Genomic DNA, 48,690 nt, shown 5'->3' on the forward strand with positions numbered 1-48,690 from the left:
AGCGCCGCTACAAACGGCGCAACCGGATCGAGATCATGTTCGGGCGTCTAAAAGACTGGCGACGTGTCGCTACGCGCTACGACAGGTGCCCTATGACCTTCTTCTCTGCCATCGCTCTCGCCGCAACCGTTATCTTCTGGCTATGAGCAATGAGTCCTGAGCCTAACCGATGGTTCCAGTTCAATTCCAGAGGTCAGAACGACGGTTACTTAATTACGATTGCATTTAATTGCAATAGTTTTTACGCAATTAAATTGCTCGCCCAATGGAGGAGGTTTTGTCAGCATCTAATATAAGCGAGGCGTGAAATCAGCCATTCACGACAATACAATTTGTCGGCATGCAAAAGTACAAACAAACTCAAAGAATGAGAACTTCGTTGATGCAATCAATCTGACGTAAACTTGAGCGTTCTGGTCTCAGCCCCAAAGCTTATAATATGTAGAGAATGGACTGATCTTCGTGGCTTGCACTGTCGAGCGACACTCGAAGCGGCTTAATTTTTGCGTTCGACCCTCATCGCTTCACCTTATCAGAAAACACACCAGCCTGATCATAACTCGCTGGCTGCTCCCTTTGGTCGTTAAAAACTGTGATTGCTATGACGCAACATATCAATACCATGCTGCCGGGCATTGCTGAATTACGACAAACTTGAACGGGTTTTTCTGATCAGAGCTACATGTAATCCTAAGTAAATCAAACAAGCGCAGGAGGATATTAATGCGTCAGGGATGGAGATGGTTTGGGCCTCATGACAGTGTATCACTGGATGATGTGAGGCAGGCGGGTGCGACAGATATTGTCTCGGCATTACATGAAGTCCCGATTGGCGACGCATGGACAAATGAGCAAGTGGCCGATCGTAAAAATTTGATTGAAACGACGCCTTCCGGACGCACACCGCTTATCTGGAGGGTAGTAGAAAGCATTCCTATTTCGGATAAAATCAAGCGAGAAGGACGTTCTGCGCGCCAAGATATCGCCGCATGGATCGCTTCAATGGAAGCTCTAGCCAAGAACGACGTTAAAATTATCTGCTATAATTTTATGCCGGTTGTTGATTGGTGCCGAACTGATCTTGATTATGAAATTTCCACTGGCGCTACTGCCATGTATTTTGATCAAAATCGATTTGCTGCGTTTGATTTACATATTTTACAGCGACAAGATGCGGAGCGGGATTATTCAGAAGAGGATCGCATTGCCGCTCGGGCAAGTTTCGAAGCTATGAGCCAGGCTGATATCGATCAGCTTATTTTCAATATTGCAAGCGCTCTTCCTGGCTCCACAACCGAGCCTTTAACGATTCCGGCCTTTCGAGACAAATTAGAAACTTATGCCCAAATTACTCCGCAAAAACTTCGCCAAAACCTCATTGAGTTTTTGGAAGAAGTGACCCCCGTTGCAGAAAAGCTTGGCGTATACCTGACTTTGCATCCTGATGACCCGCCACGCTCACTATTTGGTTTGCCACGTATTGCCTCCACTGAAGCAGATTATGCAGCTATCTTCGATGCGGTGCCTTCAGAGGCAAACGGCATGTGCTTCTGTTTCGGAAGCCTTGGTGTGCGCGCTGATAATGATCTGCCTAAAATGGCGAAGCGCTTTGCATCACGAATTTACTTCTCGCATTTACGGGCAACGACGCGACTGGGCGATGGCCGTAGTTTCTACGAAGCAGCCCATCTGGAGGGCGATGTTGATATGGTCGCTTTGTTACGTGTTTTGGTCGAAGAAGATCGTAAACGTGACAAAACCCGAAAGATAGTTTTCCGTTCAGACCATGGTCACAGAATGCTCGATGATCTTTCGAAAAAAGTTACACCGGGCTATCCAGCGATCGGACGTTTGCGAGGGCTAGCAGAATTGCGCGGCATTATTACGGCCTTAGATGCAGATGCTTTGTGTGATGGGTGAAACTAACGAGGCTGTGCATCCAATTTGATGCACAGCCCAATTTTTTAGGCTGTGTGATGGTTGGGCCTACAGGCCCGACCGCAGATTTAAGCGATCAAAACTATTATCTGAATAAGATAAACATACTTATTTTAAAGTTATCATGACAATTATCATTGATAATCGCGATTTATCATGATGATATATTGCCAACCCAGATAATGCTTAATGAAAAGAGGGGGGCTTATGTCGCTAAATCCTGATCGCTTATTTCCCATTGAAGCCGATGCTCGTCAGATTGCGCGCCGATTATACAAATCCGTAGAAAACTTACCGATTATCTCGCCCCACGGCCATACTGAGCCGGTATGGTATGCTAGAAATGAACCATTTCCCGATCCTGCCAGCTTATTTGTTAAACCGGATCATTATATTTTCCGTATGCTTTATTCTCAGGGGATTAGCCTTGAAAGTCTTGGTATTCCACGCAAGGACGGCAGTTTAGTCGAAACTGATGCTCGCAAAATTTGGAGAATTTTTGCAAGCAACTGGTACCTATTTCGCGCCACACCATCACGCATGTGGTTTGAGCATTCTATGGAAACGATTTTTGGCATTACCGAACGGTTGACCGCCGATAATGCTGATGTGTTTTTTGATCGTATTTCAGAGCAGCTAACACAGCCGCATATGCGTCCAAGGGCGCTCTATGAACGATTTAACATTGAAGCGATCTCGACGACAGATTCAGCGACAGATGATCTCAAATATCACGATGAAATTTTAGCATCGGGCTGGAAGGGGCGTGTGCTGCCCGCTTATAGGCCAGATGCTGTTATTGATGCTTCGCGTCCTGACTTTCAGACTGAATTAAAAAAGTTTTTTGAACTTGCCGGCACCGATCAAACCTATCAGGGATATTTGGAAGCACACCGTATCCGACGTGCTTATTTCATTGCCCGAGGCGCAACTTCTACCGATCACGGCCATCCCACCGCGCGCACAGCAAATCTATCGCCATTGGAAGCAGAGCGACTTTTTAATCGTATCCTCAAAGGTGATGTATCTCCAGAAGATGCTGAATTATTCAGGGCGCAAATGCTGACTGAAATGGCAGGGATGAGCATTGAAGATGGATTGGTCATGCAAATACATCCAGGCTCTATGCGCAATCATAATCCCATAATATTTGATAAATTCGGGCTAGATAAAGGTGCGGATATTCCACGCCCTACTGGCTATGTGGAAGAGCTAAAACCCCTGCTTGATGCTTACGGCAATGATCCGCGTTTAACGCTTATTATCTTTACCTTGGATGAAACCAGCTATAGTCGTGAGCTTGCGCCGCTTGCAGGACATTACCCGGCTTTGCGCTTGGGGCCCGCCTGGTGGTTCTTTGACAGTCCCGAAGGCATACGTCGCTATCGAGAACTGGTTACTGAAACGGCTGGTTTTTATAACACAGTCGGTTTCAACGACGATACACGAGCTTATCTTTCCATTCCAGCAAGGCATGATATGGCGCGTCGCGTTGATTGCGCATATCTCGCACGACTTGTTGCTGATCATCGTTTGGATGAAGATGAAGCTTATGAGGTGGCTCAAGATCTCAGTTACCGATTGGCAAAATCAGCATATAAAATTTAGTGGATCTGCTTGAAATGAACGAGGCAAATTTGAAACTATCAACTGCCACGCTAGCAACATTACCACAAAGCGTTGAACGTCCACTTTATAATCGAGCTGAGATTACAGCTGGCATCGTTCATCTGGGAGTTGGTGCGTTCCACCGTGCCCATCAAGCAGTTTATACGGATGATATTCTGCAAGAGGGACCGCCAGGTTGGGGAATTATTGGCGTCTCCTTGCACAGTCCTGCAACGCGAGATGCTTTGGAACCGCAGGATCATCTTTATACCGTCACAATCCGCTCTTCCAGCCAGGAAAAAGTCAGGGTCATTGGCAGTATTTTGAAACTACTCGTGGCTCCGGAAAGCCCGCAGGCAGTACTGGATGCAATGTGTGATCCACATGTCAAAATTGTATCTCTGACAATCACAGAAAAGGGCTATTGCTATGCATTTGCGTCAGCGAGCCTTGATGAGGCACATGCGGATATTATCCATGATCTGCAGAATCCTGAAAAGCCTCGATCTGCGCTTGGCTATATTGTTGAAGCATTGCATCGACGTCGCGAAGCTGGGCTTATGCCTTTCACGCTCTTGTCCTGCGATAATCTGCCCGATAATGGCCAGACGTTGAAGCGCGTCATTCTACAGTTTGCCAGTTTGCGTGATAAAAACCTGGCCGATTACATTGAGCACAATGTTTCTTTCCCCTCCACCATGGTTGATCGAATTGTACCGGCAACGACGGACGAAGATCGCGCTGCGATTACTGAAACGATTGGCGTGACAGATGCCTGGCCGATTATGACCGAAGCTTTTAGCCAATGGGTGGTGGAAGATAGATTTTTGTCTGGTCGCCCGGCTTGGGAAAATGTCGGCGTTACCTTCGTGGATGACGTCAGTGCTTTCGAATTGATGAAGCTTCGTCTTTTAAATGGCAGTCATTCTACAATGGCTTATCTGGGCTATCTTGCAGGGTGTGAAACCATTTCGGATGTCATGCAGAATAAAGATTTTGAGCGGTTCATCAAAGAGATGATGGATCAGGAGATCAGCCCGACACTAGCACAATTGGCTGGTTTTGATCTTGAATTTTATAAAAATGAACTCATTGAACGCTTTCAAAATGCGGCTTTAAAACATCGTACTTGGCAGATTGCCATGGACGGCAGCCAAAAACTACCCCAACGTTTACTGGGCACGATCAAGGATCGTTTAGCGCACGGTCAGCCGATTGATCGTTTGGCTTTAGGTGTCGCTGGCTGGATGCGTTACGCTAGAGGCGTTGATGAAAAAGGCGCTGTGATTGATGTTCGTGATCCACTGAAAGAGTTGTTTCAAGCACGTGTCCAGCCATATAAAACAGCTCCCGACATAGTGGCGGCCTTTTGTTCGCTTGAAGAAATATTTAATAGAGAACTGGCTGACGATAACCGCTTTAGAACGACTGTCTCGGCAGCTCTGTCACGTTTGCTAGAAGTCGGTGCCGCAAACGCAGTGGCAGAATTTATACCGCATAACTAATAATATTATGCTGCTTTAAGCTGGGTGGGGGATATGACCGTTGCACGAACTAAAAAAGCAGTGATCATCGGCGTTGGTATGGTCGCGCAAACGCATTTAGATGCAATAGCCGCATCTAATGCAGTCATTTTGCATGGTATTATGGGACGAGATAGCCAACGCGCGCTAGCATTTCATAATAAAGCAGAAGCTCAACTCGGTTATCGCCTGCGGCATTATAATAGAATTGATGAAATCGCGGGCGATGAAGCCGTTGATTTCGGCATCATCTTGACCCCGCCAAATGTCAGAGAGGAAATAATCACGCCTTTAGCCAAGGCCGGTAAGCATATATTGCTAGAAAAGCCGGTCGGCAGAAATAGCGATGAGGCCAGACAAATAGTCGATATTTGCCAGAAGCATGGCGTGTCTCTTGGCATTGTATTTCAAATGCGGATGCGTGAAGCTTCCAAAATTGCTGCAGAGATCATTCGTGATGGTGCATTGGGTAGGCTTGCTCTTTGCGAGGTCTCGGTTCCATGGTGGCGTCCGCAGACTTATTATGATGAGCCGGGTCGCGGCACCTATTCACGCGATGGTGGTGGTGTTTTGCTAACGCAAGCTATTCATATAATTGATTTAACCTTGAGTTTAACCGGGCGCGCGGAAACGGTTCAAGCTATGGCGGTTACGTCACGCATGCATGAGATGGAAGCGGAAGATTTTGTCACTGCCGGTATTAAATTTGCAAATGGAGCGGCCGGCTCGTTTATGGCTTCAACTGCGAGTTTTCCTGGATCTAGCGAGGTAATAGCTCTGCATTTTGAAAAAGCCACCTTACGGCTGCATTCAGGGCAGTTGGACATTCATTGGCATGATGGCCGCACAGAAACGATTGGTTCACAAGGGCAATCAGGAACCGGTGCTAATCCTATGGCTTTTTCACACGATCTGCATCAAGCGATCATTGAAGACTTTGCCGAATCTTTGGTCAAATTGCGCAAACCAGCCATTAGTGGAACAGACGCTTTGCCCGCCCATGCCTTGATTGATGCAATGTTGCTGTCGGCGAAAACCGGCTGTAAGGAACCGGTTATTGTTCGCTGATTAAGCAGAGCTCTATTTATTTATACCGATCAATCTATGCTATGGACTGATGAAATAGGTTATAATGGGTTACAAAGTACATAAATTATGTGCAGGCTTTGGATGTGTAGCCCCTAGGATGAATGACGGTTTCTGATATGGAAAATGTTCATAATAAGTCTTTGGCTCGTCATCGCGATGGAAGCTTGACGCGTAATCTTACCAATATTTTACGTGAAAATATTTTGGCCGGAAATCCTGCACCTGGCGAAAAACTGCCAAGTGAAGCCAAGTTAATTAAACAGCATAATGTGAGCCGAACCGTTATACGAGAAGCTATTTCAGTGCTGCGCGAAGAGGGGTTAGTTGAGCCTCGTCAAGGCGCTGGAGTTTTCGTGCTTGAGCCATCTTCAATCGCAGGTCCCATACTTGAAGGAATTGACCCTAAAAGAATTTCATCCGTTGTTGAAGCGCTTGAACTACGCACAGCGATTGAAGTGGAGGCTGCTTTTCTTGCGGCCTCACGTTGCTCGCCCCAACAAGAAGAAAATATTATCAGAGCGTTTCAAGAAGTTGGCAACTGTATTAAAAATGGACGTTCAACAGCTAAGGCTGACTTCGCTCTTCATCTTGCCATCGCTGAAGCAAGTAATAATCGACGTTTTGTTGATCTAATTAATTTGCTGGGTGGCGATATGATCCCTCGCGCAGCTTTTGGTCAGCGTGCTGAAATTGCTTCAGCCTCTTATTTGGATAAATTGCACGAAGAGCATCGCCGTATTGTGACTGCGATTTCCAATCGCGATCCCCTCGCAGCGCGAGAGGCTATGCGTGATCACCTTGCAGGCAGTCAGCGGCGATACCGGGCCTATCTTAATACACAAGCTGCCAACTTGTAATAATAAGTAGTTGACTTATTATTATGGCCACCCTAGCCTTATGATGAATGTCATCATAAGGGGTTATGGATCTATGAAGCCGGAAGAGTTGAAATACGCACTTGGTGCGGGTCTTTTATCGTTTCCTGTCACGCATTTTGACAAGAACGGTAAGTTTAATGCCGATAGTTACGGTGAGCATGTTTCATGGTTATCTGGTTTTGAAGCTGCAACATTGTTTTCGGCCGGTGGTACTGGTGAACTCTTCTCGCTAACTCCAGATGAAATTCCAGAAATTGCACGGGTCGCTAAGCAGGCAGCCGGCAATACACCCATTGTTTCTGGGTGCGGTTATGGTACGGAAATGGCAGTTTCTATTGCTAAAAATGTTGAAAAAGCGGGTGCGGACGGCATTTTGCTTCTGCCGCATTATCTGATCGACGCGCCGCAGGAAGGGCTTTACCAGCACGTAAAAAAAGTTTGCCAATCCATCGGGATTGGCGTGATGGTTTACAATCGCGATAATTCAGTTTTGGAAGCCGATACACTCGCTCGGCTTTGCGATGAGTGCCCAAATCTGGTTGGCTTTAAAGATGGTACTGGTGAAATTGGTCTGGTGCGAGAAATTACCGCTAAAATGGGCGATCGCTTGACTTATCTTGGCGGCATGCCTACGGCAGAGCTTTTCGCAGAGGCGTATTTGGGAGCTGGTTTCACCACTTATTCTTCGGCAGTCTTTAATTTCGTGCCCGCTTTAGCGCAGAAATTTTATAAAGCATTGCGGGCTGGAGATCGCGCTACCTGCGAACAAATTTTGATTGGTTTTTACTATCCATTTATGAAAATTCGCAACCGTGCGAAGGGTTATGCAGTGTCCGCGGTAAAAGCAGGCGTTAGATTGCAAGGCTTCAATGCTGGCTCAGTGCGGGCGCCTTTGACCGATTTGACGGCCGAAGAAGAAGAAATGTTATCGCAGCTTATTGGTGAATATAAGCGATAATTTATAGTACCTTGAATAAGCCCGATTACTAGGTCGGGCTTATTTTAATTCAGTAAGTTGTGTCTGACTATATCGGCGATGACTACGGGTCAGGTGCGCATGCATTGCTTTTTTAGCGGCCTCATTATTTTGTGCACTGATCGCTTCACAAATGCTTTGATGCTCATCAATAGTCATTTGAATGTAATCTCGGGTAATAAGATCGGGAAAAAGTTTTTCGGAAAAAGCCGGTTGTGGAATTATTCTTAAGCTCATGAGCTGAAAAAACTCAAGAAACGCATTATTATTTGTCGCTTCAGCGATAGATTGGTGAAACGCAAGGTCCAATTGATCCAATTTTTCTTTGTTATCCAGCGATTTTTGGAAGTTTTGATGTATTTCCCAAATCTTGGCTTCTTGCGCCCATGTGTGGCGTCTAGCAGCTAGTCCTGCGGCATGGACCTCAAATGCGAGCCTTAATTCAAGCAAGTCAATTGTTGACGCCTTCATTTGTGTTAATGGCGCGAGCGAGCTAATTTCTTCTGAATAAGCGGGTTGTAGTGGGCTTTTTTCACTTATAAATACGCCCACGCCGTGGCGTGAAATTAAATGCCCTTCGGTCCTTAAAGCGATCACCGCCTCACGGATAATGGTGCGACTAACGGAAAATTGCTCGGCAAGTTCGTGCAGTGTTGGAAGCTTTTCGCCAGGTTTGAGTTTATTTTCTGAAATATAATTCTTAAGCGCTTCAATTGTGCGGTTGGTGAGAGTCTGCGACATAGAATGCTCCGCTATTAATATAACGTAGCATGGGTCAAGGCGCGAACAGTCCGGCCAATCTTGCTACATTTATTTTAGATCCAAAAGGCATGCTTAATGGGTGCCTTTGAAGAGAGATATGATCTCATTGTCAAAGCCAACATTCAAGGTCAATTGTTAAACCGCTTAGCTCTGCCAAAATTGTCGAGAGCCCGACAAATCTTTGTTCTTACATCCATTTCTTGGGGTCCACGACAATAAGTGATATTATCTTATGTTTTTTAGCTTGACATGAGATAGTACTTCATAACTTATTACGATGAGTTAATTGCGCGCCCGAGGCGGCAAATCAGTGTCACTAATCCGGCCAGGCTTCTGTCAAGTTAGATTAAGGCCAAGACTATCGTCGCAAGAACTTATGCATATGGGGAGCGTTTGATGACAATAAATGGGGAAATTGTTCGGGTAGGCGTCGATATAGGGGGGACATTTACCGATGTCGCCATGGAGGTTGGTAACAAGCTCCATTCAACGAAAGTTTTGACCGATTATTCTTTTCCAGAAGAGGCGATCGTAAAAGGTATTGGGCAGGTAGCGCAGACTGCTGGCGTCGCTTGGAGCCAGATCGACACTATAATTCACGGAACAACGCTAGCGACCAATGCTTTAATTGAGCGCCGTGGCGCTAAGACTGCTTTCATAACCACTAAAGGTTTTCGTGATGTGTTGGAAATGCGCACGGAAAGCCGTTTTGAGCAGTATGATTTGAACATCACTTTACCCGCTCCTTTAATTTCTCGTGATGAGCGTTTTGTGCTTGATGAGCGTATCGGCGCAGATGGAAAAGTTCTCAAAGAAATAAACCCGGCAGAACTTTCTGACCTATGTGACCTGATCATAAGTCGCAATTATGAAAGCGTGGCTGTTGGTTTCATCCATTCTTATTTGAATGCAAGCCATGAAAAACAGGTTCTGGACTGCTTATTGGCTAAGAAACCGGATTTGTCTGTATCGATTTCGGCTGAAGTATCGCCGCAAATGCGCGAGTTTCAGCGTTTTAATACTGTTTGTGCAAATGCTTTCGTTAAGCCCTTGATGGCTTCTTATCTTAATCGATTGGTTGGTAGGTTGCAACGTGAGGGAGCGGATTGCCCTGTCTTTATGATCCATTCCGGGGGCGGAATTATTAGCGTTGAAAGCGCAATAGAGTTTCCAGTGCGTTTATTGGAGTCAGGACCTGCAGGAGGCGCAATTTTCGCTGCCGATATAGCTATGCGCTATGGCATTGATCAGGTCGTCTCATATGATATGGGCGGGACAACTGCCAAGATCTGTCTCATCAAGAACCAAATACCTAAAACATCTAAGACCTTTGAAGTGGCGCGGACTTATCGCTTTAAAAAAGGAAGCGGCATGCCAATTTCCATACCGGTCATAGAGATGGTGGAAATTGGTGCCGGTGGAGGGTCGATAGCAACTGTTGATTCAATGCAGCAAATCCGCGTCGGCCCGCATAGTGCAGGGTCAGAACCCGGGCCAGCCTGTTACGGACGTGGCGGCCAACAACCAACCGTGACAGATGCAGATTTGATGCTTGGGCGACTGGATCCTGATGCTTTCGCTGGGGGCGCGATGAAACTGCATGCATCAGCGTCTAGTCATGCAATTCGCGAACATATTTCTTCAAGTCTCGAGCTTGATGAAGTGACTAGTGCTTATGGCATCAGTGAAGTTGTTGATGAGAGTATGAGCAATGCGGCGCGTATGCATGCGGTTGAAAGCGGCGAAGAATTATCTGAATTCACCATGATCGCTTTTGGCGGCGCAGCACCACTCCATGCAGCACGTTTATGTGAAAAACTAGCTATTGATGAACTGATCATTCCACCGGGGGCCGGTGTGGGTTCAGCCATTGGTTTTTTGCGTGCGCCATTCGGTTATGAAAGTGTGCGTAGTGCTTATTGTAAGCTGAGCGACTTTAACGCAGACACAGCAAATCATATCATTCGCAGTCTTGTCGATGAGGCGGTTTCTTTTGTCAGACAAGGCGCGCCCGATGCCGAGCTGGATTTAGAATGCACCGCCTATATGCGCTATGTGGGGCAAGGTTGGGAAGTGCCTGTTACCATTGAGGTGCGCGATTATTCGCCTGCAGATGTTACGCACATTAAAGCGCTTTTTGATGATGCTTATACACATATGTTCGGACGGATTATTGACGGTTTGGATATCGAAATCGTCAGCTGGTCGCTACGCGCAACCTCCAAACTAATCATGCCGCAGCCACGTGAAAAAGTGGCAAAGAAACAGCGAGCGACAGCGGAAACTACCCGCCAATTGTTTGATGCACATTTAGGCCGCTTCCTAGAGGCATCGATCATCGCTCGCAGCGCGATGCAATCCGGCGACTTTATCCCAGGTCCGGCAATTATTACCGAGCGCGAAACGTCGACTATTATTACCGCCAGCCGTGAGGCCGTGATGCAGCCAGATGGCAGCCTGCTCGTGCGTAAACAAAATCAAAATTAATGGGGGCATGATATGGTAAACAACGCAGTCTCTGATGTTCACATGCAAATCATGTGGAACCGGCTGATTTCAGTTGTCGAGGAGCAGGCTTTAACCCTGATCCGCGCGGCATTTAGCACCAGCGTGCGAGAATCGGGCGATTTATCCGCAGGTGTTTTTAATCAAAGCGGCCAAATGATTGCACAGGCTGTGACCGGTACCCCGGGCCATGTGAATGCTATGGCCGAAGCGGTAGGCCATTTCATCCGCGATATCGGTGTTGAGAATATCTATGAAGGTGATGTCTATATAACCAATGATCCCTGGAAGGGCACCGGGCATCTTCATGATTTCACTGTAGTTTCGCCCAGTTTCCGTAAGGGCAAGCTTATCGGTTTCTTTGCCTGTACAGCGCATGTGGTTGATGTTGGCGGACGTGGTTTTGGACCAGATGCCAATGAAGTCTATGAGGAAGGGATTTTTATCCCGATAATGAAATTTGCCGAACGGGGTGTCGTTAACAAGGATCTCGTTAATATACTGCATAATAATGTTCGGGAGAGCGATCAGGTTGTGGGTGACGTTTATTCACTCGCGGCCTGTAATGAAATCGGCCAGCGTCGCCTGATGGAGATGATGGATGAATTTGCACTTGCGGATTTAGAAGATTTAGCCAAGTTTATTTTCAAACGTAGTTATGATGCTACTATAGAAAGAATTACAGCGCTGCCTCGAGGTTCTTTCAATAATATTATGCGGGTGGATGGTTACGATTCACCGATTGATATTGCCGTGCGGCTGGATGTGAACGAAGATCATATCCTTGTTGATTTTGATGGGACATCAGCCCCAAGTCCTAAAGGAATCAACTGTCCGCTGATTTATTCCGCAGCCTATGCTTGTTACGCTATAAAATGTGCAATTGCGCCAGAAATTCCTAATAATTATGCGTCGTTATTGCCATTCCGAATTAGTGCGCCCAGCGATTGCATATTGAACGCACAGCGCCCAGCTCCGGTATCTGTGCGCCACGTATTAGGGCATTTGGTGCCCGATGCGGTTTTTGGCGCAGTTCATAAAATGTTACCCGGTTCGGTGCCGGCCGAAGGTTCGGGTGCATTATGGAATTTGCATGTCAGCGTACGGCCATTGACGGGTGAAAATGCGCCGCAAGATGGGGGCAGAAGGGCTGAGGTTCTGCTGTTTAATTCTGGCGGAATGGGCGCGCGGCCGTTGCAAGATGGATTACATGCAACCGCTTTCCCAAGCGGTGTGCAATCAATGTCGATCGAAGCTACCGAACATGTGGGGCCTGTCATTTTTTGGCGTAAAGAATTACGCGATGGCTCGGGTGGCGCAGGCGAATTCAGAGGCGGCATGGGTCAGATTGTTGAAATTGCTCCGGCAGCAGGCCACGAGTTTTATTTTAACGCAATGTTTGACCGTGTGGATAATCCCGCACGCGGCAGAGAAGGTGGCGGCGATGGCGCGCCGGGTGCTGTGTTGCTTGATGACGGTAGCGTACTTGCAACAAAAGGCCGCCAGCATGTGCCTTCGGATCGTCGGCTTGTGTTGAAACTGCCGGGTGGCGGCGGATATGGATCTCAGTCCAATCGTTCAGAAGAAGCAAAACGGCGTGATCTGAAGCTTGAATATGTCAGTAAGGCCTAAACCCATAATATGAGGATTACACTAGGCTAGTGGGATCGGCTGAGAGAGCGATTGGCAATTAAGCATAGAATCTATGCGAATTTTCTTTCGCTCTCTTCACTATGATGCGTGATAATACGCCGACTTTGCAGGTAGAATTACAAAGCGGAAATAGTGATTTTAAACTACCATCTTTATTTACTGGTTTAGAAAATCAGTTCGAAGGGGAGTAAAGACATCGATTAAACGTCCAGCTTCGAGTGCAGTTACTCCATGGGTAACACCGCTTGGTACTATAAAGCTGCCCCCGCTTTCCATGATTTGCAACTCGCCGCCAATGGAAACTTCAAAGCGGCCCTCTGCGACATAGCTCACCTGCACATGCGGGTGTGAATGAAGAGCCCCGACAGCTCCTTTTTCAAAGCTGAATTCAACTTGCATTAGCTCATCTGTATGGATGAGGACACGGCGCTTTGTCCCCGCACCTGTGTCTGTCCAAGGTGTCTCATCAGGTTGAGAAAATAGTTTCACAGACATAATTCACCTCGCTAACCAACCACCATCGACTGGTATTACGGCACCATGTATATAGTTTGCAGCATCGGACATTAAAAATACCGCGGTGCCACCAATATCAGCCGGTTTGCCCCACCGACCAACCGGAATACGCGCCAAAATTTCGGCAGAACGATGCGGGTCATCACGGATGGCTTGCGTGTTATTGGTTTCAATATAGCCCGGCGCTATGGCGTTGACATTGATACCTTTAGCGGCCCATTCATTAGCTAAAAGTCGAGTAATACCCAGCACTCCGCTTTTCGAAGCCGTATAGCTGGCCACTCTGATGCCGCCTTGAAAGCTAAGCAGGGAAGCAATGTTGACTATCCGGCCTTTGCGTCCGGCTTTGATAAGCTGACGACCAAAGGACTGGCTGAGGAAAAACAGTGTTTTAAGATTGATATCTATCACACTGTCCCAATCCTCCTCTGTAAAATCAATGGCATCCACCCTTTTGATAATACCGGCATTATTTATGAGGCCATCAATGGGCCCATATTTTTGCCAGCAATCATCCAACATGGCCTGCGCATTTTTTGCATTGGAAAGATCGGCTTCAACTTCTATCATTTTACCGCCAGTTTCTTTTATCATTTGAGCGGTTTCAGACATTGAAGAACGAGCGAGACAAATCACCGTTGCGCCAGCTTGTGCCAATGCAACCGCAATACCTTGCCCTAGGCCGGTATTGGCTCCAGTGACAATAATTTGCCGATTATCGAGTGAAAACAGCCTGTTAGAAGAAACGACCATTACATTAAATCTTCCGGTTGAATGAAATCCATATCCGTATAATCAACATTATCCCCCGCCATAGCCCAGATGAATGTGTAAGAACCAATTCCTGCGCCGGAATGGATTGACCAGGGCGGTGAAAGAACTCCCTCCTCGTTGGAGACAAAAAGATGACGGGTTTCTTGCGGCTCACCCATCAAATGGAGAACGCGCGATTCTTTGGCCATGCCATAGTAAAGATAGGCCTCCATTCTGCGGTCGTGGATATGAGCAGGAATAGTGTTCCATACAGAGCCTTCTTCCAGCGTCGTGTAACCAAGCACCAATTGACAGCTTTCCATCACCAAAGGATGGATAAATTGATTAATTGTGCGTTTATTTGATGTTTCAGTAGAGCCAAGTTTTACTTCTTTGCTTTCTGAAACGGTTATTAATTTGCTTGGAAGGCTACGATGAGCCGGGCATGATGTAATATAAAAACGCCCCTGACCTGTGAGGCTTATTGGGCCGGTGCCAGCGCCCAGATAAAGAACGTCACCGTGGTTTAATATATAGGTCTCATTATTCGCGGATACGGATCCGGTCTCGCCAATATTAACAATACCCATTTCACGTCGATCTAGAAAATTCGGAGTTTTGGTTTCTTCCACTTTGTCCAAAATCAGTGTGTTACCATTAGGAACTGCACCGCCAATGACAAAGCGATCATAATGCGTGTAAATTAGATTTATTTCGCCTTCACGAAACATATTTTGAGCCAAGAAATGCTTGCGTAATTCTGCCGTATCTAATGTTTTAGCATATTCCGGGTTCACGGCCTGTCTGGTCGTAACAGCTAGCATTGACTTCCCCTGATTTGAACTTTGATTATTTGGTAAAGCCAACATCAACATGTTTGTTGCTATTGACCTCTACTAGATTCTTTGGCGACCTTTGCTTTGATTATTTAAATAGACTGGGCAGCCATAAAGAAAGCGCAGGTATATAAGTAACCATACCAAGCACGATTAACGCGGCTGTATAAAACGGCCAGATCGAGCGCATGGCCTCCCAGATAGTTATTTTGCCAACCGCCGCGGCGACATATTGCACAGCACCCAATGGGGGCGTGTTCAGACCAATCCCCAAGTTCAAAATCATTATGACACCGAAGTGTACAGGATCGACACCAAATGCGATCACCAATGGCAGAAAAATAGGTGTAGTGATGATCAGTAGCGGCGCCATATCCATGAATGTACCGAGCAGTAAAAGCAAGAAATTGATCAAAAGCAGGGCGATGATTGGATTTTCCGACACTGAGCGCATCGCTTCAACCAGATAAAATGGCACCTTCATATAAGCCATAAGCCAGCCGAAAGATGACGCTGCACCAATGATGAAAAGGACCATAGCTGTGGTGCGGATTGCACCAACCGTAGCCTCAACAAAATCTCTCCAATTCATCGTGCGATAAATTGTAATGGTGACCAGAAATGCATAGATAACTGCTATGCAAGAGCTTTCAGTTGCGGTGAAGACCCCTGAGCGGACGCCGCCAAAAATAATGGCGATCAACAACAGGCCTGGTATTGATAATAGGAGATAATATCCAACTTTTCGAAAGCCCTGAAACGGCTCGGTCGGATATCCGCGTTTGATTGCAACAAGATATGCAGTGAGAGCCAAAGCGCCAGCTAATAGCAATCCTGGTATAATGCCCGCAGTAAATAAATCTGCGATAGAGATATTGCCGCCACCTGAGATGGAGTAGATGATCATATTGTGGCTTGGTGGCAATAAGAGCGCGATGAGAGCAGCCATGGATGTGATATTGACCGCATAATCGGCCCCATATCCGCGTTCTTTCATTTGCGGGATCATAATGGCGCCGACTGCTGCGGCTTCTGCAACCGCTGAACCTGAAATGCCTCCAAACAACGTTGAGGCAGCAATATTAACTTGCCCAAGTCCGCCCCGTACATGGGCTATCAATGAGCTTGAAAAGGCAATCACGCGAGCGGCAATTCCGCCTCTTACCATCAGATCACCCGCATAGATGAAAAACGGTATTGCCATAAGCGTGAATACAGAAACACCTGAAGAAACGCGTTGAAAGACGACCAGTGGAGGCAATCCGAGATAGGCAACAGTGGCTAAGCTGCTTAAGCCCAAACAAAATGCAATCGGCGTGCCAATCACCATGAGACCGGTAAAGACCCCAAATAATATGAAATATTCCATCGCTAAATCACTCCGCAACTTCAGAGTTTATGCTGATTTGATCCACTGGCTCGCCGGCAAAACGTAAGGCAATGCGCTCTAAGATAAAAAGGCAGATAAGAAAGCCGCTTACGACGATCGGTAGATAGGTAACGCCCGTGGGAATACCGAGAACCGGAACGCGAGCCGACCAGGTTTGAACCGTCAGCTGTAAGCCATAGTGGAACATGCCTAAGCCAAAGATCAAAATCGCTAAATCTGAAAGGCTTCGTAGCCAAGGGGTTGCGGATTGAGGCAAGAAATACAGTAATACATCAAAACCCATATGGAATTTTTCACGCACGCCAACTGCAGCGCCGAGAAAAATAAACCAACTCATAATAAGTATAGATGTGCCTTCCGTCCAAGAGGGCGAATTATTCAAAATGAAACGAGCGAAAACTTGATAGCCAACAATAATCGTCATGGCCATCATGCCGATCGCTGATATAAAGAGCGCTATAGTTGAAATATATCGCAAGATTACACTGGCGGCGAGCAAGCGTTTTTTCATAATCAATCTCCGGCGGAACTTGGCCACAGCAGTTTGAGTGCTGTGGCCGTGCAGATTATTGAACCGCCTGGATACGCTTCAGTAGATCTTGCAATTTTGGATCTTGGAGATGCTTTTCATAAACAGGCTTCATTGCATCAATGAAGGGCTCTTTGTCGATTTCTACAAACTGGCTGCCCGCGGCTTCGACTTTCTTACGCGACTCAATTTCTTTCGCAGCCCAAAGCTCACGTTGTTTTGCCACAGAATCTTTTGCTGCTTTACGAATAGCTGTCTGATCTTCAGGGGATAATTTATCCCAAGATGACTTAGCCATAACCAGAACTTCTGGAAGCATCAAATGTTCGTTGACAGTAAAGTATTTAGCAACTTCAAAGTGTCCGGCTGTATCATAGCTCGGTATATTGTTTTCAGCGCCATCAATAACCCCGGTTTCCAAGCCAGAATAAACTTCCCCATAAGGCATAGGAGTGGCATTAGCGCCAATCGCATTGACCATATCGACGAAAATATCAGACTGCTGAACGCGGAATTTCAGACCTTTGAAATCTTCCAATTTAGTGGCCGGATGTTTGGTATTATAGAAAGAACGCGCGCCACCATCATAATAGGTAAGGCCGATCAGACCATGATCTTCAAATTTTGAAAGAATTTCGTCGCCAATTTCACCATCTACAACTTTATGCATATGGTCGACCGAGCGGAAAACAAATGGGAGCTGCATAACCGTCAGCTCAGGAATTTGTGTGCCAAAGGAACCGATTGATATGCGGTTCAAATCAATCACACCAAATCTCGTCTGTTCGATTGTGTCCTTTTCTTCACCCAGCTGGGCTGAGTGAAAAACTTCCACCGTATAACGACCATCGGTAGCTTTATTGAATAGTTCACCAAAGTGCTTCACGCCCTCAACGGTTGGATAACCATCCGGATGGGTGTCCGATGAACGCAATATAGTCTGAGCGCTGACACTACTTACAAAAATAGACGTCGCCAATGCAGCAACTGACATAAATGACATGTACTTCATCTGATAGATCTCCCATATGCCATTTTACCAATCTGATTATTTTTCAGTTGCTGGTAAAAGGCTCCCCTTTAATCGTTAAGCTTGTCTTTTAACTCGACAAAATCGAACCGATTGAAAAAGAATATGGAAGAGATTTACCTTAGTCAACACACAAGATTGTAAACTTGTATGACCTCTTGACCTGTTTCTGGGTAAAATATTGGAATTAATATCTATTTTATTTTGCAATCATAAATACATTTGAGAGCGAAGTTTTCTATAGCGTTGCTGGCTGGCTGTTAGATGTTGGCGCATTGCCTGCCTTGCACCTTCTGGATCGCCTTCGGTGATCGCAGACATGATTGCTTGATGCTCGTCGCGCAATTTATTGAGATAGCCCTGACTTAAAGTGCCGGTGTCATTTTCCAGCAGAGTTCTTGGAATTGATCTTTGCCCTAAATTATCAATGATTTCAGTGTAAACTGGGTTGTTTGTAGCCACAGCTATGGCGCGGTGAAACGCAAAATCCAGAACCGCAGTTGATTGGCCATCTTCGATTGCTCGCGTAAAGGCAAGATGCTGCTGATGGATATCTTCTTCTTGCAGCGTAGTGCGCCGAAGCGCCGCTAATCCTGCGGATTCAATCTCAACCGCGATTCTGAGCTCCAGTATATTCAGGGCCTCATGTATGCCGCCGGAAAGTGTTTGAGCAGATAAAAGCGATGATGGATGCGAGGCGGATTTGATATAAGAGCCTGCTCCATGACGAGTATGCACAAGATCTTTGGCAACTAAAGTGCTAATTGCTTCGCGAATGACGGTGCGGCTGACCGCAAATTGTTCACATAATTCCTGCTCACTTTTCAATTTGTCGCCGACTTTTAATGTTCCAGCGGCAATTTGCTCTTGCAGAGTGTCGGCTACTTTACGAGCAAGTTTACGCGTATCCCTCATTGTTAATCTTTCTGTTTGGAGTCGTTCACAGTTGTATAATAACAGGAAGCGGTAATTTAAAAAAGCGTTTTGAGTACTGATATTATGGCGCTTTATCGGCGCAGCTTGTTGACTAAATCTTATTATCTTACTAGTTTTGGCCGAGCGACAACTAAAAGTCATCATACAAGATGGGTTTTGTGCTGCCTAAGCTGCATAATCATGTGGGTAGTAGGCCTTGCAGTTAAAACTATCACATTACAATAAGTGGGAACCGCTATGAGTTTGAATTACCAGACAGCTAGAGTGGCGCAAATAAAACCATCACCCTCGATTACGATTTCAGTAAAAGCGCGTACATTGGTAGCCCAGGGGCGCGATATCATTGACATGAGTCTAGGCGAGCCTGATTTTGATACGCCGGAGCATATAATTGAAGCGGCCTATCAGGCTATGCGTAAGGGAAATACACGATATACCGCGCCAGATGGCACAGCCGAGCTAAAGGCAGCAATAATCCATAAGTTTAAAACAGAAAATGGTTTAAATTTTACCCCACAGCAAATTTCCGTAGGTAATGGCGCAAAACAAGTTATTTATAATGCGCTGGCTGCAACATTAGATGAAGGTGACGAGGTCATCGTTCCGGCACCTTATTGGGTTTCCTACACTGATATGGTGTTGCTTTTAGGTGGCAGGCCGGTCGTAATTCCTTGCTTATATAGTGAAGAATTCAAACTCACACCGGAAAAATTGGCCGCATCTTTGACTCCCAAAACCAGATGGCTACTCATTAATTCACCGTCCAATCCATCAGGTGCAACCTATACTCGCGACGAGCTTGTGGCACTTGGTGAAGTTTTGGAGAAATACCCCAATGTCTTGATTATGTCGGACGAAATTTACGAGCATATTCTCTATACAGACGAAAAATATTGCTCATTTTTAGAAGCTTGTCCGAATTTGCATGAGCGTATGCTCATCGTAAATGGCGTGTCTAAAGCTTACGCCATGACAGGGTGGCGTATTGGTTATGGTGCAGGTCCGGCCGGTTTGATTTCGACGATGGGTAAGCTGCAATCGCAAATTACGTCCAATCCATGTTCAATTTCACAAGCAGCAAGCATCGCAGCTTTGACGGGGCCGCAGGATTTTCCAGCAATGGCTTTGAAAGAATATCAGAAGCGTCGTGAAATTGCAGTGGCCGGTTTTGAAGCTATTCCTGGTCTAAATCTGGTGCCCCCATCCGGAGCTTTTTACGCTTTTCCAGAAATTACTGAATTATTGGGTAAACGCACACCTGCCGGACACGTCATCACCAATGGTACTGATTTTGCAGCCTATATGCTTGATCAGGCTGGGGTTGCTGGGGTGCCGGGCGGAGCGTTCGGGCTGGAAAATTACTTCCGCATATCTTTCGCTTTATCACAGGAAAAACTTGAAGCGGCGCTCAACAATATGCGCACGGCTGTTGCTCAATTGGTGTGAACCATTATCGGATTGAAGTGAAAATGAAATATAATCGCATAGTTTTAACCGGCGCATCTGGTGCTTTGGGCAGCCGTTTGAGGAAAGATGTCGCAAAATACTGCAATATTTTGCGGGTCTCCTCATTAGATAGTTTAGGCGAAGCAGCGCCTAATGAAGAACTTTTTGAGTGTAACTTGTCTGACAAAGACGCCGTTAAAGAGCTTACACGGGATGCCGATCTGATTTTGCACTTTGGTGGCGTTTCAACCGAGAGCACTTTCGACAATATTTTGAATGGAAATATTATCGGCTTTTATAATGTCTATGAAGCTGCGCGCCAAAACGGTGTTAAGCGTATTATATGGCCAAGTTCCGTACATGCGGTGGGGTTTTATGATCGATTAGATCTGCTTGAAACCGATTGTCCCGTCCGCCCTGACAGCCTTTATGGTGTTTCCAAAGTGTTCGGCGAGGGGCTCGCGCAATATTATTGGGACAAGTTTAAACTTGAATCTGTTTCCATTCGGATCGGTTCTTGTTTTCCTGAGCCAACGAATTGGCGCATGATGACAACGTGGCAAAGCTATGCGGATTTATTGCGTCTGATCGAGCGCTGTCTGATTGTGCCGCGTGTGGGGCATACTATCGTTTGGGGTATCTCAAATAATGATCAAGCTATTTGGGATAATCGTAAGGCTGGCCATTTAGGCTACAAGCCGCAAGATAATTCTGAAGTATATCGTGATAAAATTTTGCAAACCACCGATTACCCTGAGCACGATTTCCCGGGATTAGTTCTACAAGGTGGTCATTTTGCAACAGACGGGCATTTTGAAGATAAGGTCTAAACGCAGAATCCCTGCCAACAGAGATATATAATCATATGAGGGAAGAGATGGTTGATCAGGTTATTTTAATTACTGGCAGTTCGTCCGGTATTGGCGCGGCATTAGCTCGGCGTCGGGCACAGCCCGGTGTTGGATTTGTTTTGCATGCTCGCCACTCGGGCGAAGCGCTTGAGCGTGTTGCGGCTGAGTTGCGCGCAAAAGGCGCGGAAGCCGTGACATTGCTTGGTGATTTAGCCGATCCGGCCACGCCGTTAGCATTGGTTGAACTGGCTAAAACAACCTATGGTCGCCTTAATATCCTTGTGGCAAATGCCGGTTTTCCGCTATTGAAAAGCTTTGAAGAAGGCACAGAAGCCGATATCGAATATGCCTTCCGTGGAAATCTGTTTAGCCTATTTGCTTTGGCAAGGGCTGCACGACCATTGATCAATCAACAGCCGAACGGCCGTATTGTAGCGCTTGGTAGTTACACAGCGCATGTCTTTCGCAATGATATGCCGCTTTTCCCTATGTCAGCGGCGTCCAAAGGTGCCGTTGAGACTGCAGTTCGCAGCCTAGCAATTACATTCGCAAAGGAAGGGATCACTGTGAACTGTGTTGTGCCAGGGCATATTGATAAAGAAGCCGGCACAAGTGACGGAGTTGATCAGGAAAAAATTGATAAATTTAAAAATCTTATACCATTGCAGCGTACCGGCAGGCCAGACGAGGTCGCTGCGGTAATAGAATTCTTGATATCACCGGATGCATCCTATGTGACGGGTCAAGTTATCCATGTGAATGGCGGTTTGATTTAATAAATTCCTTATAACGGCTGCTAAGTCCGTTGAACCAATCTGCAACCCCTGACTGACGTTAGGGGTTGTCACATCAGACCGCAATTTTACGCTTGATCAGGCAGGCTTCCGGTTAAAACATAACGAAGGATTTGAACAACTTGTTCAGGTCGTTCCGCAACAGCCAGAGCAGCCGCATCAATCTCTTTCAAAGCGTGCTGATGCTCAGCTTCATGCAGCACGATAAGCGACTTTCCTAATGCCGACGCTATGCCTGCGTCAAAAGCGGCGTTCCATTGGCGATATTTTTCGCCAAACCGAACCACAACAATATCAGCCTGAGCAATGCCGTGCCGGGTGCGGATAGCGTTGATCTTAGCGCCTTTATGATCATGCCAGAATTTGCTGTCCTCACGGCCCAATATCGCAACTCCGCAATCATCACTCGCGTCGTGATCAGTCACCGGACCTGTGAAGCTGACATCCAGTCCTTTTGCGCCGTCGATAATTTGATCGCGCCAGTCGGTATGAATTTCTCCGGAGAGATAAACTTTCAAAGTCAAAGTTCTACTCCTTTTCCCGTTATCTTCGATAGCCTCTCATAAGGCCCGAGCGAGTTTCAACGTCTTTAACATATCTACGGATGGTATCAAACCATCAAAGACAAGGCTAATCGATCGACCTGCGGTCTATCGAACTCGCTATTATTGATCCCAATTATACTCTTGTAATTTTGATAATACATCTGTATTTTAGCCCCGTCGCAATGGATGGGCCAGGTATACCTTTCCGGAGCGAATTGAATATTGCTGTTTGGAAATGGATGGTCCGTTTTCCAAGGGAGGGTTCCATGAAGAAGCTTGCAACAGCAGCGGCGCTCGCTGCATTTTTGTTGCCGATGCCAGCAATGGCGCAGGATGCGCCCGGTACGATTAAAAAAGATAGCTATCGTTTTGTAATTGTGCCGAAAGTCGTTCATCCCTGGTTTGACAAGGTAAATGAAGGTGCGCAGCAGGCTGCAGCAGCTTTGAAAGCCCAGACCGGCGCGAATGTCGAAATCATATATTCGGCCCCACAAAGCGCGGATGTTGTTCAGCAAAACCAGATTATTGATAGTGCGATTGCTACCCGTCCTGATGGTTTAGCGCTCGATTTGCTCGATCCATCAGGAAATCGCGCATCTTTGGAAGAAGCGCAGTCGCAGGATATTCCGCTGGTACTTTTTGACTCTGTACCACCAGAGGGCATGTCGATTACCTATATCGGCTCCGACTTTTGTGAGCAGGCAAAAATAGCTGCGCGTCGTCTCGTTGAAGTTTTGGATGGCGAAGGCGAAGTTGCAATTATGATGGGCGTGCCGACGGCACCTAATCATTCAATTCGTGCTGAATGCCATCGCGAAGTATTTGCCGAGCATCCAGGCATCAAAGTCGTTGCCGAAGGCATCGACAATGACAGTATCGAAATCGCACAGCAGCAAGCTGCCGCGATCATGCAGGCGCATCCAAATCTGAAAGGCTGGGTTGCGTCCGATGCCGCCGGTCCGATCGGCATTGGTCAGGCAATCGTTGAAGCTGGCAAGGAAGGTGAAGTGGTCCTTGTGGGTCTGGATAACCTGCCGGAAATGCTCGACATGATCCGCAGCGGGGTAGCTGATAGCTCGTCAGCATCGCAGCCCGAATTGCAGGGATATTGGTCGGTTATGACCCTTTGGGCACAGGCAACGGGCGCGCCGGTTCCTGGTTACATCGACACAGGCAATGCTTTCCTCACCAAGGAAAATATTGGCGAATAATCACCCGACTTAATGTTGCTGGGGCACGGGATTACCCGTGCTCCGATTTTTTCGTATGCTTGTATGGTTCAATTGAAACCGACCCATACGGCAGCAGCCAAGGTGTCCATCATGGCATATCTTGAAACGGTTGGGTTAGGTCGTGACTTTCCAGGTGTTACTGCGCTTGACGGCGTTGACCTGAAAATCGAACTTGGCCGCACTCATATTCTTGCCGGCGAGAATGGTGCCGGAAAATCCACACTGGTAAAAATCTTAACCGGGACTGACAATGCTTCGCGCGGTCAGGTGCTTATCGACGGTCGTGATCCGGTTGCAGATCCCGAACTTTACAAGAACGTGGCCTATGTGCCTCAGGAGCTAACGCTCTTCCCGCAAATGAGCGTTGCTGAAAATCTTTTCATGCCGTTCAGCCGAACCGGACATGGCGGATTTCTTGTTAACCGCAAGTCGCTCATGGAAGAGGCAAAGTCCTATCTGGAGCGCTTTGGCATTGAGGCGAGACCAGACGATCTGGTCGCTAATATTTCGGTATCGGATCAGCAATTGTTGCAGATCGCCCGCGCCTGTACGAATGAGCAGATGAAAGTGCTCATTTTAGATGAGCCCACTTCCTCATTGACGAGAGTGGAGGTTGAACGGGTTTTCCGGGTTATCCGAGGTTTGCTCGACCGAGATCACGCTATCGTTTTCATCAGTCACAAAATGGAAGAAGTATTCCAAATTGGTGATGATTACACGGTATTGCGCAATGGCTCAAAGGTCGATAGCGGCAAGATCAGCGATATTACAGAGGCTGATCTCATCCGCGCCATGTCTGGGCGCGATCTTTCCTTTGATGAACATTTCCGTCCTGCTCACCCGACTGCTGACATTATCATGCAGGTACGCGGGCTTTCAGGCCCGCGTTTTGAAAATATAAATTTCGATCTTCGTAAGGGTGAGATTCTCGGCTTTGCGGGGCTTGTGGGCGCAGGACGCTCGGAAGTTATGCAAACGATTTTCGGCTTTCTGAAGTCTAAGGGCGGCGAGGTGACAGTTGAAGGCAAAAGCTGGAACCTCAACGATACTTCAAGCTCGGTTTCCAACGGTATGCTCTATCTTTCAGAAGAGCGTAAACATCACGGAATTCTGCCGCTTTTATCTCTACGCGAAAACATTGGCATTTCGATACTGGAACTAACAAGCGGAAAGTTCGGAGTATCTAATCGTCGCGAACGCAATATTGTTCAGAAAATCATTGATGATTACGGCATTCGCACTTCGGGTATGGGCAAGCGTATCTCGGAGCTTTCAGGTGGCAACCAACAGAAAGCTATTATTGGGCGCGCTATGGCCACCCGGCCTCGTGTTCTGATTTTTGATGAGCCAACCAAAGGCATTGATATCAGGACAAAGTCCGAAATCTACCGAATTATGAAAAATCTGGCTGAGGAAGGCGTTGGCGTCATTCTCGTATCGTCCGAACTCAATGAACTGCAAAAGTGCGCGAGCCGCATCATTACCATGCATAACGGCCACATAACTGGTGAATTTTCCACCAGCGACACAAACAATGAAACTCTTGTGGGCGCGATCTTTGGAACAGAGGTAAAAACCGATGCCAACTAACCCCCTCTCCAATCTCATTCGCACGCCGCTTGCCGGTGTGTTCGTTGCCCTTTTGGTGATTTTTGCCCTTTCGGCAATCATCTCGCCTTATTTTCTAACCCCTTACAACCTGTCGGTGGTTGCGCGTGGTTTGGCATTTGTAGGCCTGATCACCATTGCCCAATCCATGCTCATGGTGCTGGGTGAACTGGATCTTTCGCTCGGCGTGATTGGCGGTTTATGCGGTGTCGCATCGGGCATTTTGATGGTTCGTATGGGGTTTGAACCATATTCTGCCATGCTGATGGCCATTTTGCTGGGTTTGGCGCTCGGTCTGTTCAATGGCTTTCTCGTTACCTTCTTGCGCCTTCACTCGCTTGTTCTGACCATTGGTACGGCCGGGATTTTTGGCGGCGCTAATCTGGTACTCACGCGAGGTGTGGCAATCACCGGAATCCCAAGGGATGTCCAATATCTTGGGCGTGGTGATCTCTTTGGCATTCCTGTGCCATTCATCATTATGTTTGTGGCTCTCCTTGTTGCTACTTTCGTAATGCTGAAAACCCCATTTGGTCGCTATATGTACGCGATTGGTAATAATCGTGACGGTGCGCGTATGCTCGGCATCAGGGTTGACCGTGTGCGTTTGCTGGTGTTTGGCGTTGCCGGGGCGATTTCCGGACTGGCGGGCGTACTGATGGTTGCTCGTTTGGGCACCGCACAACCTTCTATTGGCGATGGCTGGGTTCTGGCTCCAATTGCTGCCTCTGTCATTGGTGGTGTCGCCACAACAGGCGGTATCGGTAGCCCTATCGGCGCAATTTTTGGCGCGGGCATTATCGCAATCATTGAAAACATTATCGTTCTGTTTGGCGTCTCGCCTTACTGGCAAGGCATTGTCTCTGGAGCGATTGTCGTCCTGGCTATTTCGTTCGACTCCATATCTCGTCGTTATTTGCGACGGGAAACACAGTGAATTGAGCGCCATTGGGACCTTATTGGGGACCTGGGAGAACAAAAAATGAATGAACAAGTGAAAACAAAAAAGCTGATAAATTCGCCTGAAAATATCATTGCAGAAATGATTGAAGGCATGGTTGGCGCACATCCCGATATGCTGCGTGTTGAAGGTGAGACGGGCCGCGCAGTTGTTGCCGTGGATGGCCCACGCGATGGTAAGGTCGGTATTGTTGTGGGCGGCGGGTCCGGTCATGAGCCAGCTTTTGCAGGCTATGTTGGGCGCGGGCTGGCGGATGCCGCTGCGGTGGGCAATGTCTTTGCTTCACCGTCTCCGGCACATATTGCTGAAGCAGCACGAGCAGCCGATGGCGGCGCCGGCGTATTAATGCTCTACGGCAATTACACCGGTGACGTGCTCAATTTCACTATGGCTGCAGAAGAGCTTGCACAAGCAGGAATGGATGTTCGCCATGTTGCTGTGGCGGATGACGTGGCGTCAGCTCCGCTAGACCGCAAATCTGAACGCCGGGGCATTGCGGGCGACTTTTTTGTATTCAAAATTGCAGGTGCTGCGGCTGATATTGGCGAACCATTGCCACGTGTTGAAGCGCTTGCCCAAGCTGCCAATGAAGCAACCCGCTCCATGGGGGTGGCGCTTAGCCCGTGTTCGCTTCCTCACACAGGCAAGCCCAATTTCACCATTGGTGATGACGAGATGGAAATCGGCATGGGCCTGCATGGCGAGCCGGGTATTCGTCGCCAAAAGCTTGCCCCGGCGGACGAGGTCACCGACCAACTCATGGCACCAATTGTCGAAGAATTGGCATTGAAAGATGGCGACCGGGTCGCAGTTTTGGTAAACGGACTGGGCGCGACTTCTCAAATTGAGCTTTATCTGATTTTCCGTCGCGTGAAGCAAATTCTCGATGGTCGTAATGTAGAAATTCACGCTTCGTGGGTGGGCGAATATGCAACTTCGCTCGAAATGGCTGGCGCGTCTGTCACGCTGATGAAACTCGATGCAACCTTACAAAAGCTATTAGATCACCCTTGCCGCACGCCTGCGCTTACGGTTGGCGCTGTCGAACCGGGCGAGCGAGAGCCAGCGAGCCAGCGCAAGTCAACGCGTCAGGCCGAAGCCGCAGAAACTGTATCAGATGCTCCGCGTGATCTGATAACTGAGGGCGACGTGTCGCCTGCTGTTTTCAAGGCGATGATGATGAATGTCGGCAACCATATCATCGCCGAAAAGAACTGGCTTTCCGAACTTGATGGAGTAATTGGCGACGGTGACCACGGCATCACTATGGAAATTGGCTGGAAAGCGGTTCAGAGCGCATTGGCCGATGAACAGGCCGATGATACTATCGAGGCGATCTGCAAACGGATGGCGAAAGCATTTCTGGACGCTGTCGGAGCTTCATCTGGTCCACTTTACGCAACTGCGTTCTTGCGTGCAGGATCTGCGGTCAGTAATCGCCTAAATTTAGACGGCAATGGAATGGCCGAATGGCTATCTGCTGCAAGTCAGGGTATTCGTGATCGTGGTCGTGCCGAGCCTGGCGACAAAACCATGATCGATGCTTGGGTTCCAGCGGTCGCCGCTGCCAGTGAAGCGGCACGCAACGGCAAATCAACACTCGAAGTGTTGATTGCAGCGCGTGACGGTGCTGAAGCGGGTATGAATGCAACAGCGGCAATGGAATCTCGCCGCGGCCGCTCCGCTAAGCTCGGTGAGCGATCGATTGGTCATATCGACCCCGGGGCTGCATCGACCTTTGTTACTTTGCGCGCTATGGCGCAATCGCTTCAGAACAAAGCCTGACGAAAAAAATTCCACTTAAAATCAGCGTGGCCCCTGCAGCAGTGCGCGGGCCACGCTTTCATTTGTAACGAGGCGGTTAACATAACCTCCGCGCAAAATAGATCTGATAATCGGTATTTTTTCGTTACCGCCAGAAACCAGAATTGAAGTTGGCTTAAGTTTTAGCTTATCAAGCGGTAGAGCGATGGTTGACGTGTTCAAAAAATGATCGACAAGATTGCCATGAGCATCAAGAAAATAACCAAGAAGTTCGCCCACAGCGCCAAGACTGAGCAATGTATCGAGATTATCTTTCACAACGCGAATATTGGTCAAAGACGTATCTGAATTTATCGAACTGCAAGACATCAAACCGATATCAGCAATTTCTGCTCGGGCGAGCACATCAGTAAGCTCATCACTTAATAATAGCGCATTGCGACTTTCCCGGTTGGCGCAATAAATAGGAGCGGTCAAATAATGGCATTCAATACCGAGCAAGCGAGCGAAATCGGTGGCAACTTCAAACGTATTTGTTACCGAACCGCTTGTAATTCCCCCGGTGAGGCCGACCACCCAACTCTCAGCCTTAGGTCGGGCGCGAATTGAGCGGGCGGCAAAGCTTAGCGTGCGTCCGGATGCAACCCCAATTCCAAGATCTTTTCCTGAAATCAATTCACCCGCTAATTTTGCAGCCGCTTCCCCTATAACTCGCTTTTGCTCAAGATAATCATCGAGATCGGGCACAACCATTGCGCCAATAAGCCCATATCTGGCGGAAATTCGGTCGGCTAGCTCAATGCAATCAATAAGCGGGAGACTTACCTCAATTTGTATCTGTCCGGATTCCCGAACCTGACGAATGGTTTTGTTGACCTTGAGACGGGTTATGTTCAAGCGCTGCGCGATTTCCTGCTGTGTTTGCCCTCCGATAAAATAGAGCCAAGCGACCCGCGCGCGCTCTTGTTCTTCATCGACTGAAACATAAATTTCGTTCATCAGGAGCCCTTTTGCGCTTGAGCGCGATGCCGTATTTGTTGTGAAAGCCACAGTTTATTCAAAGTTCAACATAATGGCAGAGTTAGCTCAATTTAATAGGCTTTTGCCAGCCTGGTAGTCTCCTTAGACACTATATCTGTTTTGGCTCAGCGTTCACTTTATTTGCATGAGTTCTGCCGTCGCTCATATAATTATATCTCGGAGTTTCCAACGTGGAAAAACTCCGCACGAGGCGGAGTTCTTTCAAAAGCCAAAACTTAATAAGATAAAATACTATCGCCTTAGTCGCCGAGGCAGGCTTGTTTTAAACAGCTTGCCGAGCAGGCCTTGTGTGCAAAGAACCTGCTCTTTAGCACCGCTTATCTCATTCTGATGCTCACTTTTCCTTAGCGATCATTTGAATTCCAGAAAGCAGCTTTTCCCGCGAAATCTCACCCACGTGAATGGATCGCAATTTGCCGTCGCGGCCAATAAAAAATGTCGCGGGCAGGCCGGAAACCTCATAGTGCCGTCCGAATTCGCCAAGGGTGTCGAGCACAGGATTTAGCTCAAGCTCTTCTGCCGCCAGATAATCCCTGATAATCTCCGCACCTTCGCCCTGATTGACGAAAACAAGCCGAGCATCGTCAGTGCTTGCGGCAACGTCTGCCATCATTGGCATTTCGCGCCGACAGGGCGGACACCAACTGGCCCAGAGATTAATAACAATTGGTTCGCCTGCAAGCGTATCAGGCTGAAATGGCTCGCCCGCGAGTGTGTGGAACATTTTTCCTGAAGGCAGCGGTATGGCTGGCGTGCCTGCGGTCAGTTGCAAAATAAAGAAAGCAATATAAGCGGAAATAATTGTCGGCAACGCCGCCCATAATGCAAGGCGTAATTCGCGCCGAAAGCGGAAAAGCGTATAAGCCAGCGCCACCACGATGCCAGCCTCGATCATAAAGCCGCCTTGCCAAATATAGAGAGCCCGCAGCGGCTCGGCCAGGAAACTATCGGCGTGTTGGATCACATGGCCTGCGCGAGCGCCAACAATGAAAACCAACAACGTGTCCCGAGCCCAGGATGAGAAGCGGCGATCGACTTTTCGTGCAAGGATCTCGCTGAAAAACAGGAAAGCGATGATCGCCAAGATAGCGGCAAGGCGATCGGGTGCAAAAATGAGTGGGCCAATGGCTACAGCATTCATATCAGCGCCTCGCCAGTTCGAGAGAGGTCTTCAACGTGTCCATTGTCACATCCCCGATCAACCGCGATCCGCTCGCTTCGTTTGATTTAGCATCAAAGAAGATCATGGTTGGCGGACCGACGACGCCCATATCGCGCATTATCTTTTGATTGGCCTCATCAAGCTTGGTCAGGTCGACCCTGATGCGGTGGAAATCATCAAGTCCGGCAATGACATCAGTTTTCGAAAACACGTCACGCTCGATCGATTTGCAGATGACGCACCAATCGGCAGTAAAATAAACAAATGTCGGGCGTCCATCCGCGGAGGCGATTGCATTTGTAAGTTCTGGCATCGAACGGACGTCCTGGAAAGTCATCTTGGCATTGGTGATCTGTGGCAACGAGCTTCCTGCCCCGACGCTTAGATGCGCAAGCGGTCGCAGCGGGTCGCTACCACCAGAAGCCGCGCCGATTGCTAAAATCACGCTCATGAGCGAGAGCGCAAGCCCCGCAGCCTTACGAAATCGTGGTCCGGCTTCTGCGCCTTCCTTTAACGGGTCAGCAACGCCGATGAACACGGCTGCCATCAACAGCAGAATTGACCAAAGCGCAAGCGTGGCCGGTGGTGGTAAAATTCGCCCGATCATCCAAATGGCTGCGCCGAGAAAAACAAAGCCGAACACATATTTGACCTGCACCATCCATGCGCCAGCCCGTGGTATCGCCTGGCTACCAATGGTTCCGAATGCGATCAAAGGAATTCCCTGTCCAAGGCCGAGCGCAAACAAGGCCGCGGCTCCCAGCCAGGCATCTCCGGTCTGAGTGATATAAAGCAATGCCGCAGCCAGTGGTGCGGTTACGCACGGACCAACTATCAGCGCGGAAAGAAAGCCCATACCAGCGGCTCCCCCGACTGATCCCCGCCTGCCGGTTGAGACGCCCGCCAACTTGTTGACCCAAGCGCTTGGTAGTTGCAATTCGAACAGACCGAACATCGAGGCCGCCAGCACGACAAACAGAATCGCGACTGCGCTGATCGCATAGGGCGATTGCAGCACTATTTGCAGATTTTGACCCGACTGGGCGGCAACGATCCCAAGGAGACCAAACGCGCTGGCCATAGCGAGTACATAAGACGAAGACAGTACAAACCCTCGCCGCGCGGACAGTACCTCGCCCTCTCGCGCCAATGTCGCGCTTAGGATCGGATACATTGGCAATACGCATGGCGTGAAGGCGAGGAGCACTCCGAAGGCAAGGAAGCTGACAACCACCCAGACAGTACCGCCGCTTGCCAACAGCGTCCCGATCATCCCGCCATTTTGCGACTCTTCGGCAAGTGTGAAGCTAGCGGTTTCTGTATTATCGGCAGCAGTCGACGAGGAGGCCGCAACAGCAAAACCGACAATAGGATCGGAAAGCTCTAAGCTCTTCGTATCCAAGGTAACTGTCATCGGCGGATAGCAGATCGAGTTTTTCTTGCAGCCTTGATAAGTAACGGTAATCCTGTCTGGTGCGCCAGAACTCAGGCGAGCAGTGGCCTGAAGGTAATAGACTTCGGATGGCCCGAAATTGATGTCGTTTTCCACGGTCCCTGCATCCGTATGAAGATCGACTATTTCGCCTGTATCGGCGCTTTTGGCTTCAATATGATCGCGATAAAGATAATAATCGTCCGCGATTTGCCAATGAAACTCAATATTATCGTCCGCCGCGCGCTCTACTGATAACCGAAAGGCTTCTTCGGCTTTCAGTAGATCTTGTGGCTGAGCGGAAGTTGAAACTGACCAAAATGTAAGAAAGAAACCTATAATAAGTCGCAGGGCGGTCATACGGAGCATAGTCTCACTTAGGCTGTTTATAATATTCTGTAATGATATTAGGAGCTTTCGCGCGCATCCTTAACGACCTGCCTGAATCCATCTTCATCAAGCGCTGAAGCGACAAGAAACTGCCCGATCAGGAAAACCGGCGTGCCGCGCAGACCTAGCCCTTCCGCTTGTGCGTTATTGCGCTGAAGAAGAGTGGTGATTTTGCTATCATGTCGTTTTGCATCCGCTTCCAGACGCTTTACATCAAACTTCGCACGTTGCAGTTCCTGCCGCATCCGGCTTTCCGGAACGCGAGACCCGTCAATACGCATCAGCGCCGAATATGCGTCCTCATAGCGCCCTTGATATTTGGCGGCAAGAGCGAGCTTCGCGCCATATATCGAGGATTTAGTGAGGATCGGCCAATCTTTGTAGACATGACGAATTTTGCCGTCGGAGGCGAGAACAGCGTTCAACGGGTCAACCGTACGTTTGCAGAATGGGCAATTATAGTCGAAGAATGACACGATCGTCAGATCGCCCTTGGAGTTGCCGCCGACTGGCGCATCGGGGTCATTGAGGATCATCTCGGCAGAAAGATCATCAGCGCGGACGCGTGTGGCGAGCCCTGCGCCAATTAGTGCGGTCAATCCAGTTAAAACGGCCCGCCGGTTCATAGCGGGCGATGGAATACATCTAGCGGTGGAAAGACGGACGGTTGCACGGTCGTGCCAGTCGTTCATGGCCAAGCTCCTTTTGTATAATTATGCCAAATTCGCCTGCGGAACTTAAGGCAAGCTTAAGAGGATGCATTAGAACCGTGCGTGTGTTGAGGTGGGCTTTGTCAGTCACATCAATGGACAGACCGATTTATTGCCAAAATTAGTACGATTGATGGCGTGTTAAGCGAGAGGTTAACATGCTGCCGTTGGCTATAGAGGCACGTGACCCTATATCCGACGAATAAACAATAATTGCCTCATTTTTGATGCTTTAAATCGGAGGGTTTCAGTCCTTTACGGATGAGAGGCCAGGCATCTTCATATCTCAGAATATCCTGATGGTGCGCTCTCCAGTAGGCGTCAATGCCGCCCCAGCCCTTACCAGAAAATCTATGTCCGCATTCTGGACACTGGCGACGCTCTGTCACTTTGGATGAAATGATTGTTTCTTTACACTCCAGTACCGTTGCAATGATATGGGGCTCTGGATCGGTAATTGCCTCTGGGGCCGGACGTAAAGCATCTTGCGCAAAGTCTCGATTATAAGCGACCTGTAAGCGGTCTGCGGGAGCCTTGAGGTGTTTTTTAATTTCCGATGACGCGGGGGCTACCATGTAGCCGCTATATTCATCGCCTATGACGATTGATTTTTCCGGATCGCCATAACGCCAAATATAACCAATCATCAGACTAATGACTGCATCAAGCTTGTCCTGATCGCCTTTTCGCGGTGCAGGAATATTGTTAAGTGCGCTCATCGTCTCCGCAATTTCAACCAAACCATGTTTTTTGGCAAGATCGGCCATCCCAGCTGTGACCAGTTTCCAGTCCAAAGGGGAAAAATTTCGAGCAACGGGGTTGTATTTCGCTGCTCGTTTTCGCTGCCAAATTTCAGGAATCAAACTTGGTAATGCTAGCGCGGGAAATACTTCTATAAGAAAAACACCTTGGTTTGCGTTTCTCGCTACTACCGGGTTTTCTCTCGCGTTTATTGTATCGAGAAAGCTCCATATTGGAGCACTTCTGCCGAACATTGAGACTTTAGACGTGTTTGTAGGCTGAACACCTCCGCCAATACGATTTACTATAGCTCCTGCCACTCGCTCTACGGGCCGAATGCCGGAACTGTTAGGCACAAGGGTTGGTTGATCCAGTGCAATTAAAACGTAGGCCGAGTGGTTTTTTGCGGTTTGAACAAACAATGCAGCGTCCGAAAACCTCACAAGCCGTGGCTTGAGAAATTCAACGATTTTCCCCTTATCAAGAGTTAAGGAGCAGATGCCGCCGGGTGAATTATCGGCCCAAGCTGAATCGAAGCCTATAATTGTTTGTCTCATTTATGGATTCATAAGCATAACCATGAATAGGATCGTATATCTTGAATTGTTTCTATAATATATTCAACCAATTTACTTTTTTCCTAAATTTACGTTATCTCTAATCTCCAGAATATAGTGCCGCGCATTGGGATTGATCTGATGGCAAAGGCATTTTGCGTGAGAGAGGAGTAGGGCAGGGAGCTTAAGGAAAAGAATAAGAACTGAAGCGGCTATATTATCACTTCCGATAAAGGGCGCGTAATTATCCATTTATCAGTTTCATTGCGGTATCTTCATCGGTAATGAGGCCGTTGATGAGCTGCCCGCGTAGCGCAGACAATAATGGCTGCACTTTCCGTTCGCCTGAAGCCACACAGATACGCTGCCTGCTGACATTTATCTGTGGCGAGACACTGGTGATACGCAAATTTGTGGGGCTTTCGATGATCTTCCCGTCGATATCGAATGCCCAGCCGCAAATTTCGCCAATACCGCCGAGCCTATTGAGTTCAAAAAGCTCATCGCGCGAGAGAAAACCTTCTTTAGCGAGGGACGAATCTGCTGCCAAATCGCTGATACCCGTTAGCCAAAGGTCGGCGGTTGATGCCAGTTCATGGACGCGCCGTACCGGTTCAATTCCTAGCAACGCATCTCTTTCTTGCGCTGACGAAAGATAAAGTGGCAGCAGAAGAGGGAAGTGCTGCGCATTGACCGTTTCCGACAGTTTGATCAAAGCATCGAAAGGGCTTGCCGATCCGTTAATACCTATATGCCCCACCAAGGATACTAGACGATGGGCGGAACCGTTAAGTGGAGAAACACGCTGGACGCTTGCACGCATTGTGCGCCCCGTGCCAAGCGCCATTACGATGGCAGTTCTGGATCGCAGTTGTCGTTCTATAAAGACCGCTGCGGCTTCAGGGACCGTCGTTGATCCCTCGGGCCATGCTCCATCCGAGGGGACAATATCGCAGTAAGCCAGATCAAATTTCTCCGACAGCCTTTCTGCAAGCTCCACGCAGTTTGCAATCGGGTGGTTCATGCGAAATGTAATCAGTCCTTCAGACCGACATTGCGAAACAAGTCGCTGCGCTGTCGGACGGGAAACACCTAGCATTTGGGCGATTTCGTCTTGGGTCTTGCCGGATATATAATAAAGCCATCCCGCCCTAGCGGCGTCGTCCAGTCTCGGTTTGTCATTATCGGCCATAGTCGGAAATTTCTCTTAGTAAGGATGGCAGTTCGGCAGCATCCTTTAAAATGTAATCCGCACCGGCATGATGCAATGATTCAGTATTGTCTACTACCGAAAAATGGCTACCGCCGGTAAATCCGATGGTTGTCATTCCCGCAGCTTTCGCCGCTTTCACGCCGCTAGGGCTATCCTCAATGACAACGCATCGCGACGCAGTTGCGCCCATTTGTCTCGCCGCAAAAAGAAAGAGGTCAGGAGCGGGTTTGCCGTTTTTTACCATTGTTGTGCTGAAGATATTACCCTCAAATAACGCCAGCAGACCTGTCTGCCCCAATGAAATTTGAAGCCGCTCCTCGTCACTTGATGATGCTACACAGCGAGGAAGCGGAATAGCTTCAATTGCCGAACGGATTCCTTTGACCGCAACCAATTCCCGTTCGAAACGTGCGAAAAGATGCTCCCGCCAGCTTGAAACAAAGGTGTCAGGAACGGGCTTTTTGGTTTGTTGGGTAAACGCATCTGTCACCACCGACGCTGGGCGCCCCAGAAAACTGCGCAAGGCATCATCAAGCTCCGTCGGCACGCCGTGCCTCGTCAGCACCTCAGCCACGGCACCGCAGCTGATGATTTCACTGTCGACCAATACGCCATCACAGTCAAAAATAACGAGATCGAAAGCGAGTGGAGGGGAATTCGTCGGGTTGGTATCCATCATACGCTCATGAGTAAATGATTATATCATGAGCTTATGATAAGCGCGAACCCATTCGACAGCAACGGCGCTTAAACACATGGGCGGTGAATATTCTACAATATTCGGCATAATTTATATTTCTGTCATCTTTAAATTATAGGCTGGACAAACCGATGTCAGAGCCTATGCTCGAAACAAAAGCACTTGATCGATAGGGGAGGGTACAATGAAGCGTCTTTTGGTGGCTTCTTTGATGCTGGGCTGCTCAATGCTTACCAGTATGACGGCCGAGGCGAAAACGCAGATCGAATTTTGGCATGCAATGGGCGGCGTCCTTAATGATCGCGTGACTGAGCTGTCAGAAAAGTTCAATGCATCTCAGGATGAGTATGAGGTTGTCCCAGTCCACAAGGGCAATTACGAAGAGCTCATCAATATGATGATCGCTGCCTATCGTGCGAAGCGCGCGCCTGTCATCGTTCAGACCAATGAACGCGCGTTTCTAACCATGCTGAACTCTTCAGCAGTCATACCTGTCGCCGACTTGATGGAGAAAGAAGGCTACACCATTGACTGGAGCGCGGTGATTGCGCCCGTTGCAGCTTATTACTCTGATCAAGGCAAGCTGCAGGCGCTGCCATTCAATTCTTCAACGCCGATCCTTTGGTATAATGAAGATCATTTCAAAGCAGCCGGCTACGAAGCGCCGTCTGATAATTGGGATGAATTAACGCAGCAGTTGCACGCCATCCATGATAAGGGTGTTTCGAAATGTGCAATGTCTTTGCCCGGCGATTACGAATGGAGTTTTCTCGAAAACTACTCGGCCGTGAACGATTTTCCCTATGGAACAAAGCGCAATGGCATTGACGGTCTCGACACTGAGTTCGTTTTCAACAAATCTTTGGGACGTCAAGTCGAGCGCATGCACGATCTCGTTTCGAGTGGGGTCATGGAAATCGCGGGGCAGGGAATACAGCCGGTCCAGCTATTCACCTCGGGCACTTGCTCGACAATCATAGCGTCAACGGCATCCCATGCAGCGGTTGAAGCTTCAGCGCAGTTTCCCTGGAATGCAACATTTCTTCCTCATGAAAAGGACCGTACCGCGCATAATAGTGTTATTGGTGGCGGTGCTTTGTGGGCAATGAAGGGTCATTCGGACGAAGAGTATAAAGGCGCCGCTGCGTTTTTCGATTTTCTAGCTAAGCCGGAAACTCAAGTGTGGTGGAGCAAAAACACCGGTTATGTCCCCGTCACAACGACGGCGTATGAAGCACTTAAAGAAGAAGGTTACTTCGAAAAACATCCCACTCGCGCTATTGCAATTGAACAGCTTATGCGCAAGCCAAATTCCGACAACTCGCTGGGCTTCCGCTTCGGTAATTCCAATCAAGCCAATGTCTTCATTATGGAAGAGGTAATGGCCGCTGTTTTGGGTCAGAAGCCGGCGCAAGAGGCCTTGGATTCTGCTGTCACGCGGGGCAACGAAGTGCTCCGTCGCTTTGAAAAGCTAAACGCAGGAAAGTAAGGTGGTAAGCTTACAACGCAGAAGCGCGTTCCGCCTGCGCTCCCCGAAAGGGGAGCGACAGGAAAGTGGCCTGAAACGCGCTCATTTTCGAGAATGGAAAACGCCCGTTCTATTGCTGGCCCCACAATTGCTGGTCTTGCTGTTCTTTTTCTTTATTCCCTCATTCAGGGCTCTCATCCAGGCGTTTCAACTGAATGATCCGTTTGGCGGCTCGGTACAGTGGGTAGGGTTTTCAAACTTTGCGGCGCTGCTCTCGAGCCCATCCTATTGGATGTCTGCCAAAATGACACTTTGGTTCACGCTGGCGCAGAACGCGATCACATTGTCAATCGCGTTGGTGTTTGCCTTTGCGACCAATCACGTCATCCGCGCTCGGGGCGCTTATCGCACGATCCTGCTGCTTCCCTATGCAATTGCTCCTGCTGTTGCAGGTATCATGCTGGCATTTCTGTTTAACCCCCGTGTTGGTCCCGTCGCTCACATGTTGCACATGCTCGGCATTGGTTGGGATCCCACCAGGAACACCACAGACGCAATGATCTTAATCATTGTCGCGGCGTCTTGGAAACACATCTGCTACAATTACATCTTTCTTGTCGCGGCACTATTGGCTGTACCTCGTTCGATCCTGGAGTCTGCGGCTATCGATGGTGCTGGGCCGCTTCGGCGTTTCCATCGCATTTCCCTGCCGATGATCGCTCCGACGCTTTTCTTTCTGATCGTTATCAATTTCGTTTACGGTCTCTTTGACACTTTTGCGATCATCGATGCCACCACGCGGGGCGGACCGGCAGGGACAACTTCGATCCTTGTCTACAAAGTATATCAAGATGGCTTCGTCAATCTGGACATAGGTTCATCGGCTGCGCAATCAGTTATCTTGATGATACTCGCTCTCGCTCTCACATTTACGCAATTTCGTCTGATCGAGCGGCGTGTAAACTATTCGGTGTAAAGCCATGAATGAACGGACACCAATCCTTGATGTCGTTTGCCACACGGTGCTTATAATCGGCATTGTTTTAATTTGCCTGCCGCTTTATTTCGTAGTGGTCACGGGGTCCTTAAGCCAGCAAGATGTGTTGAAGGTTCCCATGAGTTGGCTACCGGGCGATCAGTTCTTTGCCAATTCGCTGGAAGTTTTGACAACCGTTAATTTCGGACGACTTTTGTTGAACACGTTTATTGTGGCACTAGGCATAACGGTCGGAAAACTGGTTTTGTCGGTAGTTGCTGCATTTGCGGTCACTTATTTTCGCTTTCCATTCCGAATGACCGCTTTTTGGCTGATATTTATATCGCTGATGCTACCCATTGAGGTGCGCATTGTCCCAACTTATGAATCCGCGGCCAATATGGCGCTGCCGTTAAACATCATCTTTGCCTGGCTCGGTATTTCGGTCGAGTTGAATTGGAATATGGTGAATACCTATCCGGGGCTTATCCTGCCAATTATTGCCTCTGCAACCGCCACATTCTTATTCAGACAGTTTTTTTTGACGATACCGGATGATCTATGTGAAGCAGCGCGAATTGATGGCGCCCAGCCGATGCAATTCTTCTTCCGGATTCTGCTGCCATTATCGCGATCAAATATTGTGGCGCTGTCCATAATACTCTTCCTGATGGGCTGGAACCAGTATCTGTGGCCATTGTTGATGACGACCGATCCCAATATGGCAACCGCGGTTGTGGGCTTGAAACAGGTCATGCCACAGGCGGACGGCCTCCCGACATGGCATCTTCTGATGAACGCCTCACTTTGGACCATGCTTCCGCCAGTGCTGGTGATCCTCATCATGCAGCGATGGTTCATGATAGGGCTGGTGGATAGCGGTAAATAGTGAACAACTGGAGAATATCGAAATGGTGAAGATCATTGGTCACCGAGGCGGGCGCAATCTATGGGCCGAAAATAGCATAGCTGGTTTCCAGAACCTGCTTGCTTTGGGTGTTGACGGTGTGGAACTGGATATTCATCTGAGTTCCGATGGTGTGCCTGTTGTGATCCACGACCCGCTGCTTGATCGCACCACCACTGGCCAAGGCCCGGTTCAGCGGCATAGTGCGGAAGCGCTTGGAAAAATTCTCCTGAACGATAGTCGCGGCCAAACCATACCTACCTTGGCCGATGTTTTAGATATCTTCGCACCCACCAATCTTGAGCTCGAACTGGAGATTAAGATTGATGAGCGTGGGAATCCATATCCCGGTATGCCGGAGAAGATTATCGCGCTCGCCAGCGAGCGCGATATATTAGATCGCGTCTTCCTGACTTGCTTCATTCCTGAAGTATTGGAAGACGTCCGTATGAAGTTTCCAGATCAACAGTTGCTGATGTCGATAGATCGGCGCTCGGCGGAGTTCTTCGGAGGATTTGAAAAAGTGCTCAAACGTGCCAACGATGTTGCCACGGTTTTGGCTTTTGAAAAGAGCCTACTGGAGACCGTATTGGATCAATGTGTAGCGGAGGTCGGCACACCGAGATTAGGATGCTGGGTGCCCAATACTGAGGCCGAGCTGGAACATTGGTTCAACAAGCCAATCGGACAATTGACAACCGACCGACCCGATCTCGCTGTACTCGTCGCTGGGCGGCAGCCATCACCGACCAATCAGCAGAAAGGGTGACATTATGGCCTCGGTTGAGCTTCGTTCAATTCACAAGACCTATGGCAAGGTCGAAGTCATTCCATGCATTGATTTATCTATAGCGGATGCCGAATTTGTTGCAATCGTCGGACCTTCTGGATGCGGCAAGTCGACCTTGCTTCGGATGATCGCCGGTCTTGAACAAATAACTTCCGGAGATTTGTTCATCGGCGATAGGAATGTGAATCGCGCCAATCCAAGCGAACGCGACGTGGCCATGGTCTTTCAAAATTATGCGCTTTATCCGCATATGTCGGTTTTCGACAATATAGCCTTCAATCTGCAACTTGCGGGCCGACCAAAAGCGGAAATAAGGGAACGGGTGGGTGAAGCTGCGCGGATGCTGGATCTCACTTCTCTATTGGAGCGCAAACCGCATCAATTATCGGGAGGACAGCGCCAGCGTGTCGCAATGGGCCGTGCGATTGTTCGAAAGCCGTCAGTCTTTCTGTTTGACGAGCCGCTTTCCAATTTGGATGCGAAATTGCGCGTCCTGATGCGCGCAGAGATCAAGGAATTACACCAGAAGGTGAAAATCACTTCGATCTATGTCACGCATGATCAGATTGAGGCGATGACATTGGCCGATAGAGTTGTTGTGCTGAACAAAGGGCGGATCGAGCAACAAGGCACGCCAATGGAGCTTTACCATAAGCCTGCCAATGTTTTTGTTGCCGGCTTCATCGGTACGCCAGCCATGAACTTCCTTGACGCGACAGTTGAGGATGGTTCGGCGGACGTTACAATTCGCCTGAAGGACGGTTCGAAATTAGAAATAAGCAATAGCGACATCAATAAAAGGGGAAAAGTTGTGTTGGGTGTGCGCCCTGAACACTTGGAAGTTCGGAGCGAAGGCGGCATTCCCGCGAAAGTGCGCCTGATCGAACCAACCGGCGCACAAACACATGTTGTGTTTGAAGTCGGGCACGAGAAATTGATGGCTGTCGTTGATAGCGAAATGCCGCTTTCAGCGGGAGAGGTAGTTTCCCTTAGTGTCTCCGGCGAACGAATCCATTTGTTCGATCCGGCCAGCGGCAACCGTATCAATTAACAACGCCGCTAACCGTTCGCACAGGAGCCAGCAAGTCGCGACATATTTTTAAAGGGTCGGCGGATCGAATATGCTTCCAAATTATCTGTCTTGGCAGGCAAACATAAGCGGCTTTGATATTGAGACGATACAACGAAACGGGGCTGCTGTTTTCTCTGCTAGAGGAAATCTCATTACTCATGAAACTGTCGCCTGGCGGTAATTCCGCATCGAAGCTTTACCGGCTGAGGTTTACGTTACGAGTAATAGCTGGCAGCGTCAGGCGGCAGCATGGATATGTTTAGTTTGAATAGGGCCGCGGCAGTTCATCCAACTTTCCGGACTGTTATAATCTGAGCCGGTGATCAGCGCACGCCTGAACTTCTCCGTTAAAATTCAATAATATTGATCGTGGCACTCGTCTTGGACGGTTCGGTTATCGCATTCCGACATTGAACCGGCGGAGTATGGCTCAATGATAGTGGAGGGGGCCGCATTGAATGCTGAAAAAATCGAAAATGAGGCCTCATCCACCGTTTTCACACAAATAAAAACAGCCTTTCAAGAAAGTTAGCGCGGGTTCTACCCTTGCATCAGTGTGATGAGACCGTTGCGGCTGCAAGCGTTTTAAGATCGACCTGTCCGATTGGAGCTCCAGCTTCATTGATGATTACAAGTTTGCCGTATTCGCCATGCGCAAGAATTTTGATGGCTTCTTCAATGGTCGTGCCAGCGGCAATACTGGCATCGCCTATGAGTTCTTGCCCATCGTGATCATGCATAATGGAATCGACTTGGATTACGCGGCCACGGTTCACTTCTTTAACGAAATTAGCCACATAATCATCGGCCGGGCGCAGAACGATATCCTGTCTCGTTCCCTGTTGAATGACTTCGCCATCACGTAAAATGGCGATCTGATCACCCAGCCGAAGTGCTTCATCCAGATCATGTGTAATGAATACAATTGTTTTGCGAATTTCTTGTTGGAGATCAAGAAGTACCGATTGCATATCCATCCGAATTAAAGGGTCGAGCGCAGAATAGGCTTCATCCATTAGTAGAACCGGTGCGTCATTCGCCAACGCGCGAGCAAGCCCCACGCGTTGTTGCATACCGCCTGAAAGCTGGTTTGGATATTTCTTTTCAAAGCCAGCCAAGCCCACCCGTTCGATCCAACGCATGGCAATCTCGACAGCGCTGGCACGGGGGACGCCTTGTATTTCCAGCCCGTAAAGAGTGTTATCAAGGACATTGCGATGCGGTAGAAGCGCAAACTTCTGAAACACCATTGCTGTTTGATGCCGACGAAATTTACGAAGTTCGGCATCGCTCATTTTCACGACATCTACTCCGTCAACAATAACTTCACCGACGGTTGGATCAATAAGGCGGTTGATGTGCCTGATCAGCGTGGATTTGCCAGAACCTGAAAGACCCATAATGACCTGGATAGAGCCTGCTGGCATATCGATATTGATATTCTTTAACCCCAGAATATGTCCGAACCGATCGTTCAGTTCCGCCTTTGAGAGGCCATTTTGGACGGCTTCCACGTGTTTGACCGCATCGGGACCGAATATTTTATACAGATTTCGAATGCGGATCCCGTCAACACCTTGATCAGCCATGAAGGATCTCCTGATGCTTTTGTAGTCTTTTGCCATAAGCTTGGCTGACGCGGTCGAAAATGACAGCGATACCTACGATTGCCAGTCCATTGAAAACGCCGAGTGTGAAATATTGGTTTGCAATTGCTTTGAGTACTGGCTGTCCTAGTCCCTGAACGCCAATCATTGATGCAATTACTACCATTGCGAGTGCCATCATTATGGTTTGATTGATGCCGGCCATTATCGTGGGAACGGCAAGCGGCAGTTGAACTTTAAATAATTTCTGCATGCCAGAGGAGCCAAAAGCATCGGCTGCTTCAAGCACATCCCTGTCTACAAGACGGATGCCGAGATTGGTCAGTCGAATAATTGGCGGAATGGCATAGATCACAACCGCGATGAGGCCAGGTACGCGCCCGATTCCAAGCAACATGACGACAGGGATCAAGTAGACGAAGCTTGGCATAGTCTGCATAATGTCGAGAATAGGGTTAATGATCCGTTGCAGCCGGTCTGATCGTGCCATTAATATTCCGATTGGCAACCCGATAATAATTGAAAGAACCGTGCAGACAAAAATCATTGATATAGTGCGCATCGCGTCCTGCCACATATCGAAATAGCCGATAAGTAACAGAATGGTCATTGCTCCAAGAACAACCTTGGCGCTTCTGCTCGCGCCCCAGGCTATGGCCATAATGATAGCAATAATGATGGGCCACGGCGTCTGAGTCATAAAGCGTTCAGAGATGAGCAGAAACTTTTGGAGCGGGATGAAGAAGTCTTCGATCATTCCCCCATAGGCACGGGTAAAATTACGAAACCCACCGTCAATGGTTTGCTTTAGCGTGCGTAGTGAATCGTCATCCATGTGTGGAAATCGGTAAAACCAGTCCATTTGGCTCCCCTTTTAATTTGGCCGACATGCGCAGCCATTTGCGGACTGTTTCAAATGGCGCACTCCTGCTTAGCCGGGTAAAGATGCTGGCATCCTTTCCCGGTTTTTGCGTATGAAGTTGCGCCATGTCGTGATTATTGCAGCCGTTTTACAGCGCGGCTTTCACCTTTTCCGCGACTTCTGGAGAGACCCATTTGGTCCAAATCTCCGGATAAGTTTTCAGAAATTCGCGGGCGCCGTCCTCGCCGGTAGCCTGATTATCGGCCATCCAAGCCAGCATTTTGTTGACTGTCGCATTCGGCCATGATCGAGCTTGAATATATTCGTAGGCAGGGCCAGCATTTGAAGCGAACTTGTCGGTCACAATGGTATTGACGATATCCGCGGGCCATTCATTTGGCTTAGGATCAGGGCAATTTTCTACTTTGTTGCAGCGCTGCCATTCTTCATCATCGTACTCGACCCCTGAGGGCAGGCGCACCATTTCATATTTACCGAGCAGCGCTGTTGGTTCCCAATAATAGCCTATCCAGCCTCGGCCTCGTTCATAAGCGTTAATTATAGAGCCATCATGACCGGCTGCTGATCCCGTATCGATAAGATCAAATCCTGCATCCTCGGCATTATATGCTTTATAATATTGGGAGGCGATGATTGTGCCACCCCAGCCTTGCTGTCCTGCTGACCATGCTCCACGGGAGGGGTCTTCTGGATTGGGAAAAAGATCGGGACGCTTGACAGCATCGGCGATTGTTTTGATTTCCGGGTTCTCATCCACGATGAATTTAGGAACATACATTCCCTGAATTCCACCATCTACGAAGCCTCGGCCTGCGATACGCAGCTTGCCTTCTTCGATATTTTTCACCGTAGCAGGCGGAACAAGACTGTCCCAAGCCTCGGGTGCGATATCTGGTTGGCCTTTTTCTGCCATTGAAGTGAGAGTGGGAACAGTATCTCCCAATACTATGCTGGAATCACAATCATAACCATTTTGGAGAATGAAATTATCAACATTGGCAAGTAGCTCTGCGGAAGCCCAGTTCATGCTGGCGATTTTAACCGTACCGCACTCATCGGCATGGGATGACGAGACGCTGCCGATTAGTCCGAAGATTAGGCAAGTAGATGCGAGAAGATTTTTCATTTTGTTCCCTTCTTTGCGGCAAATTTATGCAAACGGACGCCGCTTATAACCGTTCGCTGAAAGTTATGAGTTTTGCCCCATGGTTAAAGCTTTCGAAAAGCCTGATGAAATTCCGCTCGCTACGGCTTTATCGAAGCCTTCCGCGCGCATGGTTTCCAATGCTGCCGCTGTGGTTCCTTGATATTCCATGAAGCTGTTGAGAATTTCGGCCGCTGTTTGGTTATTCTTTTCCAGAAGACCCGCCGCACCCATTATGACCGCGCGAGCCGCTTTATTGGCGCGCTTTGGGGAGATGCCGAATTCAATCGCGTGTTTGGTCATGGCTTCGGCTAAAAGGGCGGGGAAGGCTGGGCCTGACCCCGTCAGTGCAGTGAAATAGTCGATTTCACGCTCATCTTTCGCCTCATCCTTAGTGCCGCATGCGTCAAAAATTGCTCTTACCAATGCACGATCATTGTCATTGAGCTGATCGCTTGCGTACCAAACTGTGAAGGATTTTTGTATTTCAGCTGCGGCATTCGGTAAGGCACGCACAACACGATTGGTATTGTGGCGTTCTACGAGCGCGTTTATACCAATGCCAGCCATTACCGAGATGACTAATTTGCCTTTGGCATCAAGGGAGATTGAAGGCCAAACTTCTGGTCGAACGGAAATGATGATGACATCAGAATTATCTGCTAGATTTTGATTGTTTTGGGTCCAGTTAACCCCGTTAAGACCGTCATATTTATTGCTTCGGAATGATAATGTGAGATTGGAAGGGTTGATCAGGTTGGCTTCAAGCATCGCTGAAGCAATTGCTTTTCCCAGCCAGCCGGCCCCGCCAACAATTCCTATTTTTTCTGCACCTGCCAACGGAACCTCCCTTTTGTCTTCTTTTAAGCTGGCGTGTATCCGTGTCTTGAGTAGAAACGGTCCAACTCCCGTTGTTCAGGCGACTGGCCTGTATAAATCCTGATATATTCGGGTATGCGTCTCATGCGGGTGGGCAAATCTTCTTCCGCCTGCATCGAAATATAGCCAATCTGGACCAGATAAGTGGTTCGTGCCCTGACATCTGAGGTCAGTTCAGATTCCCCAAAACGTTCGAACATCCGCTTGATTGCTTCCAGCCTCAGATGATCAGCTTTGCGAACTTCTTCCAGCAGGGTGTCGGACTGAAGAGCCCAGCTTCGAACGGAAAATTCAAACCGGGAATCGAAGAGATCTTTATCTATCCAACAGTCAAAAACATTCAGCATAGCCTCAGCAATTGACTCGGCATAGGCTTCAGTGCGTTTGATCAGAGCGCCAGTATTTTTATCGCGCCACTGAGCGATCAGCGCATCAAGCAGTTCTTCACGGTCTTTGAAGAACCAATAAAAGCTCGTGCGTGAAAGATTAAGCTTTTTTGCAAGCGGGAGGATTTTAACGGAATCAACCCCCGATTCGAGCAAGGTTTGGTAGGCTGCTTCAAGCCACCCCTCTGCCGATCCTCTCCATCCGCTATCGTGCATTGTCTGCTCCATAATTTAAAACCTAACCAAAATTTAATTCACATTACAAGAGGAAATGTACAGGCATGTCGATTTAGTAATCCGTGCTGTTTTCATTGTTGACAGTTGTGTACATTTGGACCTAGCGTGTCCCAAAATATCCATAAATGGGAACTTTGGCATGTCGAATGATCCGCTGTTACAACCTTTCAAACTCAAGCACCTGACTTTTAAAAACAGAATTATCGTCACCGCTCATGAGCCTGCCTATCCAGAGGACGGCATGCCCAAAGAGACTTATCGTGCCTATACTGTAGAGCGCGCAAAAGGCGGTGTGGCCCTTACGATGACGGCGGGTTCTGCGGCGGTGTCTCGTGATAGTCCTCCGGTTTTTAACAATCTTCTGGCGTATAAAGACGAGATTGTTCCGTGGATCAGAGAAATGACAGATGCCGTGCATGAAGCCGGTTCCGCCATTATGATCCAACTCACCCATCTTGGCCGACGCACACGCTGGGACAAGGCCGATTGGCTGCCAGTTGTTTCGCCATCGCATCATCGTGAACGTGCGCACCGCGCATTTCCGAAAAAAATTGAAGATTGGGATATTGAGCGCGTCATTAAAGATTTTGCCGATGCTGCCGAGCGCATGAAGGCAGGCGGAATGGATGGTGTGGAGCTGGAAGCGTATGGTCATCTTATCGACCAGTTCACATCACCTCTGACCAATGAGATGGATAGCCCCTATGGTGGCTCGCTGGAAAACCGCATGCGTTTTTGCTTCGATGTTTTCCGGGCTATGCGCGAGCGGGTAGGCGATGATTTTATTCTGGGCGTTCGTTATACGGCCGATGAATGCCTTCCTGGCGGTACGGACAGAAATGAGGGAATGGAAATTTCCCGTCGTCTTCGGGATAGTGGGTTGATTGACTATCTTAATGTCGTTCGTGGTCATATTGATACGGACGCTGGCTTGACTGATCTGATACCTATCCAAGGGATGGCGAGTGCGCCGCATTTGGATTATGCGGGAGAGATCCGCGCGGCCACCAATTTCCCTACTTTCCATGCGGCCAAGATTCAGGATGTTGCCACAGCACGTCATGCAATAGCTTCCGGCAAGGTCGATATGGTGGGCATGACTCGTGCCCATATGACCGATCCGCATATTGTGCGCAAAATTATCGAAAAGCGAGAGGACGATATTCGACCCTGTGTGGGAGCGAATTATTGTCTTGATCGAATTTACCAAGGCGGTGCGGCCTATTGCATTCATAATGCTGCAACTGGGCGTGAGCTAACCATGCCGCATATTGTGGAAAAAACAACGAAACGCAAGAAAGTTGTAGTGGTTGGAGCTGGCCCTGCAGGACTTGAGGCAGCGCGTGTGGCAGCGGAACGAGGACATGAGATCATCGTTCTGGAAGCAGCACCTCATGCTGGAGGTCAAATTCGTCTAACCGCTCAGAATGAACGTCGTCGCGAGATGATCAGCATTATTGATTGGCGCATGGCACAATGTGAAAAATATGGTGTGGTTTTTCATTTCAATACATGGGCTGAAGCCGAAACTGTGCAGGCACTCAACCCCGATGTAGTGATTATCGCAACTGGTGGTCTGCCGCATACGGAGATTCTCACCCGGGGCAATGAGCACGTTATATCAACATGGGATCTTATCTCTGGCGATGTGAAACCCGGCGCAAATATACTCATATTTGATGATGCTGGTGATCATTCGGGACTACAAGCTGCTGAGGTTGCAGCACAGGCTGGCGCGAAGGTGGAAATAATGACACCCGACCGCTCTTTTGCGCCGGAGATCATGGCTATGAATCTCGTGCCTTATATGCGCTCTTTGCAAAAACATGATGTGACTTTCACGGTTACTTTCAGTCTCGAAGCCGTGGAGAAGAGCGGTAATCAACTGATTGCACATATTGGCAGTGATTATGGCGGGATTGCGCAACAGCGGGTGGTCGACCAAGTTGTGGTCAATCACGGAACGATCCCACTGGATGAGTTATATTTCGAACTCAAGCCATTATCTTCAAACGGTGGCGAAATTTCTTATGAGCAATTGCTAGCAGGCGAGGCACAATCGGTGGTGCGCAATCCCGAAGGGAAGTTCCAGCTTTTCAGGATTGGTGATGCTGTCGCTGCGCGCAACACTCATGCTGCCATTTATGATGGGCTTCGTTTGGCAAAAGACATCTGATGGTGTTGTCACGTTAAGTTTCTCTGACCGGAAAGGCCCGTGGCTCGTAGATATTCAGGCGAAACAGGCCGCAATTTTCCATGCATCGAAAGCTTC

The 48,690-nt window shown here is 48.5% G+C and carries 43 protein-coding genes; 22 read left to right on the forward strand and 21 right to left on the reverse strand.

Features of this window, described 5'->3' with window-relative positions; translation table 11 throughout:
• The 7 genes from C7374_RS13580 to kdgD all read left to right on the forward strand — a co-directional run.
• A partial coding sequence (locus C7374_RS13580) for a transposase (protein ID WP_146612710.1) occupies positions 1 to 146 on the forward strand: 146 nt, incomplete at its 5' end.
• Positions 147 to 723: 577 nt separating this feature from the next.
• Positions 724 to 1,920, forward strand: a complete 1,197-nt coding sequence (gene uxuA / locus C7374_RS13585) for a mannonate dehydratase (RefSeq protein WP_111576172.1) — start codon at positions 724 to 726, stop codon at positions 1,918 to 1,920.
• 225 nt (positions 1,921 to 2,145) lie between these two features.
• Positions 2,146 to 3,546 carry a glucuronate isomerase gene (gene uxaC, locus C7374_RS13590; protein ID WP_111576173.1) on the forward strand — a complete coding sequence of 467 codons (1,401 nt, stop codon included), beginning with the start codon at positions 2,146 to 2,148 and terminating at the stop codon, positions 3,544 to 3,546.
• 14 nt (positions 3,547 to 3,560) lie between these two features.
• Positions 3,561 to 5,051: a mannitol dehydrogenase family protein gene (locus C7374_RS13595; RefSeq protein WP_170130255.1), complete on the forward strand. Its 1,491-nt coding sequence runs from the start codon at positions 3,561 to 3,563 to the stop codon at positions 5,049 to 5,051.
• Positions 5,052 to 5,084: 33 nt separating this feature from the next.
• A complete protein-coding gene (locus tag C7374_RS13600; protein ID WP_111576174.1) occupies positions 5,085 to 6,137 on the forward strand; it encodes a Gfo/Idh/MocA family protein in 1,053 nt (350 codons plus the stop codon).
• Positions 6,138 to 6,259: 122 nt separating this feature from the next.
• Complete coding sequence (locus C7374_RS13605; RefSeq protein WP_245412673.1) at positions 6,260 to 7,015, forward strand: FadR/GntR family transcriptional regulator; 756 nt, start codon at positions 6,260 to 6,262, stop codon at positions 7,013 to 7,015.
• 73 nt (positions 7,016 to 7,088) lie between these two features.
• On the forward strand, positions 7,089 to 7,994 hold the full coding sequence (kdgD, locus tag C7374_RS13610; RefSeq protein ID WP_111576175.1) for a 5-dehydro-4-deoxyglucarate dehydratase: 906 nt from the start codon (positions 7,089 to 7,091) through the stop codon (positions 7,992 to 7,994).
• A 39-nt stretch (positions 7,995 to 8,033) separates the two neighbouring features.
• On the opposite strand, the gene C7374_RS13615 is transcribed toward kdgD, so the two are convergent.
• Entirely contained in the window at positions 8,034 to 8,753 is a 720-nt protein-coding gene (locus tag C7374_RS13615) for a FadR/GntR family transcriptional regulator (protein WP_111576176.1), read from the reverse strand.
• Between the two features lie 417 nt (positions 8,754 to 9,170).
• On the opposite strand from C7374_RS13615, the gene C7374_RS13620 reads away from it, so the two are divergent.
• Both C7374_RS13620 and C7374_RS13625 read left to right on the forward strand, forming a co-directional pair.
• Entirely contained in the window at positions 9,171 to 11,261 is a 2,091-nt protein-coding gene (locus C7374_RS13620; protein WP_111576177.1) for a hydantoinase/oxoprolinase family protein, read from the forward strand.
• A 12-nt stretch (positions 11,262 to 11,273) separates the two neighbouring features.
• The gene (locus tag C7374_RS13625) at positions 11,274 to 12,911 is read left to right on the forward strand and encodes a hydantoinase B/oxoprolinase family protein (protein ID WP_111576178.1); all 1,638 of its coding nucleotides are present in this window, start codon (positions 11,274 to 11,276) and stop codon (positions 12,909 to 12,911) included.
• Positions 12,912 to 13,088: 177 nt separating this feature from the next.
• On the opposite strand, the gene C7374_RS13630 is transcribed toward C7374_RS13625, so the two are convergent.
• The 7 genes from C7374_RS13630 to C7374_RS13660 all read right to left on the reverse strand — a co-directional run bounded on the left by C7374_RS13630 (position 13,089) and on the right by C7374_RS13660 (position 19,066).
• Positions 13,089 to 13,427 (reverse strand): cupin domain-containing protein, encoded by a 339-nt coding sequence (locus tag C7374_RS13630; RefSeq protein ID WP_111576179.1) that lies wholly within the window; start codon positions 13,425 to 13,427, stop codon positions 13,089 to 13,091.
• A 3-nt stretch (positions 13,428 to 13,430) separates the two neighbouring features.
• Positions 13,431 to 14,201 (reverse strand): 2-dehydro-3-deoxy-D-gluconate 5-dehydrogenase KduD, encoded by a 771-nt coding sequence (gene kduD, locus C7374_RS13635; RefSeq protein ID WP_111576180.1) that lies wholly within the window; start codon positions 14,199 to 14,201, stop codon positions 13,431 to 13,433.
• Positions 14,201 to 15,025 carry a 5-dehydro-4-deoxy-D-glucuronate isomerase gene (gene kduI / locus C7374_RS13640; RefSeq protein ID WP_111576181.1) on the reverse strand — a complete coding sequence of 275 codons (825 nt, stop codon included), beginning with the start codon at positions 15,023 to 15,025 and terminating at the stop codon, positions 14,201 to 14,203. The genes kduD and kduI overlap by 1 nt, the downstream gene beginning before the upstream one ends.
• 100 nt (positions 15,026 to 15,125) lie before the next feature.
• Positions 15,126 to 16,406 carry a TRAP transporter large permease gene (locus C7374_RS13645; RefSeq protein ID WP_111576182.1) on the reverse strand — a complete coding sequence of 427 codons (1,281 nt, stop codon included), beginning with the start codon at positions 16,404 to 16,406 and terminating at the stop codon, positions 15,126 to 15,128.
• A 7-nt stretch (positions 16,407 to 16,413) separates the two neighbouring features.
• Positions 16,414 to 16,938 carry a TRAP transporter small permease gene (locus C7374_RS13650; protein ID WP_111576183.1) on the reverse strand — a complete coding sequence of 175 codons (525 nt, stop codon included), beginning with the start codon at positions 16,936 to 16,938 and terminating at the stop codon, positions 16,414 to 16,416.
• A gap of 55 nt (positions 16,939 to 16,993) precedes the next feature.
• The gene (locus tag C7374_RS13655) at positions 16,994 to 17,968 is read right to left on the reverse strand and encodes a TRAP transporter substrate-binding protein (protein ID WP_210205134.1); all 975 of its coding nucleotides are present in this window, start codon (positions 17,966 to 17,968) and stop codon (positions 16,994 to 16,996) included.
• 228 nt (positions 17,969 to 18,196) lie between these two features.
• A complete protein-coding gene (locus tag C7374_RS13660) occupies positions 18,197 to 19,066 on the reverse strand; it encodes a FadR/GntR family transcriptional regulator (RefSeq protein ID WP_245412674.1) in 870 nt (289 codons plus the stop codon).
• Positions 19,067 to 19,159: 93 nt separating this feature from the next.
• Between C7374_RS13660 and C7374_RS13665 the strand changes: the two genes are divergently transcribed.
• The 3 genes from C7374_RS13665 to C7374_RS13675 are packed head-to-tail and all read left to right on the forward strand — an operon-like array spanning position 19,160 to position 21,995.
• The gene (locus tag C7374_RS13665) at positions 19,160 to 20,368 is read left to right on the forward strand and encodes an aminotransferase class I/II-fold pyridoxal phosphate-dependent enzyme (RefSeq protein WP_170130256.1); all 1,209 of its coding nucleotides are present in this window, start codon (positions 19,160 to 19,162) and stop codon (positions 20,366 to 20,368) included.
• Between the two features lie 23 nt (positions 20,369 to 20,391).
• Entirely contained in the window at positions 20,392 to 21,198 is an 807-nt protein-coding gene (locus tag C7374_RS13670; protein WP_111576186.1) for an NAD-dependent epimerase/dehydratase family protein, read from the forward strand.
• Positions 21,199 to 21,245: 47 nt separating this feature from the next.
• A complete protein-coding gene (locus C7374_RS13675) occupies positions 21,246 to 21,995 on the forward strand; it encodes an SDR family NAD(P)-dependent oxidoreductase (protein ID WP_210205135.1) in 750 nt (249 codons plus the stop codon).
• Between the two features lie 86 nt (positions 21,996 to 22,081).
• Here the strand turns inward: C7374_RS13675 and C7374_RS13680 are convergent, their stop codons facing one another.
• On the reverse strand, positions 22,082 to 22,537 hold the full coding sequence (locus tag C7374_RS13680; protein ID WP_111576188.1) for a YtoQ family protein: 456 nt from the start codon (positions 22,535 to 22,537) through the stop codon (positions 22,082 to 22,084).
• Positions 22,538 to 22,824: 287 nt separating this feature from the next.
• Here C7374_RS13680 and C7374_RS13685 point away from each other — a divergent pair, with 287 nt between their 5' ends.
• The 4 genes from C7374_RS13685 (at position 22,825) to dhaL (ending at position 28,144) form a co-directional block, all read left to right on the forward strand.
• A complete protein-coding gene (locus C7374_RS13685) occupies positions 22,825 to 23,769 on the forward strand; it encodes a substrate-binding domain-containing protein (protein ID WP_111576189.1) in 945 nt (314 codons plus the stop codon).
• Between the two features lie 111 nt (positions 23,770 to 23,880).
• Positions 23,881 to 25,380 (forward strand): sugar ABC transporter ATP-binding protein, encoded by a 1,500-nt coding sequence (locus tag C7374_RS13690; protein WP_111576212.1) that lies wholly within the window; start codon positions 23,881 to 23,883, stop codon positions 25,378 to 25,380.
• Positions 25,370 to 26,335 (forward strand): ABC transporter permease, encoded by a 966-nt coding sequence (locus C7374_RS13695; protein WP_111576190.1) that lies wholly within the window; start codon positions 25,370 to 25,372, stop codon positions 26,333 to 26,335. The genes C7374_RS13690 and C7374_RS13695 overlap by 11 nt, the downstream gene beginning before the upstream one ends.
• A 45-nt stretch (positions 26,336 to 26,380) precedes the next feature.
• The gene (gene dhaL / locus C7374_RS13700) at positions 26,381 to 28,144 is read left to right on the forward strand and encodes a dihydroxyacetone kinase subunit DhaL (protein WP_111576191.1); all 1,764 of its coding nucleotides are present in this window, start codon (positions 26,381 to 26,383) and stop codon (positions 28,142 to 28,144) included.
• Positions 28,145 to 28,165: 21 nt separating this feature from the next.
• On the opposite strand, the gene C7374_RS13705 is transcribed toward dhaL, so the two are convergent.
• From C7374_RS13705 to C7374_RS13740, 7 genes are all read right to left on the reverse strand, one after another.
• Positions 28,166 to 29,122 (reverse strand): sugar-binding transcriptional regulator, encoded by a 957-nt coding sequence (locus C7374_RS13705; protein WP_111576213.1) that lies wholly within the window; start codon positions 29,120 to 29,122, stop codon positions 28,166 to 28,168.
• 376 nt (positions 29,123 to 29,498) lie between these two features.
• Positions 29,499 to 30,305, reverse strand: coding sequence for a TlpA disulfide reductase family protein (locus tag C7374_RS13710; protein ID WP_111576192.1), 807 nt, complete (start codon positions 30,303 to 30,305; stop codon positions 29,499 to 29,501).
• 1 nt (position 30,306) lies between these two features.
• The gene (dsbD, locus tag C7374_RS13715; RefSeq protein ID WP_245412675.1) at positions 30,307 to 32,127 is read right to left on the reverse strand and encodes a protein-disulfide reductase DsbD; all 1,821 of its coding nucleotides are present in this window, start codon (positions 32,125 to 32,127) and stop codon (positions 30,307 to 30,309) included.
• A gap of 38 nt (positions 32,128 to 32,165) precedes the next feature.
• A complete protein-coding gene (locus C7374_RS13720; protein ID WP_111576214.1) occupies positions 32,166 to 32,774 on the reverse strand; it encodes a DsbA family protein in 609 nt (202 codons plus the stop codon).
• 302 nt (positions 32,775 to 33,076) lie between these two features.
• Positions 33,077 to 34,156, reverse strand: a complete 1,080-nt coding sequence (locus C7374_RS13725) for a DUF429 domain-containing protein (RefSeq protein WP_111576194.1) — start codon at positions 34,154 to 34,156, stop codon at positions 33,077 to 33,079.
• 244 nt (positions 34,157 to 34,400) lie between these two features.
• Positions 34,401 to 35,348, reverse strand: coding sequence for a sugar-binding transcriptional regulator (locus C7374_RS13735; RefSeq protein WP_111576196.1), 948 nt, complete (start codon positions 35,346 to 35,348; stop codon positions 34,401 to 34,403).
• Complete coding sequence (locus tag C7374_RS13740) at positions 35,338 to 36,048, reverse strand: HAD family hydrolase (RefSeq protein ID WP_245412676.1); 711 nt, start codon at positions 36,046 to 36,048, stop codon at positions 35,338 to 35,340. Before C7374_RS13740 ends, C7374_RS13735 begins: the two co-directional genes overlap by 11 nt.
• 205 nt (positions 36,049 to 36,253) lie before the next feature.
• Between C7374_RS13740 and C7374_RS13745 the strand changes: the two genes are divergently transcribed.
• Genes C7374_RS13745 through C7374_RS13765 form a run of 5 tightly spaced genes read left to right on the forward strand, consistent with a single transcriptional unit; the run spans position 36,254 to position 41,261 of the window.
• Positions 36,254 to 37,558, forward strand: coding sequence for an extracellular solute-binding protein (locus C7374_RS13745; protein ID WP_111576198.1), 1,305 nt, complete (start codon positions 36,254 to 36,256; stop codon positions 37,556 to 37,558).
• Between the two features lies 1 nt (position 37,559).
• Positions 37,560 to 38,513, forward strand: coding sequence for an ABC transporter permease subunit (locus C7374_RS13750; protein ID WP_111576199.1), 954 nt, complete (start codon positions 37,560 to 37,562; stop codon positions 38,511 to 38,513).
• A 4-nt stretch (positions 38,514 to 38,517) separates the two neighbouring features.
• Entirely contained in the window at positions 38,518 to 39,402 is an 885-nt protein-coding gene (gene ugpE, locus C7374_RS13755; protein WP_111576200.1) for a sn-glycerol-3-phosphate ABC transporter permease UgpE, read from the forward strand.
• 22 nt (positions 39,403 to 39,424) lie between these two features.
• Positions 39,425 to 40,189 (forward strand): glycerophosphodiester phosphodiesterase family protein, encoded by a 765-nt coding sequence (locus C7374_RS13760; protein WP_111576201.1) that lies wholly within the window; start codon positions 39,425 to 39,427, stop codon positions 40,187 to 40,189.
• A 4-nt stretch (positions 40,190 to 40,193) separates the two neighbouring features.
• Positions 40,194 to 41,261: an ABC transporter ATP-binding protein gene (locus C7374_RS13765; protein WP_111576202.1), complete on the forward strand. Its 1,068-nt coding sequence runs from the start codon at positions 40,194 to 40,196 to the stop codon at positions 41,259 to 41,261.
• Between the two features lie 572 nt (positions 41,262 to 41,833).
• Here the strand turns inward: C7374_RS13765 and C7374_RS13770 are convergent.
• The 5 genes from C7374_RS13770 to C7374_RS13790 all read right to left on the reverse strand — a co-directional run bounded on the left by C7374_RS13770 (position 41,834) and on the right by C7374_RS13790 (position 46,409).
• Positions 41,834 to 42,871, reverse strand: a complete 1,038-nt coding sequence (locus C7374_RS13770) for a quaternary amine ABC transporter ATP-binding protein (protein WP_111576203.1) — start codon at positions 42,869 to 42,871, stop codon at positions 41,834 to 41,836.
• A complete protein-coding gene (locus C7374_RS13775; protein ID WP_111576204.1) occupies positions 42,864 to 43,751 on the reverse strand; it encodes an ABC transporter permease in 888 nt (295 codons plus the stop codon). Before C7374_RS13775 ends, C7374_RS13770 begins: the two co-directional genes overlap by 8 nt.
• 148 nt (positions 43,752 to 43,899) lie before the next feature.
• Positions 43,900 to 44,898: an ABC transporter substrate-binding protein gene (locus tag C7374_RS13780; RefSeq protein WP_111576205.1), complete on the reverse strand. Its 999-nt coding sequence runs from the start codon at positions 44,896 to 44,898 to the stop codon at positions 43,900 to 43,902.
• Between the two features lie 63 nt (positions 44,899 to 44,961).
• Entirely contained in the window at positions 44,962 to 45,756 is a 795-nt protein-coding gene (locus tag C7374_RS13785; RefSeq protein ID WP_111576206.1) for a pyrroline-5-carboxylate reductase family protein, read from the reverse strand.
• A 23-nt stretch (positions 45,757 to 45,779) separates the two neighbouring features.
• A complete protein-coding gene (locus C7374_RS13790) occupies positions 45,780 to 46,409 on the reverse strand; it encodes a TetR/AcrR family transcriptional regulator (protein ID WP_111576207.1) in 630 nt (209 codons plus the stop codon).
• Between the two features lie 148 nt (positions 46,410 to 46,557).
• Here C7374_RS13790 and C7374_RS13795 point away from each other — a divergent pair, with 148 nt between their 5' ends.
• Entirely contained in the window at positions 46,558 to 48,594 is a 2,037-nt protein-coding gene (locus C7374_RS13795) for an oxidoreductase (protein ID WP_111576208.1), read from the forward strand.
• Positions 48,595 to 48,690 lie beyond the last annotated feature (96 nt).

It is taken from the genome of Falsochrobactrum ovis, assembly GCF_003259955.1.
Lineage (GTDB): Bacteria > Pseudomonadota > Alphaproteobacteria > Rhizobiales > Rhizobiaceae > Brucella > Brucella ovis_A.

Excerpts from the sequence above, each read along its gene's own strand:
- C7374_RS13775 (WP_111576204.1), bottom strand. The coding sequence starts at position 43,751 with ATGGACTGGTTTTACCGATTTCCACACATGGATGACGATTCACTACGC.
- kduD (WP_111576180.1), bottom strand. The coding sequence starts at position 14,201 with ATGGTCGTTTCTTCTAACAGGCTGTTTTCACTCGATAATCGGCAAATT.
- C7374_RS13595 (WP_170130255.1), top strand. The coding sequence starts at position 3,561 with ATGAACGAGGCAAATTTGAAACTATCAACTGCCACGCTAGCAACATTA.
- dhaL (WP_111576191.1), top strand. The coding sequence starts at position 26,381 with ATGAATGAACAAGTGAAAACAAAAAAGCTGATAAATTCGCCTGAAAAT.
- C7374_RS13600 (WP_111576174.1), top strand. The coding sequence starts at position 5,085 with ATGACCGTTGCACGAACTAAAAAAGCAGTGATCATCGGCGTTGGTATG.
- C7374_RS13780 (WP_111576205.1), bottom strand. The coding sequence starts at position 44,898 with ATGAAAAATCTTCTCGCATCTACTTGCCTAATCTTCGGACTAATCGGC.
- C7374_RS13675 (WP_210205135.1), top strand. The coding sequence starts at position 21,246 with ATGGTTGATCAGGTTATTTTAATTACTGGCAGTTCGTCCGGTATTGGC.
- uxaC (WP_111576173.1), top strand. The coding sequence starts at position 2,146 with ATGTCGCTAAATCCTGATCGCTTATTTCCCATTGAAGCCGATGCTCGT.
- C7374_RS13665 (WP_170130256.1), top strand. The coding sequence starts at position 19,160 with ATGAGTTTGAATTACCAGACAGCTAGAGTGGCGCAAATAAAACCATCA.
- kduI (WP_111576181.1), bottom strand. The coding sequence starts at position 15,025 with ATGCTAGCTGTTACGACCAGACAGGCCGTGAACCCGGAATATGCTAAA.
- C7374_RS13605 (WP_245412673.1), top strand. The coding sequence starts at position 6,260 with ATGACGGTTTCTGATATGGAAAATGTTCATAATAAGTCTTTGGCTCGT.
- uxuA (WP_111576172.1), top strand. The coding sequence starts at position 724 with ATGCGTCAGGGATGGAGATGGTTTGGGCCTCATGACAGTGTATCACTG.
- C7374_RS13625 (WP_111576178.1), top strand. The coding sequence starts at position 11,274 with ATGGTAAACAACGCAGTCTCTGATGTTCACATGCAAATCATGTGGAAC.
- C7374_RS13745 (WP_111576198.1), top strand. The coding sequence starts at position 36,254 with ATGAAGCGTCTTTTGGTGGCTTCTTTGATGCTGGGCTGCTCAATGCTT.
- C7374_RS13760 (WP_111576201.1), top strand. The coding sequence starts at position 39,425 with ATGGTGAAGATCATTGGTCACCGAGGCGGGCGCAATCTATGGGCCGAA.
- C7374_RS13735 (WP_111576196.1), bottom strand. The coding sequence starts at position 35,348 with ATGGCCGATAATGACAAACCGAGACTGGACGACGCCGCTAGGGCGGGA.
- C7374_RS13790 (WP_111576207.1), bottom strand. The coding sequence starts at position 46,409 with ATGGAGCAGACAATGCACGATAGCGGATGGAGAGGATCGGCAGAGGGG.
- dsbD (WP_245412675.1), bottom strand. The coding sequence starts at position 32,127 with ATGCTCCGTATGACCGCCCTGCGACTTATTATAGGTTTCTTTCTTACA.
- C7374_RS13705 (WP_111576213.1), bottom strand. The coding sequence starts at position 29,122 with ATGAACGAAATTTATGTTTCAGTCGATGAAGAACAAGAGCGCGCGCGG.
- C7374_RS13655 (WP_210205134.1), bottom strand. The coding sequence starts at position 17,968 with ATGAAGTACATGTCATTTATGTCAGTTGCTGCATTGGCGACGTCTATT.
- C7374_RS13660 (WP_245412674.1), bottom strand. The coding sequence starts at position 19,066 with ATGATGACTTTTAGTTGTCGCTCGGCCAAAACTAGTAAGATAATAAGA.
- C7374_RS13695 (WP_111576190.1), top strand. The coding sequence starts at position 25,370 with ATGCCAACTAACCCCCTCTCCAATCTCATTCGCACGCCGCTTGCCGGT.
- C7374_RS13725 (WP_111576194.1), bottom strand. The coding sequence starts at position 34,156 with ATGAGACAAACAATTATAGGCTTCGATTCAGCTTGGGCCGATAATTCA.
- C7374_RS13670 (WP_111576186.1), top strand. The coding sequence starts at position 20,392 with ATGAAATATAATCGCATAGTTTTAACCGGCGCATCTGGTGCTTTGGGC.
- C7374_RS13740 (WP_245412676.1), bottom strand. The coding sequence starts at position 36,048 with ATGATGGATACCAACCCGACGAATTCCCCTCCACTCGCTTTCGATCTC.
- C7374_RS13645 (WP_111576182.1), bottom strand. The coding sequence starts at position 16,406 with ATGGAATATTTCATATTATTTGGGGTCTTTACCGGTCTCATGGTGATT.
- C7374_RS13630 (WP_111576179.1), bottom strand. The coding sequence starts at position 13,427 with ATGTCTGTGAAACTATTTTCTCAACCTGATGAGACACCTTGGACAGAC.
- kdgD (WP_111576175.1), top strand. The coding sequence starts at position 7,089 with ATGAAGCCGGAAGAGTTGAAATACGCACTTGGTGCGGGTCTTTTATCG.
- C7374_RS13685 (WP_111576189.1), top strand. The coding sequence starts at position 22,825 with ATGAAGAAGCTTGCAACAGCAGCGGCGCTCGCTGCATTTTTGTTGCCG.
- C7374_RS13620 (WP_111576177.1), top strand. The coding sequence starts at position 9,171 with ATGACAATAAATGGGGAAATTGTTCGGGTAGGCGTCGATATAGGGGGG.
- C7374_RS13615 (WP_111576176.1), bottom strand. The coding sequence starts at position 8,753 with ATGTCGCAGACTCTCACCAACCGCACAATTGAAGCGCTTAAGAATTAT.
- C7374_RS13720 (WP_111576214.1), bottom strand. The coding sequence starts at position 32,774 with ATGAACCGGCGGGCCGTTTTAACTGGATTGACCGCACTAATTGGCGCA.
- C7374_RS13650 (WP_111576183.1), bottom strand. The coding sequence starts at position 16,938 with ATGAAAAAACGCTTGCTCGCCGCCAGTGTAATCTTGCGATATATTTCA.
- ugpE (WP_111576200.1), top strand. The coding sequence starts at position 38,518 with ATGAATGAACGGACACCAATCCTTGATGTCGTTTGCCACACGGTGCTT.
- C7374_RS13770 (WP_111576203.1), bottom strand. The coding sequence starts at position 42,871 with ATGGCTGATCAAGGTGTTGACGGGATCCGCATTCGAAATCTGTATAAA.
- C7374_RS13690 (WP_111576212.1), top strand. The coding sequence starts at position 23,881 with ATGGCATATCTTGAAACGGTTGGGTTAGGTCGTGACTTTCCAGGTGTT.
- C7374_RS13710 (WP_111576192.1), bottom strand. The coding sequence starts at position 30,305 with ATGAATGCTGTAGCCATTGGCCCACTCATTTTTGCACCCGATCGCCTT.
- C7374_RS13795 (WP_111576208.1), top strand. The coding sequence starts at position 46,558 with ATGTCGAATGATCCGCTGTTACAACCTTTCAAACTCAAGCACCTGACT.
- C7374_RS13765 (WP_111576202.1), top strand. The coding sequence starts at position 40,194 with ATGGCCTCGGTTGAGCTTCGTTCAATTCACAAGACCTATGGCAAGGTC.